The sequence below is a fragment of the Promicromonospora sp. NPDC023987 genome (assembly GCF_040639055.1).
In the GTDB taxonomy this organism is placed as follows: domain Bacteria; phylum Actinomycetota; class Actinomycetes; order Actinomycetales; family Cellulomonadaceae; genus Promicromonospora.
Genome location: NZ_JBEZZF010000051.1, coordinates 1 through 42142 on the forward strand (window position 1 = coordinate 1; position 42142 = coordinate 42142).

37 protein-coding genes are annotated in these 42142 nt (G+C 72.1%); 21 read left to right on the plus strand and 16 right to left on the minus strand.

Features of this window, described 5'->3' with window-relative positions; all coding sequences use genetic code 11:
- Nucleotides 1-117 precede the first annotated feature (117 nt).
- Nucleotides 118-1392 (minus strand): ATP-grasp domain-containing protein, encoded by a 1275-nt coding sequence (locus tag AB0F40_RS19765; protein ID WP_357471361.1) that lies wholly within the window; start codon nucleotides 1390-1392, stop codon nucleotides 118-120.
- Nucleotides 1393-1596: 204 nt separating this feature from the next.
- Between AB0F40_RS19765 and AB0F40_RS19770 the strand changes: the two genes are divergently transcribed.
- A complete protein-coding gene (locus AB0F40_RS19770) occupies nucleotides 1597-1956 on the plus strand; it encodes a hypothetical protein (protein ID WP_357471363.1) in 360 nt (119 codons plus the stop codon).
- A gap of 392 nt (nucleotides 1957-2348) precedes the next feature.
- Here the strand turns inward: AB0F40_RS19770 and AB0F40_RS19775 are convergent, their stop codons facing one another.
- Nucleotides 2349-3758 (minus strand): MFS transporter, encoded by a 1410-nt coding sequence (locus AB0F40_RS19775; protein WP_357471366.1) that lies wholly within the window; start codon nucleotides 3756-3758, stop codon nucleotides 2349-2351.
- Between the two features lie 278 nt (nucleotides 3759-4036).
- On the opposite strand from AB0F40_RS19775, the gene AB0F40_RS19780 reads away from it, so the two are divergent.
- The 7 genes from AB0F40_RS19780 to AB0F40_RS19810 all read left to right on the plus strand — a co-directional run bounded on the left by AB0F40_RS19780 (nucleotide 4037) and on the right by AB0F40_RS19810 (nucleotide 10652).
- Entirely contained in the window at nucleotides 4037-4603 is a 567-nt protein-coding gene (locus AB0F40_RS19780; RefSeq protein ID WP_357471369.1) for a VOC family protein, read from the plus strand.
- 66 nt (nucleotides 4604-4669) lie between these two features.
- The gene (locus tag AB0F40_RS19785; RefSeq protein WP_357471372.1) at nucleotides 4670-5182 is read left to right on the plus strand and encodes a PadR family transcriptional regulator; all 513 of its coding nucleotides are present in this window, start codon (nucleotides 4670-4672) and stop codon (nucleotides 5180-5182) included.
- A complete protein-coding gene (locus AB0F40_RS19790; protein ID WP_357471375.1) occupies nucleotides 5179-5979 on the plus strand; it encodes an alpha/beta fold hydrolase in 801 nt (266 codons plus the stop codon). Before AB0F40_RS19785 ends, AB0F40_RS19790 begins: the two co-directional genes overlap by 4 nt.
- 164 nt (nucleotides 5980-6143) lie before the next feature.
- Nucleotides 6144-7913 carry an ABC transporter ATP-binding protein gene (locus AB0F40_RS19795; RefSeq protein WP_357471378.1) on the plus strand — a complete coding sequence of 590 codons (1770 nt, stop codon included), beginning with the start codon at nucleotides 6144-6146 and terminating at the stop codon, nucleotides 7911-7913.
- 182 nt (nucleotides 7914-8095) lie between these two features.
- Entirely contained in the window at nucleotides 8096-8785 is a 690-nt protein-coding gene (locus AB0F40_RS19800; RefSeq protein WP_357471381.1) for a response regulator transcription factor, read from the plus strand.
- Nucleotides 8778-9878: a HAMP domain-containing sensor histidine kinase gene (locus AB0F40_RS19805; RefSeq protein ID WP_357471384.1), complete on the plus strand. Its 1101-nt coding sequence runs from the start codon at nucleotides 8778-8780 to the stop codon at nucleotides 9876-9878. Before AB0F40_RS19800 ends, AB0F40_RS19805 begins: the two co-directional genes overlap by 8 nt.
- 120 nt (nucleotides 9879-9998) lie before the next feature.
- Complete coding sequence (locus AB0F40_RS19810) at nucleotides 9999-10652, plus strand: M15 family metallopeptidase (RefSeq protein ID WP_357471387.1); 654 nt, start codon at nucleotides 9999-10001, stop codon at nucleotides 10650-10652.
- 25 nt (nucleotides 10653-10677) lie between these two features.
- On the opposite strand, the gene AB0F40_RS19815 is transcribed toward AB0F40_RS19810, so the two are convergent.
- From AB0F40_RS19815 to AB0F40_RS19840, 6 genes are all read right to left on the minus strand, one after another.
- Nucleotides 10678-11895, minus strand: a complete 1218-nt coding sequence (locus AB0F40_RS19815) for a Wadjet anti-phage system protein JetD domain-containing protein (protein WP_357471389.1) — start codon at nucleotides 11893-11895, stop codon at nucleotides 10678-10680.
- A 2-nt stretch (nucleotides 11896-11897) separates the two neighbouring features.
- The gene (locus AB0F40_RS19820; protein ID WP_357471392.1) at nucleotides 11898-15275 is read right to left on the minus strand and encodes an SbcC/MukB-like Walker B domain-containing protein; all 3378 of its coding nucleotides are present in this window, start codon (nucleotides 15273-15275) and stop codon (nucleotides 11898-11900) included.
- Nucleotides 15272-15883 (minus strand): DUF4194 domain-containing protein, encoded by a 612-nt coding sequence (locus AB0F40_RS19825; RefSeq protein WP_357471464.1) that lies wholly within the window; start codon nucleotides 15881-15883, stop codon nucleotides 15272-15274. Before AB0F40_RS19825 ends, AB0F40_RS19820 begins: the two co-directional genes overlap by 4 nt.
- Nucleotides 15884-15977: 94 nt before the next feature.
- Nucleotides 15978-17621, minus strand: a complete 1644-nt coding sequence (locus AB0F40_RS19830) for a DUF3375 domain-containing protein (RefSeq protein ID WP_357471395.1) — start codon at nucleotides 17619-17621, stop codon at nucleotides 15978-15980.
- A gap of 42 nt (nucleotides 17622-17663) precedes the next feature.
- Nucleotides 17664-18701, minus strand: a complete 1038-nt coding sequence (locus AB0F40_RS19835; RefSeq protein WP_357471398.1) for a DUF4037 domain-containing protein — start codon at nucleotides 18699-18701, stop codon at nucleotides 17664-17666.
- 346 nt (nucleotides 18702-19047) lie between these two features.
- Complete coding sequence (locus AB0F40_RS19840; protein WP_357471400.1) at nucleotides 19048-20532, minus strand: BadF/BadG/BcrA/BcrD ATPase family protein; 1485 nt, start codon at nucleotides 20530-20532, stop codon at nucleotides 19048-19050.
- A gap of 159 nt (nucleotides 20533-20691) precedes the next feature.
- Here AB0F40_RS19840 and AB0F40_RS19845 point away from each other — a divergent pair, with 159 nt between their 5' ends.
- The gene (locus AB0F40_RS19845) at nucleotides 20692-21357 is read left to right on the plus strand and encodes a UdgX family uracil-DNA binding protein (protein ID WP_357471404.1); all 666 of its coding nucleotides are present in this window, start codon (nucleotides 20692-20694) and stop codon (nucleotides 21355-21357) included.
- Between the two features lie 9 nt (nucleotides 21358-21366).
- On the opposite strand, the gene AB0F40_RS19850 is transcribed toward AB0F40_RS19845, so the two are convergent.
- The 3 genes from AB0F40_RS19850 to AB0F40_RS19860 all read right to left on the minus strand — a co-directional run bounded on the left by AB0F40_RS19850 (nucleotide 21367) and on the right by AB0F40_RS19860 (nucleotide 24682).
- Nucleotides 21367-22557 carry a zinc-dependent alcohol dehydrogenase gene (locus tag AB0F40_RS19850; protein ID WP_357471407.1) on the minus strand — a complete coding sequence of 397 codons (1191 nt, stop codon included), beginning with the start codon at nucleotides 22555-22557 and terminating at the stop codon, nucleotides 21367-21369.
- 152 nt (nucleotides 22558-22709) lie between these two features.
- A complete protein-coding gene (locus tag AB0F40_RS19855; RefSeq protein WP_357471410.1) occupies nucleotides 22710-23990 on the minus strand; it encodes an ABC transporter permease in 1281 nt (426 codons plus the stop codon).
- Nucleotides 23987-24682 (minus strand): ABC transporter ATP-binding protein, encoded by a 696-nt coding sequence (locus tag AB0F40_RS19860; protein WP_357471412.1) that lies wholly within the window; start codon nucleotides 24680-24682, stop codon nucleotides 23987-23989. Before AB0F40_RS19860 ends, AB0F40_RS19855 begins: the two co-directional genes overlap by 4 nt.
- Before the next feature lie 216 nt (nucleotides 24683-24898).
- On the opposite strand from AB0F40_RS19860, the gene AB0F40_RS19865 reads away from it, so the two are divergent.
- From AB0F40_RS19865 to AB0F40_RS19880, 4 genes are all read left to right on the plus strand, one after another.
- Nucleotides 24899-25447, plus strand: coding sequence for a histidine kinase (locus tag AB0F40_RS19865; RefSeq protein WP_357471415.1), 549 nt, complete (start codon nucleotides 24899-24901; stop codon nucleotides 25445-25447).
- 67 nt (nucleotides 25448-25514) lie between these two features.
- On the plus strand, nucleotides 25515-26357 hold the full coding sequence (locus tag AB0F40_RS19870; protein ID WP_357471418.1) for a DUF4097 family beta strand repeat-containing protein: 843 nt from the start codon (nucleotides 25515-25517) through the stop codon (nucleotides 26355-26357).
- Between the two features lie 166 nt (nucleotides 26358-26523).
- On the plus strand, nucleotides 26524-27363 hold the full coding sequence (locus tag AB0F40_RS19875; RefSeq protein WP_357471421.1) for an ATP-binding cassette domain-containing protein: 840 nt from the start codon (nucleotides 26524-26526) through the stop codon (nucleotides 27361-27363).
- 11 nt (nucleotides 27364-27374) lie between these two features.
- Nucleotides 27375-28136: an ABC transporter permease gene (locus AB0F40_RS19880; protein WP_357471424.1), complete on the plus strand. Its 762-nt coding sequence runs from the start codon at nucleotides 27375-27377 to the stop codon at nucleotides 28134-28136.
- Nucleotides 28137-28517: 381 nt separating this feature from the next.
- Here AB0F40_RS19880 and AB0F40_RS19885 read toward each other — a convergent pair whose 3' ends face one another.
- Nucleotides 28518-29228 carry a GntR family transcriptional regulator gene (locus AB0F40_RS19885; protein ID WP_357471427.1) on the minus strand — a complete coding sequence of 237 codons (711 nt, stop codon included), beginning with the start codon at nucleotides 29226-29228 and terminating at the stop codon, nucleotides 28518-28520.
- A 151-nt stretch (nucleotides 29229-29379) separates the two neighbouring features.
- On the opposite strand from AB0F40_RS19885, the gene AB0F40_RS19890 reads away from it, so the two are divergent.
- The 7 genes from AB0F40_RS19890 (at nucleotide 29380) to AB0F40_RS19920 (ending at nucleotide 38742) form a co-directional block, all read left to right on the plus strand.
- Nucleotides 29380-30753, plus strand: a complete 1374-nt coding sequence (locus AB0F40_RS19890) for an MFS transporter (protein ID WP_357471429.1) — start codon at nucleotides 29380-29382, stop codon at nucleotides 30751-30753.
- Entirely contained in the window at nucleotides 30750-31775 is a 1026-nt protein-coding gene (locus AB0F40_RS19895) for an L-idonate 5-dehydrogenase (RefSeq protein ID WP_357471432.1), read from the plus strand. The genes AB0F40_RS19890 and AB0F40_RS19895 overlap by 4 nt, the downstream gene beginning before the upstream one ends.
- Nucleotides 31776-32008: 233 nt before the next feature.
- A complete protein-coding gene (locus AB0F40_RS19900) occupies nucleotides 32009-33886 on the plus strand; it encodes a PhoX family phosphatase (protein WP_357471435.1) in 1878 nt (625 codons plus the stop codon).
- 84 nt (nucleotides 33887-33970) lie between these two features.
- Complete coding sequence (locus tag AB0F40_RS19905; RefSeq protein WP_357471438.1) at nucleotides 33971-34489, plus strand: DUF664 domain-containing protein; 519 nt, start codon at nucleotides 33971-33973, stop codon at nucleotides 34487-34489.
- A gap of 151 nt (nucleotides 34490-34640) precedes the next feature.
- Nucleotides 34641-36221 carry a sigma-70 family RNA polymerase sigma factor gene (locus tag AB0F40_RS19910; RefSeq protein WP_357471441.1) on the plus strand — a complete coding sequence of 527 codons (1581 nt, stop codon included), beginning with the start codon at nucleotides 34641-34643 and terminating at the stop codon, nucleotides 36219-36221.
- Between the two features lie 370 nt (nucleotides 36222-36591).
- Entirely contained in the window at nucleotides 36592-37401 is an 810-nt protein-coding gene (locus AB0F40_RS19915) for a CHAD domain-containing protein (RefSeq protein ID WP_357471444.1), read from the plus strand.
- Between the two features lie 168 nt (nucleotides 37402-37569).
- Entirely contained in the window at nucleotides 37570-38742 is a 1173-nt protein-coding gene (locus AB0F40_RS19920) for a MarP family serine protease (RefSeq protein ID WP_357471447.1), read from the plus strand.
- A 52-nt stretch (nucleotides 38743-38794) separates the two neighbouring features.
- Here the strand turns inward: AB0F40_RS19920 and AB0F40_RS19925 are convergent, their stop codons facing one another.
- Together AB0F40_RS19925 and AB0F40_RS19930 are read right to left on the minus strand one after the other, a co-directional pair.
- Nucleotides 38795-39454 (minus strand): NAD(P)-binding domain-containing protein, encoded by a 660-nt coding sequence (locus AB0F40_RS19925; protein ID WP_357471450.1) that lies wholly within the window; start codon nucleotides 39452-39454, stop codon nucleotides 38795-38797.
- Nucleotides 39454-40512, minus strand: a complete 1059-nt coding sequence (locus tag AB0F40_RS19930) for an LLM class flavin-dependent oxidoreductase (protein WP_357471453.1) — start codon at nucleotides 40510-40512, stop codon at nucleotides 39454-39456. Before AB0F40_RS19930 ends, AB0F40_RS19925 begins: the two co-directional genes overlap by 1 nt.
- An 89-nt stretch (nucleotides 40513-40601) precedes the next feature.
- Between AB0F40_RS19930 and AB0F40_RS19935 the strand changes: the two genes are divergently transcribed.
- Nucleotides 40602-41081, plus strand: a complete 480-nt coding sequence (locus tag AB0F40_RS19935) for a MarR family transcriptional regulator (protein ID WP_357471455.1) — start codon at nucleotides 40602-40604, stop codon at nucleotides 41079-41081.
- A 58-nt stretch (nucleotides 41082-41139) separates the two neighbouring features.
- Here AB0F40_RS19935 and AB0F40_RS19940 read toward each other — a convergent pair whose 3' ends face one another.
- Together AB0F40_RS19940 and AB0F40_RS19945 are read right to left on the minus strand one after the other, a co-directional pair.
- Entirely contained in the window at nucleotides 41140-41640 is a 501-nt protein-coding gene (locus AB0F40_RS19940; RefSeq protein ID WP_357471458.1) for an SRPBCC family protein, read from the minus strand.
- Between the two features lies 1 nt (nucleotide 41641).
- The gene (locus tag AB0F40_RS19945) at nucleotides 41642-42013 is read right to left on the minus strand and encodes a metalloregulator ArsR/SmtB family transcription factor (RefSeq protein WP_357471461.1); all 372 of its coding nucleotides are present in this window, start codon (nucleotides 42011-42013) and stop codon (nucleotides 41642-41644) included.
- Nucleotides 42014-42142 lie beyond the last annotated feature (129 nt).

Sequence of the window (42142 nt, forward strand, 5' to 3'; positions counted from 1 at the left end):
CGTGCGTAGACCGACCCCGTGATCTGTGTGGAGCCGGGCCAGGAAGCGACCGGCCTCGTCGCCGACGGCCAGCGCGAGCGGGACCGGAGCCCGGACAGGCGCTCTACTTCGTGCGCTCTACCTCGTGCTCGCCAGGTGCGCCGCCTCGATCCGGACGTCGAGGCCGGCCACCAGCTCGTCGGACCAGGCCTTCGCACGGTGGCCGGTCCGGTCCACCACCAGGACGTGGCCGATGCGCTCGTTGTTGTCCCCCTGGCGCACCACGCGGCCGGCCGACGGCGTCTCGTGGCTGAGCACGCGGTCGTCGTCGGCCAGGCGCCGCGCGCCCCGGACCTCGCGCACGACGCCGTCGGACGGCGGCAGCAGGAACGTGACCGCCGCGCTCTTGGCGACCGCGGGACCGGGCACCGGCTCGCGGCCGAGCGCCAGGTCCACCAGGACCTGCAGTGGGTTGAAGCCCGTCACGAGGCGCACCAGCTCGAAGATGTAGCCGCCACCCTGGCGCGGGTTCAGCTCGATCAGGCGCGGACCGCTCGTGGTGACCCGCACCTCCGTGTGGCTGATCCCGTGCGTGAGCCCGACGGCGCCCAGCACCGCCACGACGTGCCGCTCGATCGCGTCGCGCTCGTCGGGAGCGAGCGGGGCAGGGAACAGGTGCCCCGACTCGACGAACCCGGAACCGGCCTCGGCGCCCGGCTCGGCGACCGACTTCGCGGTGATGCCCAGCACCCGCGTGACGCCGTCCCGGGTCACGGACTCCACGCTGTACTCCGGCCCCTCCAAGACCCGTTCGAGCAGCGCGAGCCGCTCCAGCGGCTGGTCCCTGGTGTTGCGCTCGGGCGCGGTCGCCTCGGCGAAGGCCACGGCGAGCCCCGTCTCGTCGGCCACCTTGCGCACACCGGTCCCCGAGTTCATGTCGACCGGCTTGACCACCACCGGGTAGCCGAGGTCGGCCGCCGCCTTGTGCGCCTGGTCCCAGGTCGCGGCTACCGCGAACGGCACGTCCGGCACTCCCGCAGCCGCCAGAACCTGACGCACCAGATGCTTGCGCGTCGCGGTGCGCAGCACGTCGGCCGGCGCACCGGGCAGGCCCAGCTCCTCGGCGACCAGCGCGACCGCCGGCAGGTAGTAGTCGCACGTCGTCAGCACGCCGTCGATCCGTCGTCGGGCCGCTACCGCACGCGCGGCGGCGAGCAGAGCGTCGTCGTTGGTCTCGGCGACGACCACCTCGGAGGCGAGCGACAGGACGGGATGCGGTTCGCCGCCGGGCAGGCGGTACAGGTCAGGGTCGCGGGCCACCAGGACGTACCGGTGGCCGCCGTCGCGCAGCAGGGGCGGGAGCATCAGGCCGGTGGACTGGAGCCAGCTCTCGATCATCAGCAGGTCAGCCACGTCAGCACGCTCCGCGAACGATAGTCGTTCTCAACATGGCGCCCAGCCTGCCACGGATCGCCTGGAGGTTCTTGTCCGCGGGCGGCCACCTCGTGATGAACACGGTCCGAGGCCTACCACGACCCGTCGGACGCCCCCTACAGTGCGGTATGAGGCGTCCGTCCACCTTGCGCGCCCGGGCCGGAGACCGACAGGGATGAGGTCATGAGTCGTTCATCGTTCGCGATCATGGCGCTGGTCTGCGTGGTGGCTCTGCCCGCCGGCTCGGCGTCGGGGATGCACTCGGGAGCAGCGGGGTCGTCGTGCTCGCAAAGCCCGCGGCCCGGCGACGCCATCACCCGGCCGACTCCTCTCCAGAGACCGTTCCTGCCGCTGCTCGAGGACGCGGTGGCCGGTTACGGCGACATCTCGACCGTCCACCGGTCCGATGACGGCACGATCCATGTCGGGCTCCACCCCGAGGTGACGCACGCGGACCTCTGCGCGGCAGCCGACCGGGTCTTCGAGAAGTTCGGCCTCCCGGTCGAGGTAACGGAGACGAGCGTCGTGGCCGTATCGGGCTGACACCCGTCTCTTGGACGGAGCGCGCCGCAGAATCGCCGTCCCGTAGCGGTTGTCAAGCGTCGCGAAGACAGTATTAGAAGACAGTATTATGAGTGTTGCGAGGGGCAATAGCCCTGAGAAGTGAGCCCGGGAGCCTACCCGTCAGGCGGGTAACCCGGGCTTTGCGCTGTCTACGGCGCCAGGTCGGCCGTCCGCACGACGAGCGGACGCACCTTGTCCTTCCAAGCGCCACCACGCTGCCAGCACAGGCAATCGCGCCCGCCGCCCAGAGAAGCGGCTCCTCGTGGCGATGCAGATGGTCGTAGCGGATGCCGCTCTTGTGCAGCTCCTGGAAGAGCCAGCGCCGATCTTGCGCTCTGCCGTCGGCAGCCGCGGGACCGCCAGAGCCCGCGTCACAGGACCCCGTCCGGCAACGAGGGCCGCTCGTCCTCCGCGAGCCTCGGCCGCGGGATGAGCAGCGCAAGGACCGTGCATACGAGCGCAGCGAGGAGGCCAAGCAGCAGCGCCGTCCGGAACGCGTCGTCGGACGGCACCGGCACGCCGTCCAGCTCGGCGCCGCCCGCGGCGAGCACCCCGCCCACGACGGCGGCGGCCGACGTCGTGCCGAGGGACCGCATGAGGGTGTTGAGACCGTTCGCCGCTCCCGTCTCGCGCGCCGGCACGACCTGCATGATCAGTGCGGGCATGGCCGCGAACCCCAGACCGATACCGATGCCGAGCACGGTGTTGACCACCAGGACGTGCCACACCCCCAGGTCGACGGCGACGGCGATCACGTAGGAGAGCGCGATGATGGCCGACCCCGACGCGAGCAGGGGCTTGGGGCCGAATCGGTGCTCGAGCCGGCCCGCGACGGGCGACATGGCGAGCATCGCCAGGCCGGCCGGCATGAGGATCAGGCTCGACTGCATCAGGCTGAGCCCCAGTCCACCCGCCTCGGTCGGCAGCTCGAGCAGCTGCGGGAACACGACCTGCGACGCGAACAGGGCGAAGCCCATCGCTATCGAGGCCAGGTTGGTGAACAGCACGGTGCCACGCGCCGTGACCCTCAGGTCCACCAGGGGCGCGTCGGTCCGCAGCTCGTGCCAGCCCCACACCAGGAGCACGACCAGGCCGCCGAACAGCAGCCCGAGCGTGCGCGGCGAGCCCCAGCCCCAGTCGTTCCCGCGGGAGACCGCCAGCAGCACCCCGGTCAGGCCGACCGCCAGGCCGATCACGCCGACCACGTCGAGCTTGCCGCCGGCCCGCATCGTACTGACCGGCACGACCCACGCCACCAGCGCCAGCGCGAGCAGGCCGACCCCTGCCGCCACCCAGAACATCACGTGCCAGTCGTAGTACTCGGTCACGAACGCGCTGATCGGCAGGCCGAGCGCCCCGCCGACGCCGAGCGTCGCGCTGACCACCGCGATGCCCGACCCGAGCCGTTCCCTGTGCAGCACGTCGCGCAGGATCGAGATGCCGAGCGGGATCACGCCCATGCCCATGCCCTGCAGGCCCCTGCCGACGATCAGCAGCACCACGGACGGCGACAGCGCGGCGACGACCGAGCCGAGCACGAGCAGGCCGAGCAGCACGAGCGCCACCGTCTTCTTGCCGTACATGTCGCCGAGCCGCCCCGATATGGGCGTACAGATCGCTGCCACCAGCAGGGTCACCGTGATGGCCCAGGCGGTGACGTCACGCGACTCGCCCAGCAGGAGCGGCAGCTCCGACTGGATCGGCAGCAGGATCGTCTGCATGAACGACGCCCCCATGCCTGCGAACGCAAGGACCGCGATCACCAGGCCCGGCCTGGGCACGTGCGTGAGTCGGGAGCGATCCTGACTGCCAGACGGAAAGCGAGATCTCATGGGTGGCAGACGTTCCTTCGACGAGGTCGGGCCCCGTGCGCAGGCGGGGACCCGCAGCACGGGCTGCGCCGGAGGCGAGGGGATGCCAGCACCCTACATAGTTGCCGCGCGAAATAGTTGCCTGCGCGAACGACGCCTCACGCTGCTCTTCAATAGAGGCCAGGAGTCGACCTCTTCTCCTCCTACCGTCGGCAGCACCGATGGAAGCCGCTTCGAGAGGATCCGACATGAATGACCGCACAGCCACCACCCCCGCCGGCTACACGAACGTCGCACCGTGGGTGGTCACCGACGACACCGGAGCGTTCCTCGACTTCGTCGCCGCGACGTTCGAGGGCGAGGAGCTGGCGCGCGTGGCGACGGGCGACGGCGCGATCGGGCACGGCGAGATCCGTGTCGGCGACACGGTGGTGCTGGCGTTCGACCGGCGCCCCGACTGGCCCGCCATGCCGAGCCTGCTGCGGGTCTTCGTCACCGACGCCGACGCGGCGTTCGACCGGGCCGTCGCCGCGGGCGCCGTCGTCGTCACTCCGCTGGACAACAGTGCCTTCGGCCAGCGGGGCGGCCGCGTCCGTGACCCGTTCGGCAACATCTGGTGGGTGGTCAGCCAGGTCGAGGCCGTCACGGAGGACGTGATGTGGCAGCGACTGCAGGAGCCAAGGTACGCCGAGGGGATGCGCGCGGCCCAGGAGACGCTCGATGCCGAGCTGAGCGGACGGAGCGAGGGCCGGAGCAGCGCGCCCGTCCGGACACCGGCAGGCACATCACGCGGATCTGCCCACGCCAGGGGCTGAGCTCGCGCCGATCTACCTGGACGCCATATATGCAGAGTCTCATATATGTGCTGTATAGTATGGCGCATGGCACTCGACGCCCTGATCCTCGGCCTCCTCGACCTGAGACCCATGACCGGCTACGACCTCAAGAAGGCGTTCGACGGTACGGTCGCCCACTTCTGGTCAGCCGACCAGTCGCAGATCTATCGCACCCTTGCCCGGCTCGAGCAGGACGGCCTCGTCGACGTCCGGGTCATCCCGCAGCCGGGCAAGCCGGACCGCCGCGAGCACCGGCTCACCGACGAGGGCCGGGCCTCGCTCGCGGCCTGGCTGCGGTCCCCGCTGCCCGACGACCGGCCAAGGGAGCCGTTCCTCGGCCGGCTCTTCCTCGTCGGCCGGGAGAACGATCCCGAGCTGGTCCGCGCCCTCCTCGCGGAGCGCCGGGCCGCGGCACGCCGTCTGCTCGCCACGCTGGAGAGCATCCCGGTCGTGGACGGCGACCTGGCCGCCCGGCTCCGGTCGGCGACGCTGCGCAACGGCATCCGGCAGATCCAGGCCGAGCTCACGTGGCTCGACGAGCTGGAGGCGGTCCTGTGAGCCAGCCGGTGAACCACCCCGCGGGCATCTACCTCGCGGAGCAGCGCCCCGACGCCGGCGAGTCGGTCCTGTTCCTGCACGGTGGCAGTGCCGCCGGCTGGTCGTGGACCGAACAGGCCGAGGCACTTCCCGACCACCACGCCCTCATCCCCGACCTGCCCGGGTTCGGCGCATCGGCGCGGCATCCGTGGACCGACCTCGCGACGACGGCCGACGAGCTGGCCGATCTCGTCCGCGAACGTGCCCATGACGGGAAGACCCATGTCGTCGGGCTGTCGCTCGGCGGCGTCGTGGGGGTGGCTCTCGCGGCGCGCCACCCGGACGTCATTCGGAGCGTCTTCGTGACCGGCGCGATCCTGCGCGGCGTGCGCGGGTTCGGCCGCTGGGCGGGACTGGCCCAGATTCGCCTCTTCGGCAGCCCCGGGTACTGGAGGACGATGGCCCGCGCGTACCGCATCCCACCGGACACGGTCGACCTGTTCGTGACGACGGGGCTCGGGATCGACCGCGACTCGGTCCGCCGGATGGTCCCGGAGATCTACGCCGGGGTCCCGGCTCGCGAGCTCGACGGGCTCCGCCGGCTGACCGCCCCGATTCTCGCGATCGTCGGCGAGCAGGAGTCCCGGACCTTCCGCGACGCGCTGGACGAGGTCACCTCCAGAGCGCCCCACGCGGCAGCGCGCCTCGCGCCGGGGATGCACCACATCTGGGACGTCGAGGACCCGGAGCTGTTCCACAGCACGCTGCTCCACTGGCTGACGACGGGCAACCCCTCCCCGGCCCTGCTCCCGGCCTGACCGGCCCGGGGCTCACCCCGAAGTCCGCCTCGACCACGCGGTTGCGCATGCTCGAGCGGCCCGGAGCATGCGCAACCGCGTGGTCGGAGCGGACCTTCGGCCAACCACCTGCACCGGTCCGTCCGCGCGGGTGCGCAGCCCGGCGGCGGCATAGCATGTCCAACATGCTCGCCGAGAAAGCGCTTACCTCCCGGATCCGCATCGACAGCTCCCGCCCGGCCCGGTCGGTTCTCCGGCTCCTCGCCCGCCGGCCCGGACGCATGTCGGTGGCGATCGTCGCCTTCACGGTCAAAGAGATCCCGATGTGGTTCCTCCCGGTGGTCACGGCCGCCGTCATCGACATCGTGGCCACCGGCGGGCAGGTCCGCGACGTGCTCGTCTGGTTCGCCGTGGCCGCCGTCCTGCTGCTGCAGAACTTTCCCAACCACCTCGTCTACACGCGCAACTTCATGACCGTGGTGCGCGACACCGGGGCAGGCCTCCGCAACGCGCTCGCCGCACGGCTGCAGAGCCTGTCGATCGGTTACCACACCCGGGCCAGCTCGTCGGTGGTGCAGTCCAAGGTGGTCCGCGACGTCGAGAACATCGAGGTGATGCTCCAGCAGGTCACCCATCCCCTGCTCTCGTCGATCATGGTGCTCGCCGGCGCGCTGACCATGACCGCCATCAAGGTCCCCCAGTTCCTGCCCGTCTACGTGCTGGCCGTGCCGCTCGCGCTCGGGCTGCGCTGGGCGACGGCCCGCCGCTCGCGCGACCGCAACGAGCACTTCCGTCGCGAGGTCGAGGGCTTCGCCTCCCGCGTGGGCGAGATGGCCTCGCTCATCCCGATCACCCGCGCCCACGGCCTGGAGCAGACGGCGGTCACGCGCCTGGCCGCGGGGGCCGACGGCGTGCGCCGCGCCGGCCTGCACCTCGACATGCTCAACGGCCGGGTCGCGTCGCTGTCCTGGGTGACCATGCAGCTGCTCGGCGTCACGTGCCTCGCGCTCGCCGCGATCTTCTCCCTCACCGGCTTCCTGCCCGTGACGCCGGGCGAGGTGGTGCTGCTGTCGGCCTACTTCACGCTGCTCACCCAGGGTCTGACCCAGCTGCTCATGCTGATCCCGGTCACGGCGCGCGGTATGGAGTCCGTGCGCTCGATCGCCGAGGTGCTGGAGGAGCCCGACCTCGAGGAGAACGCGGGCCGCCGCACCGTCGACGTCGTCGACGGCGAGCTGACGCTGGACCACGTGCACCACCGCTACCCCGGCTCCGACGACGACGCCCTGCACGACGTGACGCTCACCGTCCCGGCGGGCGAGACCGTCGCGTTCGTCGGCTCGTCCGGATCGGGCAAGTCGACGCTGCTGAACCTGGTGCTCGGCTTCATCCGCCCGACGTCCGGCCGGGTGCTCGTCGACGGCGCCGACGCGCAGGAGCTCGACCTGCGCACCGTGCGCCGCCACGTCTCGGTCGTGCCGCAGGAGTCGGTGCTGTTCGAGGGCACCATCCGCGACAACGTCACCTACGGGCTCCCGGACGCGCCCGACGACGTCGTCCGTGCTGCCCTCCGGGACGCCAACGCGCTGGACTTCGTGGACGCGCAGCCCCAGGGGTGGGACACCGTCGTCGGCGAGCGCGGTGCCCTGCTGTCGGGCGGCCAGCGTCAGCGCATAGCCATCGCCCGCGCCCTGGTGCGCGACCCGCGCATCCTGCTGCTCGACGAGGCGACGAGCGCCCTCGACACCGAGTCCGAGGCCCTCGTGAAGGAGGCGCTCGGCCGCCTGATGCGCGGGCGCACCACCCTCGTCGTCGCGCACCGGCTCTCCACGATCCGGCAGGCCGACCGCATCATCGTGCTGGAGCACGGCCGCATCGTGGAGCAGGGCACGCACGACCACCTGGTGGCACGTGGCGGCCGCTACGCGACCCTGCACGCGACCCAGGCGGGCTGACACGGCACGCGGTTGCGGCTGCCGGGGACGCGGTAGGCACATCCGGTATATCGCGGGCGTATCGAGAACGGCATACGCCACCGCAACGGGCGTCGGTCTGCACTGGGGGCGTGAACCACGACGAATCCTTGTCCGCTCCGGTGCGCAGCACGCGCGCGCCACGTGCAACCTAGGCTGCACGTATGCGCGTGCTGATCGTGGAGGACGAGCCCTACCTGGCCGAAGCCGTCCGGGACGGTCTCCGGCTGGAGGCGATCGCCGCGGACATCGCCGGCGACGGCGACTCCGCTCTGGAGCTGCTCCGCCTCAACTCCTATGACCTCGCGGTCCTGGACCGCGACATCCCCGGTCCCTCGGGCGACGAGGTCGCCCGGCGCATCGTCGCCTCCGGCAGCGGCATCCCGATCCTCATGCTGACCGCCGCCGACCGGATCGACGACAAGGCCTCCGGGTTCGAGCTCGGCGCCGACGACTACCTCACCAAGCCGTTCGAGCTCCGCGAGCTCGTCCTGCGGCTGCGGGCGCTCGACCGCAGGCGCGGGCACGCCCGGCCCCCGGTCAGCGAGATCGCGGGGCTCCGGCTCGACCCCTTCCGCAGGGAGGTCTACCGGGACGGCCGCTACGTCGCCCTGACGCGGAAACAGTTCGCCGTGCTCGAGGTGCTCGTCGCCGCCGAGGGTGGCGTCGTCAGCGCCGAGGAGCTCCTGGAGCGGGCCTGGGACGAGAACGCCGACCCGTTCACCAACGCCGTGCGCATCACGGTCTCGGCACTGCGCAAACGGCTCGGCGAACCCTGGCTCATCGCCACGGTGGCCGGTGTGGGCTACCGCATCGACACCCCACGAGGCGATGCGGGAGGAGACCGTGGATAGAGCGCCCGGTCCGAGCGTCCGCCTCCGGCTCACCCTCAGCTACGCGGGGTTCCTCATGATCGCGGGCACCTTGCTGCTCGCCACGGTGTGGCTGTTCCTGCTGCGGTACGTACCCGACGAGGCGATGTCCAACCGCGGAGGCTTCGTTCCCAACCGTGGCGACCTCCAGGACGCTTTCGCACCGAAGGCAGCCCTCGCGATGGTGTTCCTGCTGGTGTTCGGTCTGGTGGGTGGCTGGGTTCTCGCCGGCCGGATGCTCGCCCCGCTGACTCGCATCACCGAGGCCACCCGCAGGGCCGCGACCGGATCGCTGTCGCACCGGGTGGGGCTGGAGGGTGGCAACGACGAGTTCCGGGAGCTCGCCGACGCCTTCGACACCATGCTGGCCAGGCTCGAGGCGCAGGTCACCGAGCAGCAGCGCTTCGCGGCCAACGCCTCCCACGAGCTGCGCACCCCGCTGGCGATCTCGCAGACCCTGCTCGACGTCGCCCGGAACGATCCGGGACGGGGCGCCGACGAGCTCGTCGACCGTCTCTACGCCGTCAACTCCCGGGCGATCCAGCTCACCGAGGCCCTGCTGCTGCTCAGCCGCAGCGACCAACGGGCGTTCACGCGCGAACCCGTCGACCTGTCCCTGGCCGTGGAGGAGGCTACCGAGACGCTCCTCCCCCTCGCCGAAGGACGCGGCATCACCATCGAGACGTCCGGCGACATCACTCGGACCATCGGGTCGCAGGCGCTCCTGCTGCAGATGACCACGAACCTGGTCCACAACGCGATAGTCCACAACCTGGCCGACGGCGGCAGCGTGTGGGTCAGCACCACAGCCTTCGCCGACGGCGTGCTGCTCACCGTCGAGAACACCGGCGCGCACCTCGACCCGCGGCTGGTGTCGACGCTCACCGAACCGTTCCAGCGGGGCACCGAACGCGTCCACAGCGACTCGGGTGTGGGCCTCGGCCTGGCGATCGTGCGGAGCATCGTCCAGGCGCACGACGGCGCCCTCACCGTGGCCGCCCGGCCCACCGGCGGGCTACGCATCACGGTGCGCCTGCCCGCCGCGATCGTGCCGGACGCCGTCCCGTACCACTGACGGCAGTCCGTTGCGGCAGGCCGAGCCGCAGGTGGGCGGCGCGCGGTGGGCGCGCGCATATCGTCGGCATATCGAAAAGAGGAGACGCTCGGGCAACGTCGACCCCGCTTCGCTTGGAGCATGACTCGACAGGAGCTCGCCCAGCCCCCCGCACATGCCAACGCTTCCGACCGGCGACCGGGCCGCCGTCCGCGCCGGCGTCTCACCGTATTCGGTCTCATCGCGGCGGCCGTAGCCCTGGCCGCCGTATTCGGTGCCTACCCCCTGTTCGACCGCGCCGCTGCGCCGGTCGTGCTGGCCGTCGGCGACGCGCTGGACACGAGCCCTGACCCCGCCGGGTCGACCGGTGTGGCCGGTGGCGAGCTCCCCGACGGCACCGCGACGCTCGACGACGACCTCCCGGCCATCACCGGGCTCGATCCGGAGCTCCGCGAGGCCGTCCGCCAGGCAGCGGCGGACGCGGCCGCCGACGACATCGACTTCTGGATCACGAGCGGCTGGCGCAGTCCCGCCTTCCAGGAGCACCTGTTCGACGAGGCGGTCCGGACGAAGGGCCTGGCCGAGGCCCGTCGCAAGGTCAGCACCCCCGAGCAGTCGGCGCACGTCAGCGGCGAGGCCGTCGACATCGGGCCGACCGAGGGTGACTACTGGTTGATCCAGCACAGCACCGACTACGGGCTGTGCCAGGTGTACTCGAACGAGATCTGGCACTTCGAGCTCCTGACTGAGCCGGGCGGCACGTGCCCGCCGATGCTCGACGGCGCGGCCGGCTGACCCGGCGGCTCGTGCCGACCTCGGTTCAGCCCGCGGCCCGTCCGAGCACCGCCAGGAGGGCGGGCAGCGCGTCACCCTCCGGGATGCGTTCCTGCTCGATGCGTCGGACCTCCGCCGGTCCGGCCGTGGCCACGGCGTGGTACGCAGCCGTCTCTGCCGGGCTCAGGTCCGGGAGGTGCGCGGACGAGGGCGGGATCGGCCGGCCCTCCTTGTCTGTGCTGACGCCGAGGGACGCATAGCGCTGCGCGGCCGGTCCGTCCATGAGGATCGAGGAGACGGCGCGGCCCGGCGCCCCTGCGCTGCTCGGCGCGGCCAGCGCACGCCGGAAGTGGGCAAGGATCGCGAAGCCGTCGGCGTCGATGTCGCCCCAGTAGACGACGTTCTGCGCGTGCCGGACCCAGGAGACGTCCGACAGGAGCGAGGCCGCCGCCCTTCCTCCGCCCTCCACGACGATCGTGCCGTCCACGTCCGGGAACCACAGCCGGCTGTCGCGGTTCTCGACGACGAGGACGGTACTGGGCTCGTACGCGAGATCGTGCATGTCGCCGGTGGTCCACGCGTCGTGCCGCCGCCCGCCGGTCGCCAGGTACTCGGGATCGACGTACGTCAGGTGCACGACGGCGAGCCGGGGCCGCAGCTCGGCGCGCAGGTCCCGCCCGGTGACCTCCCGCAGGACCCGGCCGTGCTGCTCCAGCCACTTCGAGTGCATCTCGGGCGCGCGCACCTGGCGCGCCGTCGACCCGCTGAGGTCCGGGTGCTCCGCGAGCCACGTGACGGCGTTCAGCAGCACCCGGACATCGACGTCGGACAGCCGCGCCACGCCGCGGAGCATCGCCGGAGTGAGCACGGCCCCCGCCTCGCCCAGCTCGCGGGCGATCGTCCGCGCCCGGTCGACGTCGACCGCAGGCACCGCCGCACCGACCCGCCGGACCAGTGCCAGGGCAGCGTCCAGCCCGGTGACCACGAGCTCCGCCGCCACCTGGTCGGGCACTCTCTCCACGACGATCCGGGAGACGGCGACCTCGACGCCGGGCAGCCCCTCGCCCGCGACGTCGTGCCACACGTGCGCCCAGTCGTGCCACCGGTCGAATCCAAGACCGGCGACGTCGGAGCCCGACCGCACCCCGGGGCGGAGCCGGACGGGCTCGGCGTCCGCAGCCTCGGCGCAGACCGCCGCGGCCCACCGCTGGGTGATCGCGGCCGCCACCCGTTCGCCTGCCTCTCGCGGCGAGACGAGCCGCACGCTCACGGCCCTTCGGGCGCGGCGGGCTCGGCGACCCCCGCCACCGCCTTCGTCCGCGACCGGCCCGAGGCGTCCTTGAGGACCACGTACTTCAGGTCGACGTGCGGTTCCAGGGCGCTGTACTTGTCGTTGGGCGCACCGATGATGAGCTGGAAGCCGAGGCCGCGCCAGGCACCGACCGCGCGCCCCGTGAACCGGGCGTCGGCCTTGATGAGCGCCTCGTCGAGGAACACGGGGGCGTACCGCGGCCGCTCCGCGCCGGCATCGCCGAGCTGGTAGCGCAGCGCCGCGCCGACGATGAACGCGACCAGCTCCTGCGACTCCCCGCCGGACTTCTCCCCGATGCCGTCGTAGTGCGCCACGTGGTTGCCGTCCAGGTCCACCTTCTCGGCGCTGAGCCGCACGTGTCGCCGCACGTCCACGAGGTCGGCGAAGTCGGGCGCGTTCCGGCGGATGCGGTCGATCACCTTGGCCATCCGCAGGTACCGCCGCTCGCGCTCGGCGTCGGTGGCCTCGCGGGTCAGCGACTCGCGCAGGTTGCGCAGCTCCTTGCGGAACGCCCCGACCACGGAGGACTGGTTGTCGCGCGCGTCGATCCGGAGCCGGTGCTCGTCGTCGGCGAACGGGAGGTTCGCGAGGATGTCGTTGACCGGGCCGATCCGCTCCTTGATCTCGCGGACCGAGCCGGCCAGCGCCCGGTACAGGTCCGTGAGGTCGTTGCCCGACAACCGCAGGAGGCTGTTGCGCCAGTCCGTCTCCAGCTCGTGGAGCCCGTTGGTCTCCAGGTCCGTCAGGATCCGGTCGTAGTCGGCGAAGGACGCGTCCGGGTCGGTCCCCAGGTTCGGGTCGTGCCAGCGCTCGCGGAAGTTCTCGAAGGTCCGGCGCAACGCCTCCCGGGCGGTGCCGAGCGCGGTCTGCGCGGCTTCCCGGTCCGCCCTGAGCCGTTCGGTGGCCTGCCGCAGCGCCCCGTCGAACGCCTCGAGCGCGGCTGCCGCGGCCGCGCCACCGCCCGCTGCGTCGACGTCGGCGGCCTGGAACAGCGCGTCGAGGTAGTCGCGCTGGTCCGGCCCGACGACGATCTCGGCGGCCTCGGCGTCGTCGAGGGCCTGCTGGGCGGCGTCCACGTCGTCGGTGACGGCGGTCCAGCGCGCCTCCAGCGCGTCGGCGCGCGCCGTCGTCTTGCCGAGGTCCTGGTTGAGGGCGTCGATCTGCTTCTCGAGCGTGCCTGACTGGTCCCGCAGGCGGGTGATCTCGGGGTTTCCGGCCGTGACCTCGTGGATGACCTGCGCCCAGCGGGAGCGTTCCGCCTGGACCGCGGCGACGTCCACCTGGTCCCAGGTCAGGCCGCTGACCGTGCGGTACGCGGCGAGCTCGTCGTCGTGCCGGTTGAGACGCGCGTCGGCGTCCGCGACGCGGCGTTCCGCCTCGGCGAGCCGTTCGCGTGCCTGGCCTATGCGCTCGTCGAGGTCGGCCAGCGCGCGGCCGTTGGTGAAGCCGAGCACGTTGGACCTGAGGTTTCCGCCGTGCGCACCGCGGTGGCCCTCGGACTGCTGGCCCGACCGGGTGAGCGCCATCTTGTGCTGCCCCAGCTGGCCCGGCGTGTCCACGCAGACGTAGGCGAAGCGCTGCGCCAGCTCGTGCTTGAGCCAGCCGGCGAAGGGTCCGCCGCGGACGTCGAGCCGACCGGGGAGGGTCCGCGTGTCGACGCCCAGCTCGTCGCGCATCCCGGTGGGTACCCCCTCGAACCGGATGCGGGTGGACGTCGGGACGGCGTCGATCGCCTTGCGGAAGGCCTGGATGCGCGCCGTGTCGATCAGCATCTTGGTCGCGAAGCCGCCCAGGGCGAGGTTGAAGGCCCCGCGCCAGAGTTCGAACTCGGTGCGGACCTCCAGGAGCTCGCCCACGAACGGCAGGTCCTCGGGGGTCAGCCCCGCCGCCTCGGCCAGCGTGGCGCGGGCCCGGTGCAGGTGGTCGGGGATGTTGCCGCGCCGCTCGGCGGCCGCCGACCGTTCCGCCTCGAGTTCGCCGAGGTGGGTGCGCGCGGCGTTCCTCGCTGACATCGCCTCGCCGAACGTGTCGCGCGCCGCCTTCTTCGTGCCGACGTCGTTCAGGGCCGCACCAGCGCGGGCGGCCACCGCGGAGAACTCGGCCTCCGAGGTGGCCTCCGCTTCCAGCACGCCCAGGGCGTCGTCGAGCCGCCCGCGAGCCCGCTCGACCTCGGCCAGCCGCGAGTCGACGCTCTTGAGCTCGCGCTGCGCGGTCGCCAGCCGGTCGCCGCCCGACGCGCGGAGAGTCTCCAGCACGCCGTCCAGCTCGGACTTCGCCGCGGTGATCCGGACCCTGGTCTCCTCGGCACGCCCCGACGCCGCGCGGTGCTCGGCCTGCAGGTCGTGCTCGACGGCGCGCAGCAGGCCGAGCCGCCGCCCGTTGCGCCACAGTGCCGCGGGCGACGTGTCGTCGGAGAAGGACCCGATCTCGTCGATGACCCGCAGCCGCTCGACCGCGCCCTCGACGGCCGCGCGGTAGCCGCGGATCGGCGAGAGCGCGCCCACCTGCTGGCGGGCAGTGATCATCTGCTCACGGGTGCCCGCGAGCTTGTCGAAGTGCTCGACCACCTCGTCGGCCTTGGCCAGGGTCTCCGGCTCCTCCAGTACCATGGCCTTGTAGAGGGCGTCCACCGTGGTGATCTGCTGGCCGGCCTGGATGCGGCCGAGCAGCGCCACCGCCTTGTTGCCGTCGCCCGACGCGCCGATGCCGAGCGTCGAGTGCAGGCGGGCCGTGAACTCCCGGTCGGTGTCGAAGCACGTCAGCCCGGCCGCCGTGACCTCGGTACGGGCGAGCCTCTGGGCGGCGGCCCGCTCCAGGCCGCGCAGGTCGAAGGCGCCGTCGCCGGTGGCCCGCAGCGGGACGACCTCCTCGAGGGTGCGCGCGGCGGACGGGACGTACCAGGCGCGGACGGCGGTGAAGTGCGTGCCGGACTGGTCCACCCAGGTCATCGCGATGGCCGACCAGGTGTCCCGGCCGTCGCCCCGCAGCACGCGCTGGCGGGTGCCGTCGTCGGTCCGGGACTCGTCGATCTTGCCGCGCGCGTACGACAGGATGTTGCGCTGGTCCTTGCCGCGCGGCCGCCCGACGACGCTGCCGTTGGACGCACCATTGAACGGCGTCGTATGCGGCATGAGGAGCGCGATGTAGGCGTCCATCAGCGTCGACTTGCCGGAGCCGGAGCCGCCGGAGAGCAGAGTCGCCGTCGTGGCCAGGCGCACCTCGTGGTGGCCGTCGTAGCCGCCCCAGTTGACCAGCTGGAGGTCGCGCGCGACCCACTGCTGGCCGGTCGACGCCGCGGGGATCATCCCGAACAGGGTGTCGATCATCGTCATCGCTGGTTCTCCTGGTTCTGCTCGTTCTGCGCACGCAGCCACTCCCGCAGCTCTCCGAGCCGCTCGTTGCTGAGCACGATCTCGACCAGGGGCGTGACGCGGAACCGGCCCTCGGACTCCTCCTCAATGAGCCCTTCCTTCTCCAGCCGCTTGACGGCGGTGCGGATCTCCGTCTGCCGCGCAGCCAGGTTCTTGTCGTCCGGGTCGAAGAACGTCAGCACCGTCTGCTCGACCTCCTCGACGTCCACCCGTGCCGAGGACTCGCCAGCGCCCTGCTCCCGCTGGAAGACGGTGCGCAGATGGACCAGGACCAGCGTCTCCGCGCGGCTGTACGGGTCGTCCTTCAACAGGATCGGGACGTCCAGCTCGGCGGGGCGGACCTGCTTCTTGTACGCGATCCCCCGGTCGTGGTCCACGACGAGGTGGACGAACAGGTCGTGCAGCCGGGACTCGATCACATGCTGGTTCTCCAGGAGGGTCCGCCACTGCGCCGGGTTCCGGTCCGCGACGAGGAACCTGCCCCGCAGCAGCCGGACCAGCACCCGGCGCACCGCCGCGTCCAGCGTTCCCGAGTCGCCCGCGAACAGCTGCTCCGGATCCTCCTCCATCGGCACCGGCTCGATGAACCCGCCGCCGTCCTCTGTCACGTCCTCTGTCCCGTGCTCGGCCACGTGCTCTGAACTGTGCTCCTCGACGGCGGTCTCACTCATCGGTGTCGTCCTTCGTGCGTCGCTTCGTGTCGTGCTCGGTGTGCTGCTCGGTGTACGGCTCGGTGTCGTGCTGCGTGCCGTGCCCTGTGCCCTGCTCCGTGTCGACGTCCGCGTCGCGCTCCGTGTCGAGGCTCAGGCCCGCCGCCGTCCCCACCGTGACGCCGCCGAACGCGAACCGCCGCCGCGAGCCGTCGGGCCGGATCGCCTCGACGACCGCCACCTGGTCCGTCTCGGTCATGCCCTGGTCGTCCGCGAGCTCCAGCAGCCCGAGCAGGTCCACCGGCCGCCGGATCTCCTCGGGTGCGGCGCTGAACACCGCGGCGAGGTCGGCGCGGCCGTCGTCGCCGTCGGTCGTGGGCCCGGCGGCGAACGAGGCGAGGTGCTCGCGCAGCTCGGCGTAGTGCGGGCCGCCCCACTCGCGGGCGCCGTCCTCCAGGTCGGTGTCCGCGCCGTCGTCCGGTGCCTGCAGCGGGGCCGGGGGCTGCGGCGGGCTCAGGTCGCTCGTCGACTGGCGCAGGTGCGCGACGTCCGCCACGGGCAGCCTGCGCAACGGGTCGACCTCCTGGCCCCGGCGCGTCGTCGGCACCCACGCCTGGAAGCTGATCATGACCTCGCGCAGCAGCTCGTCGACCTGCCGGTCACGCAGCGGATCGTGGTTGCGCACCTGGGTCGTGATGACGTGGGACGCCTGGCGCTGCGCCTTGATGACCTCCGCGACGCCCTGCTCGATCCGCCGTCCGACATCGCGCAGCTCGGTGCGCTGCTGCCCCGGCAGCCGCCCCGTGAAGCGGTGCCGCAGCACCGTGTCGAGCTGGAGCGACAGCTCGTCGATCCGCTCCGGGTCGCCGATCAGCCGCAGCGCGCCGGCGAAGGCCCTGCCCTCGGGCGTGGTCGTCATCACCTGCTCGCCGCGCTCCAGGTACTCGCGCAGCACGTCGCCCGAGGGCCGCTCGTCCTGGCGAAGCGCTGTCACCACGTCCCGCTGCATCGCCTTGATCGACTCCGCCACGCGCGCGAAGTCCGCCGGCAGCTCGCGCACCAGGTGCAGCACGTTCTCCGCCTCCTCCAGCAGCACCTCGTCGTCGACCTCGTCGACCTCGCCCGTGCGCTGGATCCGTGCCAGCTCGTCCTGGAGCCGCCTGATCTGCGCATCCAGGCGCGACATGCGCACCAGCACGTCGGGGTCGGAGTCCTGGGCGAGCCGCTCCACCGCGTCCAGCAGCGTCCGGACCCGCGACTCCGAGACCCGGGCCCTGGTTCCGCCGGCCCGCCCGGCGACCTCCAGCGCGCCGACCGCGTGCGCAGAGAGCTGGTACACCTCGATGTCCCCGTCGACGATCTGACGTTTCAGCCAGCCGACGTCGGCCCACTGCCGGCACAGCTCGCGTGCGCTGCCGACCGGGATGGCCCGGGTGCCGTCAGCGTTCAGCTCGTACCCCTGGGCGCGCAGCTGGTCCAGGGCATCACCGATCTCGGTGTGTGCCTCCGCGACGGGCACGGTCGGCCGCTCGGGTGTGAAGACGAGCGTCAGCAGCGAGACGACGAGGGGGGCATACCTCCGGTGGAGCAGGTCGAGCATGGGCTCCTGGAAGGCGCGGAGCGCACCGAGATACGCACCCTCTGCACGAGTAATCATCGCCGGTCAGAGTACGTCGGACCGGTGACATTCACCGCGCCGTCATCCACAGGCGGCCGGTCCGGACCCGGCAAGCCGCGGCCGTGCGCCGGCGTCGGTGAGGGTGCCGACGTCGTCCACCCACTGCTCGATGCCGCCGCGGTGCGCCAGCGCGCGCACCTCCGGGTCGGTGATCGCGCCGCGCAGCGCGCCGGTGACTCCCTCGCGCAGCCCCGTGAACGGCCGGTCGAAGAACGGCTCGCACGCCGGCCCGTCCAGCGTCGGCAGACCGACGGCACGCTGCCGCTCGTGCAGCACCTCGCACGCCGCACGCAGGGCGGCGTCGCGCTCTGGCCAGGTGGGTGCCGCGAGCGCCTCGGCCAGGTGCGGGCCGGCCGACGGCGCCACGGGGAGCCGGCCGAACAGCGTCCCCGCCCACTTGGGGTACGGCGGCCAGCGTCGTTCCAGGAGGGAGCCGAGCCGGACCAGTGCCGTGACCAGGCGTGCGGCGATCAGCCGGGAGCCGAGGTCGTCGCCGCGCTGCCCGGTGCGCCCCACGAACGGCAGCTCCTGCTCGATCCGCGTCCAGTCGGCCGCCAGCACGTGCAGCCACACGTCGTGGGGGTACCAGGCGAGCCGCTCCCGCAGCGCGGTGATCTCGCCGGCCGTGTCCTCGAACACCGGCCCGGCCGTGACCTCCAGCACGGACTGCCCCGTGAGCGACAGCCAGTCCGGCACGCTCAGGCCGCCGCCGACGTCGAGCCCCGTGCGGGTCCGGACGAAGTCGGCAGGCGCCGCGATCTCGACCCGGTGCCGGACCGTCGGGTCCCACGTGAGCGGGAACGCCGTCGGCCACCCCTGGTACTCGGCCGGGAGCGACGCGGCAAGGACCTCGTCGACCTCGTCCGCGCTGTCGGCAGGGACCAGCAGCGTGAGCCGGAGTCCCCAGTCGTGGTCACGGGAGGTGTCGTCGTCGAGCCCCAGCACGTCCGAGCCGGTTCCGAGCCGACCTGCCGCGCGCGGCACGTCGGGCAGCTTGCGCTCCAGGATCGGGCGGACGACGTCGGCCCAGTACGCGCGGGCGAGCTCGGTTCCGGACATGCGGCCAACATAGGAGCCGGTCGGGGGGCGGTCCAGGTGAATGAGTGGGGACGACGCCGACGTCGGTCTCGGCAGCCTGCCCGGCGGGACAATGCTCGGCGGTGCACGGATCGGCGGTGCATGCTTCGCGGGGCAGAGTGTGCTGCCTTGGAGGGTGCCAGGTGGGGTGAACTGTGATCGGCTCAGCCTCGTACTTATCGCCTGCACCGAATTGTTCAGCCTGGATGGATTACCCATGGCCAGGGTGAACGAAGTTCACCAGACCTGGCACCCCCTCCCCGTGTATACGTCACCCGAGGAGCCGAGCGACCGAGCCGGCCGGCCTCGCCGACCCCGACGAGACCGCTCACCGCACGTTCGCGGTGACGGCCCGCGCCGTGAAGCAGGTCGAGCCGCCCACGTAGATGCGGTCGCCGTCGGTCAGCCAGCGCCGCTCACCCTGCCGCAGCGGCTCAGCGGGGACGGCCTCGCCGCGCCCGGCGACGTAGGTGCCGTTGGCCGACCCGAGGTCGATGACGCTCCACCCGCCCTCCACCCAGGCGAGCTCGCAGTGCCTGCGGGACACACCGGTGTCGTCGCAGACGATGTCGGGCACGACACCGCGGCTGCGCGACGCGCGACCGACCACGAGGCGCGCGCCCGTCAGCGGCACGACGGCGTCGACCGACGGGGCGACCAGGGTGTCCTCGGGGATCTGGTCGGTCGACCACTCGAAGTCCGACCGGACCTCGACGGCCCACGCCGTTGGATCGTTCTCCCTCCGCATCGGCCGGACGTCCGGCAGCACCACGCGCGGCAGGGTGATCGAGTCGTCCAGGCGGGGCGCCGCACCGACCCGGACCGCGAGCAGGGGGACGTGCTCCCGGACGACGACCGGGTGGGCGGCCAGCATCCTGGCCAGATTCAGCGCGCCGTCGAGCGGGAGCCCGGCGCTGGGCTGCACGCGGACGTCGTCCCGCTTCTCCAGGAGGTGCTGGAGCACCATCGACCGGAACATGGGCGCGTGCATCAGGAGCTTGCCCGTGGTGACCGCCACCGGCTCGACGCCGGGATGGCGCAGCACCGCGCACAGGCCGTCCGCCAGGGACCGGGCCGCCTCGTCGAGGATCTCGCGGCACGCCAGGTCGCCGTTGCCCGCCGCCCGGATGACCTCCGGCGCGAAGCCGGCGAACACGGACACGTCGGTGACGGCGGCCCAGCGCTCACGGCGCCCGAAGTGCCGCTCGGCGGCCTGCACCAGACCCGGCGACGCCCCCACCCGGCGACCGTCCATCGACCGCGCGGCGGCGTCCAGCCCGCGTCGGCCGATCCACGCGCCGCCGCCGTTGTCGCCCACGTGCGGTCCCATCCCGTCGGCGAGATGCCACCGCCCGACGTCGTCGCACGCCACCGCCACCGCACCGGTCCCGACGGCGAGCGTGGCGCCCGGTCCCGAGCCGAGGGCGCCAAGGTGGGCCGTGACCGCGTCGCTCGACACTGCGGTCGAGCTGGTGCGCAGCTCCTCAGCGAGGATGTCGTGCACAAGGTTGGGGTCGAGGCTCCCCGCCTGGGTCTGCGACCGGAACCCGCGCATGCCGACGGCGGCAGCCGCCACCCGGGGGCGCCCACCGAACTCTGCCGCGAACCCACGGCACAGGTTCCGCACCACGTCCGGCACGGTCGAGCGCCCGGCGACGACGGTGGCAGGCGGTCCGGTGACCTCGTAGGACCGGCCGCCCGGCCCCGTGCTGACCCGCAGGCGCGAGCCCGTGCCGCCGATGTCGACACCGGCTACCCCGGCGTCCGCTCTCGGGGCCCTTGCCCCACCCTGCTGACCAGTCGCTATCGGCACCGGGCCATAGTCACCCGAGATGTCGAAGTCCGCTATGCGGCGAGTGTCATATGCACTCGGCACCTGCCGGCTTCGCGTAGCGAGCGGACCTGGGACAGGACAGGCTGGTGGCGAGGACGTCAAGGACAGAGGACGTCAAGGTTATGGAGGAGGCCGGCCGTGCCACGTACCGCCGCTGCCCGCGGCAAGCCTGCCCGCCCGGGCGCCGAGGAGTGGGTGCCCGCGAGCGCCGACGTCGGGAAGCTCGCGCAGGCGGTGCACGACTGCCGTGGCTGTGAGCTGTGGGGTCCGGCGACCCAGGCCGTCTTCTCGGCCGGGCCGGACGACGCCGCGCTGCTGCTGGTCGGCGAGCAGCCGGGCGACAGTGAGGACCGCGAGGGCGAGCCGTTCGTCGGCCCGGCGGGGCGGGTGCTGGCCGAGGCGCTGGAGGCCGCGGGCGTGGACGCGGAGCGGGTGTACGTGACCAACGCCGTCAAGCACTTCCGGTTCACCGAGCGGGGCAAGCGACGGCTGCACAAGAAGCCGGACGTCGCGCACATCCGGGCGTGCGCGCCGTGGCTGGAGGCGGAGCTGTCGGCCGTGCGTCCGCGCGTGGTGGTCGCGCTCGGGGCGACGGCGGCCCGGGCGGTGCTGGGGCGCGAGGTCCGGATCGGCGCCGAGCGGGGTCGGGTGCTCGACGGCGAGGCGCACGAGGTCGTGGTCACCACGCACCCCTCGGCGCTGCTGCGGCTGCGGGACCGGTCGGCGTACGGCGCGGAGCTCGACGCGCTGGTCGCGGACCTGCGGACGGCGGCGGAAGCGGCCGGGGCCGACGCGGCGGGCTGACGGAGGGGCTCAGGCCGCCGGGTCGAGCACCACCTTCACGCAGCCGTCCTCCTTGCGCTGGAACATCGCGTACGCCTCGGGGGCGCGCTCGAGCGGCCACCGGTGGGTCCTCAGGTCCAGCACGCCGAGCGGGTCGGCGGGGTCGGCCGCGAGCCGCAGCAGGCCGTCGGTCCAGTGCCGGACGTTGGCCTGTCCCTGCCGGATCGTCACCTGCTTGTCGAAGAGGCGCAGCATCGGCAGCGGGTCCTTCGCACCCCCGTACACGCCGGACAGGGAGACGACGCCGCCGCGGCGCACCAGCTCGATGGCGGTGAGCAGGGCCGCCAGGCGGTCGGTACCGGCGTGCTTGACCAGTGGCTTCCCGATCGCGTCCGGCAGGATCCCGGCGGCCTTCTGCATGGTCTCCGCGACCGGGGACCCGTGCGCCTCCATGCCGACGGCGTCGATCACGGAGTCGGGTCCGCGCCCACCGGTGAGGTCTCGGACGGCGTCGGCCAGGTCCTTCCGGCCCGAGTCGATGACGGTGGCGCCGTGCCGGGCCGCCATCGCCAGCCGCTCGGGCACCAGGTCCACCCCGATGACGAGGCCTGCCCCGCGGTGCGCGGCGACCCGGGCCGCCATCTGGCCGACCGGTCCCAGGCCGAGCACGAGCACCGAACCGCCGTCGGGCACCTGCGCGTACTCGACACCCTGCCAGGCGGTGGGCAGCACGTCCGAGAGATACAGGTACCGCTCGTCCGGCCCACCGTCGTCGGGCACGACGACGGGGCCGTACTGCGCCTGCGGCACCCGCAGGTACTCTGCCTGACCGCCGGGCACCTGCCCGTACAGCCTGGTGTAGCCGAACAGCGCCGCTCCGCTGCCCTGCGCGGTGACCTGGGTCGTCTCGCACTGCGACTGCAGGCCGCGACGGCACATCCAGCACGTCCCGCAGGCGATCCCGAACGGCACCACCACCCGGTCGCCGACGCGGAGGTCGCCCGCCGCCGGGCCGACCTCCTCGACCACGCCCATGGCCTCGTGCCCGATCACGTCGCCGGCGTCGAGGAACGCGCCCAGCACCCCGTAGAGGTGCAGGTCGGAGCCGCAGATCGCCGTCGAGGTGACGCGCACTATCGCGTCGTTCGGTTCCTCGATCCGCGGGTCGGGAACCGTCTCGACGCTGACGTGCTCCCGGCCCTGCCACGTGACTGCTCTCACGGTCCCTCCTCACGCCGTGCCGACCCGTCCACGCTGACACCGCCCCACCCCACCCGCATCTCGCCGGCCGGGCACCGTTGAGTGCTGGGTATTTGTCGGCACGAGGGGTCAGACTCGACAAATACCCAGCACTCAACGGTGGGGGGCGGGAGCTACTCGTAGCGGAGAGAGGAGATCGGGTCCTGTCTGGCCGCTCGCAGCGCCGGCAGGGTCCCCGCGAGGAACGCGATGCCCATGACGGCGAGCACGACCGTCGCGACGGTCACCGGGTCGAAGGCGACGAGGGTCAGCCCCGGGAGGTCGGCCAGCAGCGTCCCGGAGAAGCTGTTCACCAGCTGCCCTGCGCCGATCGCCCCGAGCACGCCCAGAGCGCTGCCGACCAGGCCGATGACGACCGCCTCGATGCTGAACAGGGAGAAGACGCGGCCGCTGGACAGCCCCATCGCCTTCATGAGCCCGACCTCCCGGGTCCGTTCCTGGACCGCCATGAAGAGCGTGTTGACGATGCCGATGCCCGCCGCGACCAGCGCGATCACGGCGAACCCGTTCAGGACGAGCACGATGCCGTCGATGACCGCGGTGAACGTGCCGAGCTGGTCCTCGAGGGTGCTGCCGAGGTAGCCGGCGTCGTCCAGCCGGTCCTGCAGCGCCTGGACCTCCGCCGTCCCGGCGCCGGCGTCGAACCATACGGACGCCTGTCCGTACTGTGTGGCCGCCGCCTCGGACGCGCCGGTGGTCTGCAGGTCGAAGAGCGCCTCGGTGAGCACGTCGTTCGGGATCGCGCCGGCGCCGCTGATCACTCCCGGCTCGGCGACACCGACGATCGTCGCCTCCGTGGTCACCTGGGCTCCCGTCCCGTCGGTGACGGCGAGCCGCACGGTCTGCCCGACGGCGTCCTGCGCACTGCCGAGCTCCAGCGGCTCGAGATAGCTCTCGGGCAGCACGAGCTGCGGCTCGTCGGCGTCGAGATCGACCTGCCGGCCGGACGCCAGCTCGGCTTTCATCCCCGGCACGAACTGCGAGACCGACAGCTGGTACTTGTCGCCGCCGTCGTGCTGGACGTAGTCGGTCGCGACCTGCTTGACCGGCTGGACGCTCTGGACGCCCTCGATGTCCGCGATGGTGTCGATGTCGTCCTCCGACAGCGCGACCGTCGTCGCGCCGGGCGGACCGTCGGCCTCCATCTGGTCGGGGTCGTACTCCGCCGGGCCCTCCGTCGGCACGTCCTCGGCCACCTTGGTCACCGTCATGACGTCCTCGACCCCCACGGAGGCGACCGTGTCGTCGAGGTAGCTGTTGACCCCCGTGCCCAGGCCGTTCGTCAACGACAGCGTGAAGGCGCCGATGAAGATGGCCAGCACGGTCAGGCTGGTGCGCAGCCTCGACCGGAACGAGTTGCGAAAGGCGGTGGCGACGACGTCGACGGCCTTCATGCCGCCACCCCCTCTGGCACCGCGACGAGACCGTCACGGATGAACACGCTGCGGTCGCACCGGGCAGCGAGGTCCTCGTCGTGCGTGACGACCACCAGGTTGATGCCCTGGCGCCGGTTGAGGTCGAAGAGGATGTCCTCGACCACCGCGCCGGTGGCCGTGTCCAGGTTGCCGGTCGGCTCGTCGGCGAAGATCACGCGCGGCCGGTTGATCAGCGCGCGGGCGATGACCACGCGCTGCTTCTGCCCGCCGGACAGGTCGTTGGCCCGGTTGCCGGCCTTGTCGTCGAGCTCGAGCTGGGCGAGCGCCGCCATCCCGCGGGCGGTGCGCTCGCGGCGCGAGACCCCGGCGATCTTCAGCGGGAGCGTCACGTTGTCGAGCACGCTGGCCTGGGCGTTGAGGAAGAACTGCTGGAAGACGAACCCGAACGCGCTGTTGCGGGTCTGGTTGAGCTGCTTGGCCGACAGCCGCGCGGTGTCGGTCCCGTCCAGGGTGATGGTCCCGGAGGTGGGCCGGTCGAGCAGGGCGAGCAGGTGCATCAGGGTCGACTTGCCCGAGCCGCTCTTGCCGATGATCGCCATGGACTCGCCCTCGGCGATGTCCAGGTCCAGGCCCTTGAGCGCCTCGAAGGCACTCGGGCCGGAGCCGTAGGTCTTGTGCAGGTTGCTGACGGAGAGCAGTGGGGATGCCACGTCGGCCGCCTCTCTCGTGGTGCCGGAGATGTTGACGTGGTCCAATCTCGCCGACAGCGAGCCCGCGCGAATCGCCCTGACGGTGACTCTCGTGTACCGCGCTGGTATTACTCCCCCACCGCTGACGCCGGCTGACACCAGCCGACACCACGCATGGTGTCGTTCATGACGCCATACCTCTTGCGCAGACACCACGCATGGTGTCATAGTGGCGTCATGGACCTCACGAGATATGTCGACGAGCTGCAGCGCCAGCTCTCCACCGCGGCCGCCGCGGGCGGGGACGAGGTGCGGGAGATCGCCGGCCGACTGACCGCACCGCTCGACGCCGCCGCCCGGCTCGTCCTGCTCGAGGCCCTCTCGGCGGCGGCCGGCGAGATCTCCGCCGAGCTCGCACCCGGGTCGGTCGACGTTCGGCTGCGCGGCGGCGAGCCGGAGTTCGTCGTCGCCGCGCCCGCCGCCGTCGTCGAACCCGCAGCCACTGCGACGTCCGCACCGTCCTCAGCGCTGCCCCCCACCGGGCAGCAGGTCAGCGGGTCGCCGGTCACCGACGCGGAAGCGGGTGCCACCACGCGCACCACCCTGCGCCTGCCCGACCACCTCAAGACGCGGGCGGAGGGAGCCGCCGCCCGCGACGGCGTCTCCGTCAACACGTGGCTCGTGCGGGCGGTCGCCGCCGCCCTCGACCAGCCCACGGGACGACCCGCCCCGCAGACCGGCCCCGGCCTGCCGAGCGGCAACCGCCTCACCGGCTGGGTGCGCTGACCGCCCGCCGCGACACCACCCCGACACCACTCCTCCCGCCACCCTCTTGCCCACACCTGGAGCCGTCATGCCTACTTTTCCCGCCACTGCCCCCGTTCCCGTCGTCGTGGACGTGCCCTTCGGCAACCTGCACGTGGTCGCCTCCGAGCGCGACGACGTCGTCGTCACCGTCCTGCCCGCCGACCCGGCCAAGTCGGGCTCCGTGCGTGCCGCCGAGGAGACGCGCGTCGAGCGCGACGGCGACGCCGTCACGATCATCTACCCGGCCTCCTGGAAGCAGTACGTCCTTCCGTTCTCGGCCGGCGGCGCAAGGGTCAACATCGAGCTGCCCATCGGCTCGCACCTGAGCGGCAAGGCCGGCTCGCTGTACTCCGAGGGCCCGCTCGGCACGGTCGACCTCACCCTCAACGGCGGCGACGTGCGGGTCGACGAGGCCGCACGTCTCGACCTCAAGGTCTCGGCCGGCTCCGTCGTCGTCGGCCGGGCCACCGGCCCCACCTCCGTCAAGACGAGCGCCGGCGGTGTGCGGATCACCGAGTTCTCCGGCGAGGGCACCGTGCGTGCCAGCAACGGGACCACGACCATCGGGTCCGTGACGGGAACGCTGGAGGTCGTCGGGGCGCACGGCGAGATCACGGTGGGCCGCGTCCACGGCACACTCAGCGTGAAGTCGGCGCACGCCGGCATCCGCGTCGACCGCGTCGAGTCGGGCAGCGTCACGCTCACCACGTCCTACGGCTCGATCGAGGTCGACGTGCCGGAGGGCACCGCCGCCTGGCTCGACGTCGCCTCGGAGCACGGCACCGTCCGCAACCAGCTGACGCCCACCGAGGGGCCCGTCGAGAACGAGGCCACCGCAGAGATCCACGCCAGCACCGGCTGGGGCGACATCATCGTCCGCCGCCCCTGAGCACGGCACGGCCTGATCTGACCTGAACCCGGACCGGCGTCGCCGGCCCTGGAACCACCTGAACCACCTCCCTGGCTACCCCCTACCCAAAAACCGTCCAAACCCTGTCCCCAAACCCTGTCCCCAAACCCTGTCCCAGAGCCTGTCCCCAGATAAGGGAAAGACCATGAGCATGGCCACCGAACGGGGTCGCGAGCCTGCGATCCGCGTGCAGCACCTCGAGAAGTCGTACAAGGAGCTGCACGTCCTGAAGGGCGTGGACCTCGAGGTCGCGCCGGGCAGCATCTTCGCGCTGCTGGGCTCGAACGGCGCCGGCAAGACGACCGTCGTCAAGATCCTGTCCACGCTGCTCAGGGCGGACGCCGGCACCGCGAGCGTCAACGGGTTCGACGTCGCCACCCGGGCCGCCGACGTCCGCGAGTCGATCAGCCTCACGGGGCAGTTCGCCGCAGTCGACGAGGTCCTCACCGGGCGCGAGAACCTGGTCCTGGTGGCCAGGCTGCGCCACCTCAAGGACCCCGGCAGGATCGCCGACGACCTCCTCGCCCGCTTCTCGCTGACCGACGCCGGCGGGCGCAAGGCCGCCACCTACTCCGGCGGCATGCGCCGCCGCCTGGACATCTCCATGAGCCTGATCGGCGACCCGCCGATCATCTTCCTCGACGAACCCACCACCGGCCTGGACCCCCAGGCACGCATCGAGGTGTGGGACGCCGTCAAGGAGCTCGCCCGGAACGGCACCACGGTGCTGCTGACCACGCAGTACCTGGACGAGGCCGAACAGCTCGCCGACCGGATCGCGATCCTCCACCAGGGCCGCATCATCGTCAACGGCACCCTGGCCGAGCTCAAGGCCCTGCTGCCGCCGGCCAAGGTCGAGTACGTCGAGAAGCAGCCCACCCTGGAGGACGTGTTCTTCGCCGTCGTCGGCGACAACGGCACCGCCGGCACGACCGGCACTACGACCGGCGCCACGACCAGCAGCCCCGCCGGCACGGACAAGTGAGGAACGAGACCATGAGCAAGCACTTCTTCGGTGACACCGCCGTCCTGACCGGCCGGTCCCTGAGCCACATCCTGCGCAGCCCCGACACCATCATCACGACGGCGGTCACGCCGATCGCCATGATGCTGATGTTCGTCTACGTCTTCGGTGGAGCGATCAACACCGGCACCGGCAGCTACGTGAACTACCTGCTGCCCGGCATCCTGCTGATCACGATCGCGTCGGGCATCGCCTACACGTCCTACCGGTTGTTCCTCGACATGCAGGGCGGCATCTTCGAGCGGTTCCAGTCCATGCCGATCGCCCGCTCGGCGGTGCTCTGGGGCCACGTGCTGACGTCGCTCGTCGCCAACCTGGTCTCGGTGACGATCGTCGTGCTGGTGGCCCTGCTCATGGGCTTCCGCTCCGGAGCCGGCGTGCTGGCGTGGCTCGGCGTCGCGGGCGTCCTTGCCCTGTTCACCCTGGCCCTGACGTGGCTCGCGGTCATCGCCGGCCTGTCGGCCAAGACGGTGGACGGCGCCAGCGCGTTCTCCTACCCGCTGATCTTCCTGCCGTTCATCAGCTCGGCGTTCGTGCCCACCGAGACCATGCCTGGCCCGGTGCGCTGGTTCGCCGAGAACCAGCCGGTCACCTCGATCGTCGACACGATCCGTGACCTGCTGGCCCAGCAGCCGGTCGGCACCGACATCTGGGTGGCACTCGGCTGGTGCGTCGGCATCCTCGCCGTCGCGTACGCCCTCGCCACCGCTGCCTACCGCCGCCGGATCGCCTGACCGTCCATCACCTCGACAACGAGCCTCGAGCGCGCACCGCCTGGTGCGCGCTCGAGGCTCGTCGCCGAACCGCAACTTGCACGTGAGTCGGCGGCTAACCCGGCGTCGAACCGCAACTTCCTTTCGTCCCCGGCGTCGAGCCGAAAGATGAGCGTCCATAACTGCCCGGATCGACGAGCATGTTGCGGGTCGGCCCTCGTCGGGACCAGCAACCTGCGGTTCGGCACCCCTGGATCCAGCGAGCGACCACCAGCTTGCGGCTCGACACCCCACCGAACCCGGGGAAGACCACCAACTTGCGGTTCGGCGGCCCCTGGATCCCGCGAGGACCCACCAACCTGCGGACCGGCACCCCGGAACGAAGTGCCGGGTGGGCAGCAGCTACTCCCAGACGGCGATGCTGCGGCGCACGGGAACGGAGCCGTCGTCGCTGGCGAAGAGCTCCGGCGAGCGCCGGCGAGTCTTCTCGATGTCGTCGAACACCGCGCGGAGGTGGGCCCGCAGGCCGGCGCGCGCGCTCGGGAGGTCCCCGGCCACCACCGCGTCGAGAATGGTGTGGTGCTCGTCGACGAAGCGGCCCATGCCGTTCGTCTCGTGCAGCCCGAGGCGGCGGGCCCGGTCCAGGTGCCCCTTGGCGGCGACGACCGTCGACCAGGCCCTGCCGTGCCCGCTGAGGCGCAGGAGCCCGTGATGGAACGACTCGTCGAGCTCGAAGAACTTCTCGAGATCGAGCCCGGGCGCCCGCTGCTGCTCCAGGTTGGCGCGCAGCTCGGCGAGCAGGCCAGGGTCGAGGGTCTCCGGGATGTCGTCGAACGCGGCCAGCTCGACCGCCTCGCGGAGGAACTGTGCGTCGGCGACGCGTTCGGCGTCCACGCGGGAAACGAAGGACCCGACCTTGGGGAACACCCGCACCAGGCCCTCCTCGCCGAGGAGGATCAGGCTCTCGCGCACCGGCGTCCGGCTGACGCCGAGGGACGCGGCGAGCTCGTTCTCCGACAGGGATGCACCGGGCGGCAGCTCGAGGGTGAGCACCTTGCGGCGCAGCGTCTCGTAGACGACTCGTCTGTTGGATCGGTTCGAGGCTTCCCTCATGCACGGAGTCTAGGCGAGACGAGCCGCCCTTCCACACCACTGCCAGTTGACACCAACTTGTCGACGCTGCTTACATACAAGTGCTGCCACACATTGGCGGGCGGGCAATCCCGACAACGACGTCAGTCAAGAACGCAAGGAGCACACTCCAATGGCGGAAACAGCAATGACCCCGCCGGGTAACGCGGTCACCCGATCTACCAAGGACCTCACGCGGGCAGCCGTGTCGGGGTGGCTCGGCACCGCCATGGAGTTCATGGACTTCCAGCTCTACTCGCTGGCGGCCGCCATCGTCTTCAACCAGATCTTCTTCCCCGAGGCCAGCCCCGCGATCGCCCTGATCGCCGCGATGGCCACCTACGGCGTCGGGTACGTGGCCCGGCTCGCGGGCGCCGTCTACTTCGGCCGTATGGGCGACCGGATCGGCCGGCGCAAGGTCCTGTTCATCACCATCGCGCTCATGGGCGGGTCGACGACGCTGATCGGCGTGCTGCCCACCTATCAGATGATCGGCATCATGGCGCCGGTCCTGCTGGTCGTGCTGCGCCTGATCCAGGGCTTCGGCGCCGGCGCGGAGATCGCGGGCGCCACCGTGATGCTGGCGGAGTACGCGCCGGTGAAGCGTCGCGGCCTCGTCGCCTCGCTGGTCTCGCTCGGCACCAACTCCGGCACCCTGGCGGCGTCGGCCCTGTGGGCGCTGCTGCTGGCCGTGCTCAGCGAGGAGCAGCTCCTGAGCTGGGGCTGGCGGCTGCCGTTCCTGCTCAGCTTCGTGCTGATGATCTTCGCGGTCTGGATCCGCAGGAACGTCAAGGAGAGCCCGGTCTTCGAGGCGCGGGCCGACGTCGTGGACGGGGTCGCCCTCAGCCGCGCCGAGGTCGAGTCCGCCACCACCGAGCCCGTGCTCCAGACGGCCCTCAAGCAGCGCAAGGGCAAGGCGTTCTTCCTGGCGCTGACCCTGCGGTTCGGCCAGGCCGGCAACTCCGGGCTTATCCAGACCTTCCTGGTCGGCTACATCGCGACCACTCTCGCGATGGACCGCGCCCTGGCCACCGAGGCGATCATGTGGGGCTCCATCGCGGGCTTCGTGACCGTGCCGGTGATCGGCATGCTGGGCGACCGCTTCGGCCGGCGCACGATGTACACCGTGCTGTCCCTGCTCACCATCGCGTTCGCGTTCCCGATGATGCTGATGATCACCAGCGGCAGCACGGCGGGCCTCCTGTTCGGCATGATCGCCGGCCTGAACCTCGGTGTCCTCGGCCTGTTCGCCCTGGAGAGCGTGACCATGGCCGAGCTGTTCGGCTCCCGGACCCGGTTCACCCAGCTGGCCCTGACCAAGGAGATCGGCGGCATCCTCGCGACGGCGATCGGGCCCGTCATCGCCGCGTCGCTCACCGCGCTCACCGGCAGCTGGTGGCCGATCGCCGCGATGCTCGTCGTCTACTCGACCATCACCCTGGTGGCCGCGCGCCTCTCCCCCGAGACCGTGGGCCGCGACCTCGTCCGGCTCGAGGACGCCGTATGAGAGCGGTAGTCGTCCACGGCGCCGGCGACCTGCGGGTCGAGGAGCGCCCCGATCCCGTCGCCCGGACCGGCGAGGTCGTCGTGGCCATGGAGTGGGGCGGCGTCTGCGGGTCGGACCTGGCCTACTGGAGGAACGGCTCCTCGGGCACCGCAGTGCTGCGCGACTCGCTCGTCCTCGGCCACGAGGTGGCCGGCCGCGTGGTGTCGACCGGCCCGGGGGTCTCCGGCTGGGAGCCGGGCACGCCGGTCACGGTGCACCCGGCGCACGCGGCCGCCGGGTCGGTCCTGCCGGAGCGCCTCGCGGGACGGAGCAACCTGCACACGCAGGTCCGGTACTTCGGGTCTGCGGCATCCCACCCGCACACCGACGGCGGGTTCAGCGAGCTGCGGGCCGTCCCGGCCCACCAGCTGCGCAGGCTGCCCGACGGCGTGAGCACCGAGCAGGCAGCTCTCGCCGAGCCGCTGGCCGTGGCCATGCACGCGGTCAACCGGGCCGGCGACGTGCGCGGGCGCGACGTGCTGGTCAACGGAGCGGGCCCCATCGGCTGCCTCGTCGTGGCGGCCGCGAAGCACGCGGGCGCCGCGACGGTCACCGCCGCAGACCTCTCCGCCTCCTCGCTGGCCGTGGCCAAGGAGCTGGGCGCCGACCGCGTCCTCGACCTCGGCGCCGGCGACCGCCTGCCGGACGACTGCGAGCTCGTGTTCGAGGCCTCCGGGGCTCCAGCGGCGCTCGGCGGTGTGCTGCGGGCCACGGCCCGCGGCGGGATGCTCGTTCAGGTCGGCAACCTCCCGGGCTCCGCTGCCCCTGCCGCCCTCGGCGACCTCGTCACCCGCGAGATCACGTGGGTGGGCGCCTACCGGTTCGTCGAGGAGATCAGCGACGCCCTCGACGCCCTCGACGACGGGCTGGACGTGTCGGGCGTGGTCACGCACCGCTTCGGCATCGAGCAGGCCGGCGAGGCGCTCGCCACGGCCGCCGGGCCCGGCAGCAGCAAGGTGCTCATCCGCCTCTCCGGCGACTGAGCCGGGCGGCAGCCGGGCCGGGCGGCGACTGAGCGGGGCGGCAGCCGAGCCGGGCGGCGACTGAGCCGGGCAGCAGCCGAGCCCGACACAGCCCAGCCCAGCGGCAGCCGAGCCGGCCCAGGCCGACGCCTTCCGCCGTCGTTCACGCTCGTGTGAGGACCTGGCCATATCGGCTGCCTACCGTGGCGCGCGTCCCGGCCGCATCGCGGCCCGCGCCAACGGTTGGAGCCTCAGTGAACGCCGACACCCCCGACACACCGTCGATCTCCGAGCTCGCTGAGCTTCGACTGTCCCGCCGGACCGCCATGGCGGGCGGTCTGGCCACCGCGGCGGCGGCCTTCTTCGGCGTCACGACCCCGGCGACCGCGGCAGGCGCCGGTACGGGCACCGGTGCCGCCGCGGCGGGTCCGGGGCGCGGCGGCGGACGCCCGCTGCTCGGCTTCCCCGCCATCGCGCCCAGCGTCGCCGACGAGGTGATGCTGCCGCCGGGGTACCGGTACGACGTGCTCTTCCCCTGGGGCCACCCGATCGTCCCGTCCGGTCCGGCGTTCGCCGAGGACGCCGCCAACAGCGCGGCCGACCAGGCACGGCAGGCCGGCGACCACCACGACGGCATGTGGTTCTTCCCGCTGCGGGACCGCCGCTCCGGCCTGCTCTGCGTCAACCACGAGGCCACCACCGAGAACCTGCTGCACACCGACGGCCGGGCCGCCTGGTCGCCGGAGAAGACCGCCAAGTCGCAGGCCGCGCACGGCGTCTCCGTCATCCAGGTCGAGCAGGACCGCCGCGGCGGGTGGCAGCTCGCCGAGTCGCGGTTCGCCCGGCGCGTGACCATGACCACGCCGATCGAGCTCACCGGCCCCGCCGCGGGGCACCCGCTCATGCGGACGGGCGCCGACCCCGACGGCGTGCTCGTGCTGGGCACCCTGAACAACTGCGCGAGCGGCCCCACCCCGTGGGACACGTATCTGACGTGCGAGGAGACGATCAACAAGTACTTCTACTACGGGGAGCAGCCGCCGCCGGCCGGGTCGGTCGAGGAGCGCTACGGCATCGGCTCGGAGAGCCCGTACCCCTGGTACACCACCGACAGCCGCTTCGACATGCGGGACGAGCCGAACGAGTACAACCGGTTCGGCTGGGTGGTGGAGGTAGACCCGTTCGACCCGACGTCGACGCCGAAGAAGCGCACCGCGCTGGGCCGGATGGAGCACGAGAACGCCGTCGTGGTGCGTGGCCGGCGCGGCGAGGCAGTCGTGTACATGGGCGACGACACGCAGTTCGACTACTTCTACAAGTTCGTGGGCGCCGAGCCGATCGCGAAGGCGCGCCGGGCCGGGCGGAGCCCGCTCGACGAGGGCACGCTGTACGTCGCCAGGTTCGACGAGGACGGTTCCGGCAGGTGGCTGCCGCTCGTCCACGGCGAGCCCGGCCTGACCGCGGCGGACGGGTTCGCGGACCAGGCCCAGGTGCTGATCCACACGCGCCTCGCGGCCGACGCCGTGGGCGCGACGCCGATGGACCGGCCCGAGTGGTGCACCGTGCAGCCGCACACCGGCGCCGTGTACTTCACGTGCACGAACAACACGGCTCGCACCGAGTCGGTGAACGCGGCGAACCCGCGGCTGAACAACCGCTACGGGCACATCATGAAGATCGACGAGAACGGCGACCCGAGCGCCGTGCGCTTCGACTGGGACATCTTCCTGCTCGCGGGGGACGAGGCCAGCGGGGCCACCGTTCCCTCGGACCAGGCGTTCGGCTCCCCCGACGGCCTGTGGTTCGACGCCGTCGGGCGGCTCTGGATCCTGACCGACGGCGCCCAGCCGCAGGTCGACGGCGGCGACCAGAACAACCAGATGCTGGTGGCCGACACCGAGCGCGGCGACATCCGCCGGTTCCTCGTCGGTCCCCCGCGCTGCGAGATCACCGGCATCACCGCCACCCCGGACGGCCGGTCGCTGTTCGTCAACATCCAGCACCCCGGCGACTCGGGGACTCCCGACAACCCGCGCGCCAGCTCGAGCTGGCCCGACTTCAGCCCCACGGGCCGCCCGCGGTCGGCCACCATCGTCATCACCAGGGAGGACGGCGGAGTGGTCGGCGCATAGCTCTGGTGTCGCCCCGCGCCGAGCGAGCCAGGGGGCGCCGTGGCATCGTGTCCGTGGATGCCGAGGCATGAGAGGGGACCATCGATGCGTGGTACGGATCTGCTCGCGGACGCGTTCGGCCGGATCAAGGAGGCGGTGCACGGCTCGGTCCTCGGGCTGTCCGCCGACGAGCTCGCGTTCCGCGTCGACGAGGACGCCAACTCGGTGGCGTGGCTCGTCTGGCACCTGACCCGGGTGCAGGACGACCACGTCGCCGATGCGGCCGGCACCAGCCAGGTCTGGTCCGACGACGGGTGGGACCGCCGGTTCGGGCTGCCCTTCCCGGCGGAGGAGACCGGTTACGGGCACGACGCCGACGAGGTCTCCGCCGTCCGGGTGCCGTCGGCCGACCTGCTGACGGGCTACCACGACGCGGTGCACGAGCGGACGGTGCGCTACCTGACCACCCTGTCCGACGCCGACCTCGAGCAGGTGATCGACGAGTCGTGGGACCCGCCGGTCACGCTCGGCGTCCGGCTGGTCAGCGTCGTCAACGACGACCTGCAGCACGCCGGCCAGGCGTCGTTCGTCCGTGGGGTCGTGCTGCGACGACGCGAGCGGTGAGGCGGCAGGAGCGGTAGCCGACGGGCCCTCGTCGCCCAGCAGGAATCACCGCTTACCGACGAATCGGTTGCGTTAACGCAAACCATGCGATTCGTCGCGCGTCCTCCCGATCCCGGTGGAATCATCGCCGATCGAGGAGGGGGCACCCGGGATGACGGCGGCGCGCGCGCTACAGATGGACGACTGGGTCGTGCATCGTCCGAACGTCGTGCGTTCGGTCGCTGCCCGCGTCCCCGGCATCGACGCCGAGGAAGCCGCCAGCCGCGCCCTGGAAAAAATGGTCCGGCTCGTGTCCACCGGCACCACCATCGACGACCCCGCCCCCTACTGGCGACGCGCCGCCGTCAACGAAGCCATCAGCATGACCCGCGAGGCCGGACGCACCCGACCCGTCGAGGACGACACCCTCGACGGCCTCACACCCCCGGTCGCCGGTGCCGAACTGGACTCGGAACGCCAGGCCGACGTCACCATGCTCCGCGACGCCCTGACCCACCTCGCCGACGACGACCGCCAGATCCTCCTCGAACGCCACGTCCACGACCGCGCCGTGTCCGATATCGCCACCAACCTCGGCGTCCGCCCCCACGCCGTCACCATGCGGCTACGCCGCGCCGAAGAACGCCTCGCCGGAGCCTTCGCCGCCGCCCACGCCCAGCACGTCAACGAACCCGAGTGCCGCACCACCCGCGCCGCCATGCACGACTACCTCAAGGGCCGCCTCCTGCCCCGCCGCCAACGGCGCCTCGAGGTCCATATGGACGGCTGCGCCGAGTGCACCCGCGCGTTCATCGACGTACGCGAGGTCTCCTGGATGCTGCGCGACCTCGGACAGCACGTCATCGCGGCCGCCGTGGCCACCGGCGCTCTCGGCGCAGCGGTCGGTGCGGGAGCGGCAGCCGGGGGAGCCGCGGGTGCCGGCGCGGGAGCGGGGGTAGGAGCGGGGGCTGCCGGGGCCGGGGCCGGGGCGCCTCGATCCTTCGGCAAGAAGGAAGCGGCCATCGTCGCGGGTGTCCTCGCCGTGCTCGCCCTCGGCGGCGGCGCCATGGCGCTGGTCGCCAACCAGGCTGATGAACCCCCCGCCGCGGAGTCCGTCCCGAACCCCGGCGCGGGGGGCGGAGGAGATGGTGCGGGTGGCGGAGGCGCGGGTGCCGGCGCGGGTGGCGGCGGGGGCGACGGCTCCGGCGAGGGAGAAGGCGACGGAGCAGTGGCTGGCACGGGCACCGACGGTGCCGGTGGCGATGCCAGTAGCGGTGACGCTGGCGGTGACGCTGGCGCTGGCGCTGGCGGTGACGGTAACGGTGACGGTGGCGGTGCCCGTGGCGCGGACTCCGGCATCGGCGCGGACGTTGCGGACTGGCTGGCCCGGCTCGGTATCGGCGACGGTCCGTCCGCGGACGACGGCGGGTCGGGCGAGGCACCGGACACCGGAGGGAGCGGCACGGATACCGGAAAGGACAGGGCCGCGGACGACGAGCCGGGCGACGGCGACAGCGACGGCGACAGCGACGGCAACGGCGATAACAGCGCCCGGAGCGACGGCCGGAGCGCGCCCGACGATGGCAGCACCGACGGCGGCGGGCCCGCGACGGCCGACGGCACCAACCCCGGCGTCGGCGCCCAGGTCACGGACTGGCTCGCCCGGCTCGGGGCCATCGGGATACCCGGGTTCCTGCTGATCGTCTTTCTCCTGTGGCTCTGGGAGCGCTGGTCCCGGGCCGAAGAGGACTAGATGGGCAACCGGTGGACCACCGCCCCGGGCACAGTGCTCCGGTGGCGGGTGCCGGGTGGGCCGAACTGTGTTCGGCTGGGGCCCGGGTATCCGGGCTGTGCCGAATAGTTCAGCCAAGCCGGATTACGGCGGGCCAGGCCGAACGAGATCAACCAGACCTGGCACCCGCCACGCGAGCTCACCCAGGGACAGGGCCGTCCGCTCGGAGCCCTTGCCTTGCCCTGCCCTGCCCTGCCCTCCCCTGCCCTCCCGCCCCGCCCGGCCCGCCCGGCCCCCCTGCTCGGCCCGGCCCGGCTCGGCCCAGCCCGGCACGCGATAACCTGGCCGCATCGCCGCTGACACCACCACGCGCCCCGAGACCGCTGGCGAGATGCTGACCCTCGCGGTCGATGACCTCGTGCGCCGGATCCACCAGCGCGTCCCGGCGGCCCTCGCCGACGAGCCCGACGCCGTGCACCGGCTGCGCACCTCCGTCCGCCGCCTGCGCAACGTGCTCGCCGCGTTCCGCAGGTACCTCGACGAGGACGCGACCGGCGAGCTGCGCTCCCAGCTCAAGGAGTGGGGCGACGTGCTGGGGCGGGCGCGGGACCTGGAGGTCCGCGCGCACCAGGCGGCCACGGCGGCTGACGCGACCGGCCTCGACGAGAAGACCCGCTCCGCTTTGCTCGAGCCGCTGGTGGCGGCCCGTGAGCAAGCGCGCGCCGACGTCGTCCGCTGGACCCGATCGGAGCAAGGGCGAACCCTCGGGCGACTCCTCGACGACTGGGCGGTCGCGCCCCGGCTGGGCGATCGAGCGTCGCGACCGGCGAAGAAGGCCGCCCGCCGGACCGTACGTCGGCAGACGGAGCGCACGCTCGGCTCGGTCGGCGAGCTCACCGACCTCGAGAGCGCCCACGAGCTGCGCAAGGCGGCGCGGCGGCTGCGGCACACCTGCGAGGCGATCACACGCAAGCCCGTCGGGCTGCTCGGCCGCAGGACCAAGGACCTCGGCGCCACCGCCCACCGGATCCAGTCCCTGCTCGGCGACCACCGCGACGCCCTGCTCCTGGCGGAGCACGTCCGCGAGCGCTCGAACGGCTCACCGGCGTACGACGCCGTCGTCGGACTGTGCCAGGAGCGGGCCCTCGCCGCGCTTGCGGACCTGCCTGCCGCGCTCGGCGAGCTGGAGGCTCGCGCGTAGTGGCGTCGCCATGCCGCTCCGAAGGAAGGGAGCAGCGGTGAACTTCTCGCCGCAAATCGGGGGATCGCGTGATGGAGGTGGGTCGCGGGCCACCGCACGCAGGTTCAGCGCATACGGTCATCCCATCCCGCCTGATCGCCCGCCGCCGACCGTCCCCGAAGGAGCCCCGTGCAGCTTTTCGACCTGGTGCTTCTCGTGGTGCTGTTCCTCGCCCTCATGGCCGGCCTCAGCCGGGGCCTACTGGCTACGCTCGGCGGCCTGATCGGCCTGGTCATCGGCGGTGTGGCAGCGTTCTGGGCGGTCCCCGCCGTCAACGACCTGCTGCCCACCTCCGAGTGGCGTGGTCCGGTGTCCATCGTCGTGGCCATCCTTCTGCCCTTGTTCGGCGCCTCCATCGGTGCGGGGCTGGGCCGAAACCTGCGCCAGGGTGTGGACCGCACCTCGCTCCGCCCGCTCGAACGTCTGCTCGGCGGGGTCGCGAACGTGGGCGTCGTCGCTCTGGCACTCTCGTTCGTCGGTAACGCGATCAGTGCCACGGGCGCTCCAGGTGTCGCTTCGGTGGTCTCGTCGTCCGCGGTGCTGCGCACGATCGACGACCTGACGCCGCCCGCCGTGGGCCGCCCGCTCGCCGAGATGCGCTCGATCGTGCTCGACGACGGCCTGCCGCGGCTGAACATCCTGATGGTGCCGCGAGAGACGCCGGTGGTGCCGGCCGTCGACCTCGACAACGCACAGCTGGAGGAGTCGGCGCAGTCGGTGGCCCGGATCTCTGGCATCGCGTACGCGTGCGGCAAGAGCTCGACCGGGTCAGGGTTCGTCGTCGCCCCCGACCGCCTGGTGACCAACGCGCACGTCGTGGCCGGTGTGGACCGGCCGGTCATCGAGCTCCCCGGCGGCACGGTCCGGGAGGGGCGCGTGGTCTACTACGACCCCGTCGACGACCTCGCCGTGATCGCGGTCGACGACCTCGACGCGGACCCGCTGGGCGTCGCGCGGACGCTCGCGGTCGGCGATCGCGCCGTCGTCCAGGGGTATCCCTACGGCGGGCCGTTCACGTCGGGCAGCGCCGGTGTGCTCAGTGTCAGCACCACGCGCGTCCCGGACTCCTACGGCGCGGGCGGGGCCGACCGGGAGGTCTACTCGCTCGCGGCCGTGGTGCGACCGGGCAACTCCGGCGGGCCGCTCCTGACGACCGGGGGCGAGGTGGCCGGCGTGATCTTCGCGCGCGACGACTCCGACCGCGACATCGGCTACGCGATGACGACCGCCGAGCTGATGCCGGTCGCCACGCAGGCCACCGACCTGGAGGCCGCGGTGTCGACCGGGAAGTGCGCGAGCTGACGTCGCCGACACCCCCGCACGGCCTGAGGCGGTGCGGGGGCACCGGGACGGCTCAGGCCTGGGAGGCAGCGCGGGAGCCCAGCAGCTCGCTCAGGTCCCGCGCGTCGACGTCCGCCCCGAACACCGGGGTACCGGGCTCCATGCGGATCCCCTCGGCGAGCGTCCCTGCGACCACCGGGTCGAAGCCGAGCGCGTCCACGATGCCGGCCACCGCTGCGACGTCGGCCGGATCGCCGCCGGCGATCCCGATCGCCTTGCGGGCGGGCGACCCCGCCGGCCGGGCTCCGTCCTCGAGGTCGTGATAGCCCATGTGGTTGAACGCCTTGACCACGCGCGTCCCGGGGAGCGCGGCCTGGACCAGCTCGCTCGTGGACTCCTCCGGCCGCAGGATCCCGTCGCGCGGCCCGTCGACCTCCCACCAGTGGTTCATGGCGTCGAGGACGAGCTTGCCCTCCAGCGGCTCGGCGGGGATCGTGCGGTACCTGCCCAGCGGGAGGGCGAGGACGACGGCGTCCGCCTCGCGGGCCGCCGTCGCCGCGTCGACCGCGCGGGCGCCCGGAGCGAGCACCTCCACGGTGAGCGCTATGCGAGCCGGGTCGCCGGAGCCTGCCACGAGCACACGGTATCCGGCGGCGACGGCGAGGCGGGCCAGCACGGTGCCGACCTTGCCCGCGCCGAGAATCCCGAGAGCTCGCACGGGGGCCGCCGGCATCAGGACACCGCCAGCCTCTCCGGCTGCTCGGCGAGCAGCTCACGGACCATCGGGATCACGCGCGTGCCGTACAGCTCGACCGCCCGCAGCCGGTCACTGGCGCGCATGGCCCCGCCGGCGGAGTAGATGAGGTCGAACCGGCCGACGTCCAGCGCACCGATGGCGCGGGCCATCTTGCGGGCCACCGTCTCGGGAGAGCCGATGTAGAGCGAGCCCTGGGCGACGTCCGCCTCGAACTCCTCGCGGCGCAGCGGCGGCCAGCCGCGCAGGGCACCGATGCGGTCACGGACCACCTTGTAGCCCGGGTAGAACAGCTCCTTCGCCTCCTCGTCGGTGTCCGCGATGAAGCCGGGCGAGTGCATGCCCACGGGATAGGCGGTGGTGCCGACCTCGGCGGCCGCCCGGCGGTAGAGGTCGACGTACGGCACGAACCGCTCGGGTGGGCCGCCGATGATCGCGAGCATCAGCCGCAGCCCGTACGTGGCGGTACGGAGCACCGACTGCGGCGTACCGCCCACGCCGACCCAGGTGGTCAGGCGCCCGGACTCCGTCTTGGGGAAGACGTCGGCCTGCTCCAGCGACGGCCGCAGGGCGCCCTCCCACGTGACCGGCTTCTCGTCGAGGAGATGGACGAACAGGTTGATCTTCTCCTCGAAGAGCTCGTCGTAGTCGCGCAGGTCGTAGCCGAACAGCGGGAACGACTCGGTGAACGAGCCTCGCCCGAGGATGACCTCCGCGCGGCCGTTCGACAGCGCGTCGACGGTCGCGAACCGCTGGAAGACCCGCACCGGGTCGTCGGAGCTCAGGACGGTCACGCCCGAGGCGAGCTTGATGTTCGAGGTCTTGGTCGCGATCCCGGCCAGCACGGTCTCCGGCGTGGAGATCGCGAACTCTGGCCGGTGGTGCTCGCCGACCGCTATGGCGTCGACCCCGATCTGGTCGGCGAGCACCGCCTCGTCGACCGTGCGGCGGATCGCCTCGCCGTGGGACATGACCTCGCCGCGGTCGTTCCGCGGGAGGTCGCCGAAAGTGTCGATGCCGAACTCGATGCCGCCCATGAGGACTCCTCCACGACTGCCCTACACATTTGATTGACGTGTCAATCATGCTCCCGATATGGTTGACACGTCAATCACTGGAGGTCGTCGTGACAGAGGACACACCGTCCCGCTCCCGGCAGTCGCCGACGTCGGACGAGCTGCGCATCTGGCGAGGTTTCATCGAGACCACGCAGGCGCTGAACGCGCGGCTGAGCGCCCGGCTGCACGAGGAGTCGGCGCTGTCGCCCGGTGACTACGCGGTGCTGCTCGCCCTGAGCGAGGCGGACGGGCACCGTCTGCGCTCCTCCGAGCTCGCGGACGCCGTCGGCTGGGAACGCAGCCGGCTGTCGCACCACATCCGGCGCATGGAAGCGCGCGACCTCATCCGCCGCGACGACTGCGCCGTCGACTACCGCGGCGCCGAGGTGGTCCGCACGGACGAGGGGGCGCAGGCCTTCCGGAGCGCCTCGGTACCGCATCTGCGCGCGGTCCGGGAGCTGTTCGTGGATGCCCTGACCCCGGCCCAGCTGGAACAGGTCGAGGAGATCACGGTGGCGCTCCGCACCCACGTGGCACCCGATCGTTGAGTGCTGGGTATTTGTTGGAATCCGGCCGGCGATCCAACAAATACCCAGCACTCAACGATCAGGCGGGGGCCAGGCCGGCGGCCAGCTCCTCCAGCAGGTCGTAGGCCTCCTGCATGCCGCCCTCCATGCCCGTGGCGATGATCGCGTCACGAACCTCCTTGCTGGAGACGATCGTCCGGACGGTGAGCGTGGTGCGACCGTCTTGCTCGGTGAGCGTGTAGTGGTTGAGGCTGGGCTCCGAGTCGCCGTCGGGCATGCCCTCGAAGACCTCGGTGTGCGTCATCCGCTCGGGGGCCTCGATCTCGCGGTACTCACCGTGGAAGGCGACCTCGAACCCCTCGTTCGCCGTCATCACGTACCGCCACGTGCCGCCGACCCGCAGGTCGACCGCCACGTCCGTCACGGTCCCGCGTTGCCCGGCCCACCAGCGCTTGATGAGGTCCGGCTCGGTGAGCACCTTCCACACGAGGTGGCGTGGCGCGTTGAACTCCCGGGTGACCAGGATCTCGGTGTCGCTCGGCAGCGTCAGGACGGCGCTGCCCTTGGCCGTGGTGGCCATGTCAATCTCCTCTTCCGGTTTCCGATTCGGTGTGAGCCTGGGCTTCTGCTTGCGCGAGCTCGTCGAGCACGTCGTCGACCAGGTCGAACCGCTCGTTCCAGAGCCGTTCGTACCGGCCGACCCAGTCGTGGACCGCACGCAGCGGCGCGGCGTTCACCCGGTAGAGGCGACGGCGACCGTCGTCGCGCACCTCCACCAGCCCGACCTCCCGCAGGACCCGCAGGTGCTTGGACACCTGCGGCTGAGCGAGCCCGAGCAGCTCCGTCAGGTCGCCCACCGCGAGCTCGCCGCCGGCCAGGGCGTCGAGGATCTCGCGACGGCGCGGCTCGGCCACCGCGTTGAACGCGTCGGTGGTGGTCGCTGCTCGTGCCATGGTTCAAACATATACCCATAAGGGAATGTGTCAACAGAGTCTCTGGCCCTTGAGCTCGGTTGCGCCGCGCCGAGGTCGTGACTTTGCCACCGGCGAGTCGTTCGGCGTCTGCGACGTGGACGGAGTGTG

Coding starts and splice junctions, on each gene's coding strand:
- AB0F40_RS19770 (WP_357471363.1), top strand. CDS start 1,597: ATGAGTCGTTCATCGTTCGCGATCATGGCGCTGGTCTGCGTGGTGGCT.
- AB0F40_RS19780 (WP_357471369.1), top strand. CDS start 4,037: ATGAATGACCGCACAGCCACCACCCCCGCCGGCTACACGAACGTCGCA.
- AB0F40_RS19785 (WP_357471372.1), top strand. CDS start 4,670: ATGGCACTCGACGCCCTGATCCTCGGCCTCCTCGACCTGAGACCCATG.
- AB0F40_RS19795 (WP_357471378.1), top strand. CDS start 6,144: ATGCTCGCCGAGAAAGCGCTTACCTCCCGGATCCGCATCGACAGCTCC.
- AB0F40_RS19800 (WP_357471381.1), top strand. CDS start 8,096: ATGCGCGTGCTGATCGTGGAGGACGAGCCCTACCTGGCCGAAGCCGTC.
- AB0F40_RS19810 (WP_357471387.1), top strand. CDS start 9,999: ATGACTCGACAGGAGCTCGCCCAGCCCCCCGCACATGCCAACGCTTCC.
- AB0F40_RS19820 (WP_357471392.1), bottom strand. CDS start 15,275: ATGACGATGATCGACACCCTGTTCGGGATGATCCCCGCGGCGTCGACC.
- AB0F40_RS19825 (WP_357471464.1), bottom strand. CDS start 15,883: ATGGAGGAGGATCCGGAGCAGCTGTTCGCGGGCGACTCGGGAACGCTG.
- AB0F40_RS19830 (WP_357471395.1), bottom strand. CDS start 17,621: ATGATTACTCGTGCAGAGGGTGCGTATCTCGGTGCGCTCCGCGCCTTC.
- AB0F40_RS19835 (WP_357471398.1), bottom strand. CDS start 18,701: ATGTCCGGAACCGAGCTCGCCCGCGCGTACTGGGCCGACGTCGTCCGC.
- AB0F40_RS19855 (WP_357471410.1), bottom strand. CDS start 23,990: ATGAAGGCCGTCGACGTCGTCGCCACCGCCTTTCGCAACTCGTTCCGG.
- AB0F40_RS19865 (WP_357471415.1), top strand. CDS start 24,899: ATGGACCTCACGAGATATGTCGACGAGCTGCAGCGCCAGCTCTCCACC.
- AB0F40_RS19870 (WP_357471418.1), top strand. CDS start 25,515: ATGCCTACTTTTCCCGCCACTGCCCCCGTTCCCGTCGTCGTGGACGTG.
- AB0F40_RS19875 (WP_357471421.1), top strand. CDS start 26,524: ATGAGCATGGCCACCGAACGGGGTCGCGAGCCTGCGATCCGCGTGCAG.
- AB0F40_RS19880 (WP_357471424.1), top strand. CDS start 27,375: ATGAGCAAGCACTTCTTCGGTGACACCGCCGTCCTGACCGGCCGGTCC.
- AB0F40_RS19885 (WP_357471427.1), bottom strand. CDS start 29,228: ATGAGGGAAGCCTCGAACCGATCCAACAGACGAGTCGTCTACGAGACG.
- AB0F40_RS19890 (WP_357471429.1), top strand. CDS start 29,380: ATGGCGGAAACAGCAATGACCCCGCCGGGTAACGCGGTCACCCGATCT.
- AB0F40_RS19895 (WP_357471432.1), top strand. CDS start 30,750: ATGAGAGCGGTAGTCGTCCACGGCGCCGGCGACCTGCGGGTCGAGGAG.
- AB0F40_RS19905 (WP_357471438.1), top strand. CDS start 33,971: ATGCGTGGTACGGATCTGCTCGCGGACGCGTTCGGCCGGATCAAGGAG.
- AB0F40_RS19910 (WP_357471441.1), top strand. CDS start 34,641: ATGACGGCGGCGCGCGCGCTACAGATGGACGACTGGGTCGTGCATCGT.
- AB0F40_RS19915 (WP_357471444.1), top strand. CDS start 36,592: ATGCTGACCCTCGCGGTCGATGACCTCGTGCGCCGGATCCACCAGCGC.
- AB0F40_RS19925 (WP_357471450.1), bottom strand. CDS start 39,454: ATGCCGGCGGCCCCCGTGCGAGCTCTCGGGATTCTCGGCGCGGGCAAG.
- AB0F40_RS19930 (WP_357471453.1), bottom strand. CDS start 40,512: ATGGGCGGCATCGAGTTCGGCATCGACACTTTCGGCGACCTCCCGCGG.
- AB0F40_RS19940 (WP_357471458.1), bottom strand. CDS start 41,640: ATGGCCACCACGGCCAAGGGCAGCGCCGTCCTGACGCTGCCGAGCGAC.
- AB0F40_RS19945 (WP_357471461.1), bottom strand. CDS start 42,013: ATGGCACGAGCAGCGACCACCACCGACGCGTTCAACGCGGTGGCCGAG.